The sequence below is a fragment of the Croceibacterium ferulae genome, from assembly GCF_003660445.1.
In the GTDB taxonomy this organism is placed as follows: Bacteria; Pseudomonadota; Alphaproteobacteria; order Sphingomonadales; family Sphingomonadaceae; genus Croceibacterium; species Croceibacterium ferulae.
This window is the reverse complement of record NZ_QZVQ01000001.1, coordinates 1-57,671: the sequence shown is the minus strand read 5'-3', so window position 1 is coordinate 57,671 and position 57,671 is coordinate 1. Positions and strand designations below refer to the sequence as shown.

49 protein-coding genes (1 of these 49 running past the window's edge) are annotated in these 57,671 nt (G+C 66.0%); 28 read left to right on the top strand and 21 right to left on the bottom strand.

Going from position 1 to position 57,671, the window contains the following annotated elements; translation table 11 throughout:
- Window positions 1-5,123: the 3' portion of an autotransporter outer membrane beta-barrel domain-containing protein gene (locus tag D5S08_RS00245; protein ID WP_121114367.1), read on the top strand. 2,680 nt of this gene lie to the left of the window's left edge; the window shows 5,123 of its 7,803 coding nt (coding positions 2,681-7,803); the start codon falls outside the window, past its left edge; the stop codon is at window positions 5,121-5,123.
- Between the two features lie 492 nt (window positions 5,124-5,615).
- Window positions 5,616-6,839: a threonine synthase gene (locus tag D5S08_RS00240; RefSeq protein ID WP_121114365.1), complete on the top strand. Its 1,224-nt coding sequence runs from the start codon at window positions 5,616-5,618 to the stop codon at window positions 6,837-6,839.
- A gap of 33 nt (window positions 6,840-6,872) precedes the next feature.
- On the opposite strand, the gene D5S08_RS00235 is transcribed toward D5S08_RS00240, so the two are convergent.
- From D5S08_RS00235 to D5S08_RS00215, 5 genes are all read right to left on the bottom strand, one after another.
- Window positions 6,873-7,646 carry an alpha/beta hydrolase family protein gene (locus D5S08_RS00235; RefSeq protein ID WP_121114363.1) on the bottom strand — a complete coding sequence of 258 codons (774 nt, stop codon included), beginning with the start codon at window positions 7,644-7,646 and terminating at the stop codon, window positions 6,873-6,875.
- Complete coding sequence (locus tag D5S08_RS00230; protein WP_121114361.1) at window positions 7,643-8,794, bottom strand: DUF3182 family protein; 1,152 nt, start codon at window positions 8,792-8,794, stop codon at window positions 7,643-7,645. Before D5S08_RS00230 ends, D5S08_RS00235 begins: the two co-directional genes overlap by 4 nt.
- Before the next feature lie 367 nt (window positions 8,795-9,161).
- Window positions 9,162-12,311, bottom strand: a complete 3,150-nt coding sequence (locus tag D5S08_RS00225; RefSeq protein WP_121114359.1) for a beta strand repeat-containing protein — start codon at window positions 12,309-12,311, stop codon at window positions 9,162-9,164.
- Between the two features lie 234 nt (window positions 12,312-12,545).
- The gene (locus tag D5S08_RS00220) at window positions 12,546-13,310 is read right to left on the bottom strand and encodes a Crp/Fnr family transcriptional regulator (RefSeq protein ID WP_121114357.1); all 765 of its coding nucleotides are present in this window, start codon (window positions 13,308-13,310) and stop codon (window positions 12,546-12,548) included.
- Window positions 13,311-13,494: 184 nt separating this feature from the next.
- Window positions 13,495-14,262, bottom strand: a complete 768-nt coding sequence (locus D5S08_RS00215; protein WP_121114355.1) for a Crp/Fnr family transcriptional regulator — start codon at window positions 14,260-14,262, stop codon at window positions 13,495-13,497.
- 467 nt (window positions 14,263-14,729) lie between these two features.
- Between D5S08_RS00215 and D5S08_RS00210 the strand changes: the two genes are divergently transcribed.
- Genes D5S08_RS00210 through D5S08_RS00200 form a run of 3 tightly spaced genes read left to right on the top strand, consistent with a single transcriptional unit; the run spans window position 14,730 to window position 16,529 of the window.
- Window positions 14,730-15,536, top strand: a complete 807-nt coding sequence (locus D5S08_RS00210; RefSeq protein WP_121114353.1) for a Crp/Fnr family transcriptional regulator — start codon at window positions 14,730-14,732, stop codon at window positions 15,534-15,536.
- Window positions 15,533-16,174 (top strand): sensor histidine kinase, encoded by a 642-nt coding sequence (locus D5S08_RS00205; protein WP_121114351.1) that lies wholly within the window; start codon window positions 15,533-15,535, stop codon window positions 16,172-16,174. Before D5S08_RS00210 ends, D5S08_RS00205 begins: the two co-directional genes overlap by 4 nt.
- A 22-nt stretch (window positions 16,175-16,196) precedes the next feature.
- Window positions 16,197-16,529: a DUF6894 family protein gene (locus D5S08_RS00200; RefSeq protein ID WP_121114349.1), complete on the top strand. Its 333-nt coding sequence runs from the start codon at window positions 16,197-16,199 to the stop codon at window positions 16,527-16,529.
- A gap of 21 nt (window positions 16,530-16,550) precedes the next feature.
- Here the strand turns inward: D5S08_RS00200 and D5S08_RS00195 are convergent, their stop codons facing one another.
- A complete protein-coding gene (locus tag D5S08_RS00195) occupies window positions 16,551-17,552 on the bottom strand; it encodes a YihY/virulence factor BrkB family protein (RefSeq protein ID WP_121114347.1) in 1,002 nt (333 codons plus the stop codon).
- On the opposite strand from D5S08_RS00195, the gene D5S08_RS16640 reads away from it, so the two are divergent.
- The 3 genes from D5S08_RS16640 (at window position 17,551) to D5S08_RS00185 (ending at window position 21,227) form a co-directional block, all read left to right on the top strand.
- Entirely contained in the window at window positions 17,551-17,715 is a 165-nt protein-coding gene (locus D5S08_RS16640) for a hypothetical protein (RefSeq protein WP_155522958.1), read from the top strand. The two genes, D5S08_RS00195 and D5S08_RS16640, sit on opposite strands and share 2 nt — an antisense overlap.
- A gap of 58 nt (window positions 17,716-17,773) precedes the next feature.
- Window positions 17,774-18,136 (top strand): hypothetical protein, encoded by a 363-nt coding sequence (locus tag D5S08_RS16885; RefSeq protein ID WP_175578848.1) that lies wholly within the window; start codon window positions 17,774-17,776, stop codon window positions 18,134-18,136.
- Window positions 18,137-18,371: 235 nt separating this feature from the next.
- Entirely contained in the window at window positions 18,372-21,227 is a 2,856-nt protein-coding gene (locus D5S08_RS00185; RefSeq protein WP_121114345.1) for a PAS domain-containing hybrid sensor histidine kinase/response regulator, read from the top strand.
- 61 nt (window positions 21,228-21,288) lie between these two features.
- Here D5S08_RS00185 and D5S08_RS00180 read toward each other — a convergent pair whose 3' ends face one another.
- Window positions 21,289-22,191, bottom strand: a complete 903-nt coding sequence (locus tag D5S08_RS00180) for a LysR family transcriptional regulator (protein WP_121114343.1) — start codon at window positions 22,189-22,191, stop codon at window positions 21,289-21,291.
- 141 nt (window positions 22,192-22,332) lie between these two features.
- Here D5S08_RS00180 and D5S08_RS00175 point away from each other — a divergent pair, with 141 nt between their 5' ends.
- Both D5S08_RS00175 and D5S08_RS00170 read left to right on the top strand, forming a co-directional pair.
- On the top strand, window positions 22,333-22,803 hold the full coding sequence (locus tag D5S08_RS00175) for a hypothetical protein (RefSeq protein WP_121114341.1): 471 nt from the start codon (window positions 22,333-22,335) through the stop codon (window positions 22,801-22,803).
- A gap of 46 nt (window positions 22,804-22,849) precedes the next feature.
- Entirely contained in the window at window positions 22,850-23,182 is a 333-nt protein-coding gene (locus D5S08_RS00170) for a nuclear transport factor 2 family protein (protein WP_241557133.1), read from the top strand.
- Between the two features lie 74 nt (window positions 23,183-23,256).
- Here the strand turns inward: D5S08_RS00170 and D5S08_RS00165 are convergent, their stop codons facing one another.
- On the bottom strand, window positions 23,257-23,748 hold the full coding sequence (locus tag D5S08_RS00165) for a MarR family winged helix-turn-helix transcriptional regulator (RefSeq protein WP_121114339.1): 492 nt from the start codon (window positions 23,746-23,748) through the stop codon (window positions 23,257-23,259).
- Between the two features lie 311 nt (window positions 23,749-24,059).
- On the opposite strand from D5S08_RS00165, the gene D5S08_RS00160 reads away from it, so the two are divergent.
- The 6 genes from D5S08_RS00160 (at window position 24,060) to D5S08_RS00135 (ending at window position 29,506) form a co-directional block, all read left to right on the top strand.
- Window positions 24,060-24,470 carry a DoxX family protein gene (locus tag D5S08_RS00160; RefSeq protein ID WP_121114337.1) on the top strand — a complete coding sequence of 137 codons (411 nt, stop codon included), beginning with the start codon at window positions 24,060-24,062 and terminating at the stop codon, window positions 24,468-24,470.
- The gene (locus tag D5S08_RS00155; RefSeq protein WP_126665456.1) at window positions 24,467-24,727 is read left to right on the top strand and encodes a hypothetical protein; all 261 of its coding nucleotides are present in this window, start codon (window positions 24,467-24,469) and stop codon (window positions 24,725-24,727) included. Before D5S08_RS00160 ends, D5S08_RS00155 begins: the two co-directional genes overlap by 4 nt.
- A 97-nt stretch (window positions 24,728-24,824) precedes the next feature.
- Window positions 24,825-25,640, top strand: a complete 816-nt coding sequence (locus tag D5S08_RS00150; protein ID WP_162301888.1) for a methyltransferase domain-containing protein — start codon at window positions 24,825-24,827, stop codon at window positions 25,638-25,640.
- 185 nt (window positions 25,641-25,825) lie between these two features.
- Window positions 25,826-27,439, top strand: a complete 1,614-nt coding sequence (locus D5S08_RS00145) for a GMC family oxidoreductase (RefSeq protein ID WP_121114332.1) — start codon at window positions 25,826-25,828, stop codon at window positions 27,437-27,439.
- Between the two features lie 76 nt (window positions 27,440-27,515).
- Entirely contained in the window at window positions 27,516-28,274 is a 759-nt protein-coding gene (locus D5S08_RS00140) for a response regulator transcription factor (RefSeq protein WP_121114330.1), read from the top strand.
- A 77-nt stretch (window positions 28,275-28,351) separates the two neighbouring features.
- Entirely contained in the window at window positions 28,352-29,506 is a 1,155-nt protein-coding gene (locus D5S08_RS00135) for a GAF domain-containing protein (RefSeq protein WP_121114328.1), read from the top strand.
- Here D5S08_RS00135 and D5S08_RS00130 read toward each other — a convergent pair.
- The 5 genes from D5S08_RS00130 to D5S08_RS00110 all read right to left on the bottom strand — a co-directional run bounded on the left by D5S08_RS00130 (window position 29,494) and on the right by D5S08_RS00110 (window position 33,258).
- Entirely contained in the window at window positions 29,494-29,826 is a 333-nt protein-coding gene (locus D5S08_RS00130) for a hypothetical protein (protein WP_121114326.1), read from the bottom strand. The genes D5S08_RS00135 and D5S08_RS00130 overlap by 13 nt on opposite strands.
- Window positions 29,823-30,998: a benzoate/H(+) symporter BenE family transporter gene (locus D5S08_RS00125; RefSeq protein WP_121114324.1), complete on the bottom strand. Its 1,176-nt coding sequence runs from the start codon at window positions 30,996-30,998 to the stop codon at window positions 29,823-29,825. The genes D5S08_RS00130 and D5S08_RS00125 overlap by 4 nt, the downstream gene beginning before the upstream one ends.
- Before the next feature lie 90 nt (window positions 30,999-31,088).
- Window positions 31,089-31,892: an alpha/beta fold hydrolase gene (locus D5S08_RS00120; protein WP_121114322.1), complete on the bottom strand. Its 804-nt coding sequence runs from the start codon at window positions 31,890-31,892 to the stop codon at window positions 31,089-31,091.
- Between the two features lie 28 nt (window positions 31,893-31,920).
- Entirely contained in the window at window positions 31,921-32,346 is a 426-nt protein-coding gene (locus D5S08_RS00115) for an organic hydroperoxide resistance protein (protein WP_121114529.1), read from the bottom strand.
- Between the two features lie 120 nt (window positions 32,347-32,466).
- Window positions 32,467-33,258, bottom strand: coding sequence for an SDR family oxidoreductase (locus tag D5S08_RS00110; RefSeq protein ID WP_121114320.1), 792 nt, complete (start codon window positions 33,256-33,258; stop codon window positions 32,467-32,469).
- A 152-nt stretch (window positions 33,259-33,410) separates the two neighbouring features.
- On the opposite strand from D5S08_RS00110, the gene D5S08_RS00105 reads away from it, so the two are divergent.
- Window positions 33,411-33,815 carry a winged helix-turn-helix transcriptional regulator gene (locus tag D5S08_RS00105; protein ID WP_121114318.1) on the top strand — a complete coding sequence of 135 codons (405 nt, stop codon included), beginning with the start codon at window positions 33,411-33,413 and terminating at the stop codon, window positions 33,813-33,815.
- Window positions 33,816-33,840: 25 nt separating this feature from the next.
- Here the strand turns inward: D5S08_RS00105 and D5S08_RS00100 are convergent, their stop codons facing one another.
- Genes D5S08_RS00100 through D5S08_RS00090 form a run of 3 tightly spaced genes read right to left on the bottom strand, consistent with a single transcriptional unit; the run spans window position 33,841 to window position 36,187 of the window.
- On the bottom strand, window positions 33,841-34,275 hold the full coding sequence (locus tag D5S08_RS00100) for a hypothetical protein (RefSeq protein WP_121114316.1): 435 nt from the start codon (window positions 34,273-34,275) through the stop codon (window positions 33,841-33,843).
- 33 nt (window positions 34,276-34,308) lie between these two features.
- Window positions 34,309-35,412, bottom strand: a complete 1,104-nt coding sequence (locus D5S08_RS00095) for an FAD-dependent oxidoreductase (RefSeq protein WP_241557132.1) — start codon at window positions 35,410-35,412, stop codon at window positions 34,309-34,311.
- Between the two features lie 52 nt (window positions 35,413-35,464).
- Window positions 35,465-36,187, bottom strand: coding sequence for a phosphatase PAP2 family protein (locus D5S08_RS00090; RefSeq protein ID WP_241557131.1), 723 nt, complete (start codon window positions 36,185-36,187; stop codon window positions 35,465-35,467).
- Between the two features lie 178 nt (window positions 36,188-36,365).
- On the opposite strand from D5S08_RS00090, the gene D5S08_RS00085 reads away from it, so the two are divergent.
- Together D5S08_RS00085 and D5S08_RS00080 are read left to right on the top strand one after the other, a co-directional pair.
- On the top strand, window positions 36,366-38,123 hold the full coding sequence (locus D5S08_RS00085) for an adenylyl cyclase (protein ID WP_175578847.1): 1,758 nt from the start codon (window positions 36,366-36,368) through the stop codon (window positions 38,121-38,123).
- Between the two features lie 54 nt (window positions 38,124-38,177).
- On the top strand, window positions 38,178-39,077 hold the full coding sequence (locus D5S08_RS00080) for a glycoside hydrolase family 16 protein (RefSeq protein ID WP_241557130.1): 900 nt from the start codon (window positions 38,178-38,180) through the stop codon (window positions 39,075-39,077).
- A 12-nt stretch (window positions 39,078-39,089) separates the two neighbouring features.
- Here the strand turns inward: D5S08_RS00080 and D5S08_RS00075 are convergent, their stop codons facing one another.
- Window positions 39,090-41,357, bottom strand: coding sequence for a beta-glucosidase family protein (locus D5S08_RS00075; RefSeq protein ID WP_241557129.1), 2,268 nt, complete (start codon window positions 41,355-41,357; stop codon window positions 39,090-39,092).
- Between the two features lie 254 nt (window positions 41,358-41,611).
- Here D5S08_RS00075 and D5S08_RS00070 point away from each other — a divergent pair, with 254 nt between their 5' ends.
- From D5S08_RS00070 to D5S08_RS00050, 5 genes are all read left to right on the top strand, one after another.
- Window positions 41,612-44,548 carry a TonB-dependent receptor gene (locus tag D5S08_RS00070; RefSeq protein ID WP_241557128.1) on the top strand — a complete coding sequence of 979 codons (2,937 nt, stop codon included), beginning with the start codon at window positions 41,612-41,614 and terminating at the stop codon, window positions 44,546-44,548.
- A gap of 102 nt (window positions 44,549-44,650) precedes the next feature.
- The gene (locus D5S08_RS00065) at window positions 44,651-46,210 is read left to right on the top strand and encodes a tryptophan halogenase family protein (protein ID WP_241557127.1); all 1,560 of its coding nucleotides are present in this window, start codon (window positions 44,651-44,653) and stop codon (window positions 46,208-46,210) included.
- Window positions 46,203-46,919, top strand: coding sequence for a SapC family protein (locus D5S08_RS00060; RefSeq protein WP_121114308.1), 717 nt, complete (start codon window positions 46,203-46,205; stop codon window positions 46,917-46,919). The genes D5S08_RS00065 and D5S08_RS00060 overlap by 8 nt, the downstream gene beginning before the upstream one ends.
- Window positions 46,912-47,943 carry a cupin-like domain-containing protein gene (locus D5S08_RS00055; RefSeq protein WP_121114306.1) on the top strand — a complete coding sequence of 344 codons (1,032 nt, stop codon included), beginning with the start codon at window positions 46,912-46,914 and terminating at the stop codon, window positions 47,941-47,943. The genes D5S08_RS00060 and D5S08_RS00055 overlap by 8 nt, the downstream gene beginning before the upstream one ends.
- Entirely contained in the window at window positions 47,940-49,478 is a 1,539-nt protein-coding gene (locus tag D5S08_RS00050; protein WP_121114304.1) for a tryptophan halogenase family protein, read from the top strand. Before D5S08_RS00055 ends, D5S08_RS00050 begins: the two co-directional genes overlap by 4 nt.
- Window positions 49,479-49,579: 101 nt before the next feature.
- On the opposite strand, the gene D5S08_RS00045 is transcribed toward D5S08_RS00050, so the two are convergent.
- Entirely contained in the window at window positions 49,580-50,596 is a 1,017-nt protein-coding gene (locus D5S08_RS00045) for an SDR family oxidoreductase (protein ID WP_121114302.1), read from the bottom strand.
- Window positions 50,593-51,528, bottom strand: coding sequence for an L-lactate dehydrogenase (locus tag D5S08_RS00040; RefSeq protein ID WP_121114300.1), 936 nt, complete (start codon window positions 51,526-51,528; stop codon window positions 50,593-50,595). Before D5S08_RS00040 ends, D5S08_RS00045 begins: the two co-directional genes overlap by 4 nt.
- Window positions 51,529-51,712: 184 nt before the next feature.
- Between D5S08_RS00040 and D5S08_RS00035 the strand changes: the two genes are divergently transcribed.
- The 4 genes from D5S08_RS00035 to D5S08_RS00015 all read left to right on the top strand — a co-directional run bounded on the left by D5S08_RS00035 (window position 51,713) and on the right by D5S08_RS00015 (window position 56,277).
- Window positions 51,713-51,943, top strand: a complete 231-nt coding sequence (locus D5S08_RS00035) for a hypothetical protein (RefSeq protein ID WP_121114298.1) — start codon at window positions 51,713-51,715, stop codon at window positions 51,941-51,943.
- 274 nt (window positions 51,944-52,217) lie between these two features.
- Entirely contained in the window at window positions 52,218-53,285 is a 1,068-nt protein-coding gene (gene rsgA, locus D5S08_RS00025; protein WP_241557126.1) for a ribosome small subunit-dependent GTPase A, read from the top strand.
- A 222-nt stretch (window positions 53,286-53,507) separates the two neighbouring features.
- Window positions 53,508-54,149, top strand: coding sequence for a glutathione S-transferase (locus tag D5S08_RS00020; RefSeq protein WP_241557125.1), 642 nt, complete (start codon window positions 53,508-53,510; stop codon window positions 54,147-54,149).
- Window positions 54,150-54,321: 172 nt separating this feature from the next.
- On the top strand, window positions 54,322-56,277 hold the full coding sequence (locus D5S08_RS00015; RefSeq protein WP_121114290.1) for a putative bifunctional diguanylate cyclase/phosphodiesterase: 1,956 nt from the start codon (window positions 54,322-54,324) through the stop codon (window positions 56,275-56,277).
- A 26-nt stretch (window positions 56,278-56,303) separates the two neighbouring features.
- Here D5S08_RS00015 and D5S08_RS00010 read toward each other — a convergent pair whose 3' ends face one another.
- Complete coding sequence (locus tag D5S08_RS00010) at window positions 56,304-57,209, bottom strand: crotonase/enoyl-CoA hydratase family protein (RefSeq protein ID WP_121114288.1); 906 nt, start codon at window positions 57,207-57,209, stop codon at window positions 56,304-56,306.
- Between the two features lie 101 nt (window positions 57,210-57,310).
- The coding region (locus D5S08_RS16825; RefSeq protein ID WP_121114286.1) for a hypothetical protein at window positions 57,311-57,671 on the bottom strand (361 nt) is incomplete at its 5' end.

Genomic DNA, 57,671 nt, shown 5'->3' with positions numbered 1-57,671 from the left:
TGATCTTCGGGTCGGAATATGCGCAGGGCGCTGTCACCCTGGCGAATGCCGTCAACCTGAACGGCGGAACGGGCCGCATCGCCGTGTTCGACAACCAGGCGGTGATGGGGGACCACGCCCTGCTGGCGGGTGCATTCAGCAATGGTGGGCTGATCGTCGGTGACACGCTGTATGGCGGCGCGGCCTATTTTACCGCGCAGAACAGCCTCAATTCGCTCACCATCAACAATGGCCTGATCAGCACCCGCTTCGGCGGGAGCACCGGGCGCCTGATGCAGGCTAGTGGTGGATCGCTGTACATGAACGGCGGCCGGCTGGAGCTCCATGGCGCGGAAAGCCTGTCTTATGCCCATCTGGCCGGCAAGGCCGAACTCGCCGCCTTTGCCTCTGTAAACGGCAGCTACCTCGACAATCGCGCAAATGCAGCCTTCCATGCCGATGCCAGCTTCACGGAAGTCTATACCGGCAGCGAAGGGACAACCGCCTTCTACGGTCAGCTCGACAATCGCTGGATGAACAACCAGGGCGGAACGCTGCTCGCAAAGGGAATGACGGGCGGCTACCTGCATAACGGGCACGACGCCGCTTTGATCAGCACCGGCGACATCACCAACGATATATACACATACAATGAAGGTCTGCTGGCGATGGCCGGCAATCTGACCACGCCTTACCTGTACCAGTACGGCCGCCTGGCAATCGTTGGGGACATGGTTGAGGGGGTGGAAACCGCCACGACGCGCACCCTCACGACCTCCGGGATGACGAGCAACCCCAACGCCATGATCAGCCTTGGCGGGCTGAGCGGCGAGGTGGCCAACACCCTGCGGCTCGATCTTGCCGGTGACAGCGAATTCGCCGGTGTGATCGACGGTGCCGGTCAGCTGGTAAAGGCCGGCGTCGGCAAGTTGCTGCTGTCCAACGCCAACACGTTCACCGGTGGGCTGACGATCGAGCAGGGCGGCGTCGAGACCACCCTGTCCGGCACGCTGGCCGACAGCGTGACGATCGACGTGCGGGAGCCCGGCACCTTCATCTGGGGCAGCGAGGATGCGGTCGCCAGCCTGAAGAATGCCGGCATCACCCGGATCCTGGCCTTCGCCAGCCTGGAGGAGGTGGCCAATAGCGGCCTGCTGGACCTGAACGCACCGATGGTGGTCAGTGGCACGCTGACCAACGCGGACATCGGCTCCGTCAACATTGCAGGGAACGCAGGCGCCAAGGTGGGCCAGCTCCGCAATGCGGGCAAGCTGGCCAATGCTGGCGAGCTGCTGGTGCTGGGCGCGGCCGACAATGCCGGCACGTTGTCGCTGGCAGCAGGGTCGGTGAACCGCTTTGGCTCGCTCGCAAACACCGGCACCATCGGCAGCGACGCGTCCATGGTGGTGGTAGATGCGTTCGAGCAGACCGCAGGCAGCACCGTCAGCAGCGCGGACCTGGTGGTGGGCGGCGATTATCGCCAGACCGCCGGCAAGGTGACGCTGGGCACGACCCTGACGGTCGGTGGCACCGTGGCGCTGAACGATGCCTTGTTGAACGCGGGTGGGGACGTGTCGATTGCGGGCGATTTCATCGCCGGTTCCGCCGAACTCGCCACTCCGGCGGACCTGATGGTGGGCGGTGCCTACTCCCAGGTGAGTGGCGTGGCCGATGTCGGCGGCGATGTGACTGTCGGCTCCGGCATTGCAGTCGGCAATGCCATCTTCGATGTCGGTGGCACGATCGCGGCGGGTGGCGGCTATGCCCAGAGCGGCGGCACAACGACCGCAGGTGCGGACTTCGGCGTTGATGGCAACGTACGCGTGCAGGGCGGCCTGCTCACCGTGGCCGGCGATGCGACCGTGACGGGGAACTACCTCCAGACCGGCAGCATGCTGCGCGCAGGCGGCCGGATGCAGGTCGGCGGCGCTTACGCACAGACCGGTGGGGAAGCGGATATCGGCGGCTCTCTGCTGGCGCGGTCCAACCTGACGGTGGACGGCGGAAGACTGGCTGCAAAGGGCTCCATCGTCTCCGGCGGCGACTATGCGCAGTTTGGCGGCACGGCGATGGCAGGTGCGGATTTCAGCACCGACGGCAACCTGCGGCTGAACGATGGCAGTCTGGCGATTGCCGGGGAGGCAACCGTGCTGCGCAGCTATGCGCAGACACTCGGCAAGGTGACTGCGGGTGGCGCCCTGAAGGTCAGCGACAGCTACGCTCAGGTGGGTGGCGAGACCGAAATCGGCGGCGCTCTCGCGGTGCAGTCCGGCATGACGACGGACAATGCCGCGCTGAAGGTCGGTGGTTCGCTGATGGCTGGTGGCGACTACACCCAGACCGGCGGCACGACCACGACAGGCGCGGATTTCGGCACCGGCGGCAATCTGCGACTGGATGACGGCGTGCTGGCGATCGCTGGCGATGCGGTCGCGACCCGCTCCTACTCGCAGACGCTTGGTCGCATGACGGCGGGAGGCGTGCTGGCGGTAGGCGGCGGCTTTGCCCAGGCGGGCGGCACGGCGGACATCCGCGGAGACCTGACGGTCGCTGACGGGATGACGATGAACGATGCCACCCTCGATGCAGGTGGTGCGATGATCGTCGGCGGCAACCTGCAGCAGGTGAATAGCCGGCTCGCCATCGCTGCTGACGCCGTGGTGCGGGGCAATCATGCCCTGACCGGCGGTACCGCAACGGTCGGCGGCATGCTGGATATCGGCGGCACGCTGACGCTGGCCGAAGCCGACTTGAATGTCGCAGGAAACCTGCGGGCTGCCGGCTTCGCTCAAGCGAACGGCAACACCAATGCGGGCGGCAGCCTGCGTGTGAACGGCAGCCTGGCACTGGCGGGTGGCATGGTGCAGTCCGGGTCCGATGTGGTCGTGACTTCCTCCTACCGGCAGGATGCAGGCACGCTGAACGCGGCTGGCAACCTGCAGGTGGGCGGCGCCCTGACGTTGAACGGCGGCACCGTCGCCGTCGCTGGTGACATCGCCAGCGGCACCCTGTCCGGCACCGGCGGCAGCATCGTGCTGGCGCAGGGCGCGGCCATGGCGATCGACCAGACGGCTGACGGCATCTTCGCCGGCAACATCACCGGCAACACCGCCACCGTTATCAAGACCGGCACGGCCACGCTGACGCTGGCAGGTGCGGCGGGCAGCTTTGCCCCGGCGCAGCTGTTCGTGACGGCCGGCGCGGTGGCGGTCGATGGTGCGGGCATCCTCGACTCCGCGTTGAAGGTCGACATCGCCGACAAGGCGGGCCTGACGCTGGTGAACGGCAACCAGACCATCAACAATCTCAGCGGTTTCGGCACGCTGGCGCTGAACGGCAACAACCTGCTGCTGGCCAATGGCGGCAACTTCAACGGCACGGTCACGGGTACCGGCAGCGTTTCGCTGACCAGCGGCGCCTTCGGTCTGTCCAACTCCGTCGATGTCCAGAACGGCAGCTTCATGGTGGAGAAGGGCAGCGAGTTGAGCGTGCGCCAGGGTGGCACGTTGCAGGCGACCAAGGTGCAGGTGACCGGATCGCTGGATGTCGTGGGAACAGTCACGTCCGACACCACCACCGTCGATGGCGGTTCGCTGCATCTCGGCTCGGGTACTTCCGGCGGCATGATGGCCAGCAAGGCGCTGCAGGTGACCAATGGCGGGCGCCTGACCGGCAACGGCCAGGTCGCGGGTCTCACCACGGTCGGTGGCGGCTCCAACGGCCTGCTCTCGCCCGGCAACTCGCCCGGCATCATGAGCTTCGCTGACCTGACGCTGGGCAGCCAGTCCACCGCGTTGATGGAGATCGAGGGTATGAATGGCGCCGGCAATGCGGGCGGCCATGACCTGATCACCGTGTCGGGCAAGCTGACGCTGCAGGACGGGTCCACCCTGGCCCTCGCCAGCAGCAGCGGCTTCGAACCCGCTCTGGGCCAGACGGTACAGATCTTCGACGCCGCACCGGGAGCAGTCACGGGCCAGTTCGGGACGGTGACCAGCGCCTTCGGCAATCGTGTCGCCCTGAGCCTGTCCAATGGCACGGTGATCGGTCTGGGCGATGCGGATGGGAACGGCTTCATCGATGCCGCCACTACCAATGCCAATCAGCGCGCGATGCTGAGCCAGCTGCGTGTCGGATCGAGTGGCGGAGTGGATCAGTATCGCGGCGGCCATCTGGTCGAACAGGTTGCCGGTGCATTGGCGTCGCGGGATGCGGTGGCGCTGGCCGCCACCTTCGATCGCGCCTCGCCGGAAGCCTATGCCGGGATTGCCGATCACCAGCGTCTGTCGATGCTGAACGGCCTGGCCGATCTGGGCGGATACAGCCAACTGGCCGACCGGGCGATCTATGCCACCGGTTCGATCGCCTATGACAAGGCGCGCAGTCGGGACGAGGCGGGCTTCACCCGCTTCCGGTCGCGCGACACCCGCTTCACCGTGGGCTTCGCGGCGGAACTGGCATTGGCCAAGCTGCAGGTGTCCTACACCCAAAGCGATGGCGAGGTGACGTCGCAGTATCTGCAGGGCGAGGCCAAGGGCGACGTCTTTGCCGCCGGGATCTCAGTTCCGCTGGCGCTGGACGGGGCGTTCCGGGTCATGGCGCGGGTCAGCCACGGCAGCTACCATTACGAGGGCGACCGTATCAGCAACGGCGGCTCAGCCTCGTTCAACGGGGTGGATGGCACGGCGACCGTCTATGGCGGCGGGTTCGAGTATGTGACCCACTCGCCCCGCGCCAGCCTGGCCGCCTCGGCCGAGGTGCTGGGGGTGACCAGCCGGGTCGATGGCTTCGCCGAAGGTGGTGCGCTGCCGTTCGACGCGCTGAACGTGGCGCGCCAGCGCGACACGTCGGCGGTACTGCGGGCGCGGATCACGGGCGGTTATCGCCTGGCGCCGAACTGGCAAGCCTTCGTCAAGCTGGCCCTGGACCAGGATCTCAGTGACAAGCTGCTGGGTGTAACCGCCAGCGTGATCTCGGAAGACGCGCCATTCACGGTCGCCAATCCGGGCTTCACCGACACCCGCGCCCATATCGGCGCCGGCACGGCGGTGGACATCACGCCCGGCCTGCGTTGGAGCGTGGAGGGCGATGTCGGCAACGCATCCCGCGTTGGCGCCCGCACCAGCGTGACCCTGCGCTTTTAAGGCACCAGAGACCGGCTCGCTTTCCCAGGGGGGCGAGCCGGTCCTCCGGCAACAAGTAGGACAGTGTGTCGTAGAAGCAGGCGTGCAGGTTCATCGATCGCATCGCCCGACGATCGCCCTTCTGTAAAGAGCGAACCCGTCGCTATGCACCCGAACCAGCCAACCATCAGCAGCATCTGAGCCCTGAAGATCGGCCGCCGCTGGCGTTGATTGACCAGCTGCCGCAGGTGTGCGCGCGGCTTTTCCACAAACGGTCATTGCCGGTCGTGTCGACGAGGCGGTCACGCACTTCACCGGTGACGGCGATGCCGACATTTCGCGCCCCGAACCGCATCTGCGACCAGTTCCAGTCCGGTAGCCCCATCCCAAAGTGTCGGTCGAACTGTTGGCGGCGGAGACCAGCACGCCTGAATCGCCGGATCGGGCCGGAGCAAGACCGATCAGCCGCCTATCCAGTTCCTCAAGGGCGGCGACGGCTCTATAGGCGATATCATGAACCACAATCTCGTCACCGACCGTCCGACCTTCGTGACCCATCTGGAATGCTCGATCTCGGGCGAGCAGTACCAGGCGGATATGCTTCACGGCCTGTCACGCGCCGGGCGCCCGCTGCTCGTGCGCTATGATCTGGCAGCAGTGAAGGCGCACCTGTCCCGGGACGAACTGGAGATGCGCGACACGGACATGTGGCGCTGGCGCGAGATTCTGCCGGTGCGCGGGACGGAGAACATCGTGTCGCTTGGCGAGATCGAGACGCCGCTGATCCCGATCCCGGCCAGCGGCGGCCAGCATGTTCTGGTCAAGGACGAAGGACGGCTCCCCACCGGCAGCTTCAAGGCGCGCGGGCTGGTCATGGCCGTTGCCATGGCGAAGGAGCTGGGTGTGACGCGCATCGCCATGCCGACCAACGGCAATGCCGGCGCAGCACTCGCCGCCTATGCCAGCCGGTGCGGGATCGAGACGATCGTCTTCTGCCCGGAAGACACGCCGGAGGTGAACGTGCGCGAGATCGCCATGCAGGGTGCGCGCGTCTGGCGGGTCAACGGACTGATCGATGATTGCGGCGCGATCGTCGGCAAGGGTGCCGCGGAAGGCCGCTGGTTCGATTTCTCGACCCTCAAGGAACCATACCGGATCGAAGGCAAGAAGACGATGGGCCTGGAACTGGCCGCACAGTTGGGCTGGCGTCTGCCCGATGCGATCTTCTATCCTACCGGGGGCGGCACTGGCCTGATCGGCATGTGGAAGGCGTTCGACGAGCTGGAGCAGCTTGGCTGGATCGGCCCGGAACGGCCACGCATGTATGCGGTGCAGGCGTCTGGATGCGCGCCGATTGTCCGGGCGTTCGAGGCAGGCGAGGAGCATGCCGAGCGCTGGGAAGATGCCCATACCGTTGCTGCGGGTATTCGCGTGCCGCGTGCCGTGGGCGACTTCCTGATCCTTCGCGCGGTCCGGGAAAGCGGCGGCAAGGCGCTGGCCGTGGGTGATCCGGCGATTCTGCAGGCAGTGGAGGATTGTGCCAGGCGGGATGGCCTGCTGCTCTGCCCCGAAGGCGGCGCCACGCTCGCCGCCTATCGCGAGGCACTGAGGACGGGCGAGGTGAGCGAGGACGAGCAGGTGGTGCTGTTCAACTGTGCGACCGGGCTGAAATACCCGATGCCGCCGGCACCCGACACGCTGGACCGGCATGCCGAGATCGACTTCGCCGCGCTCTAGGATCACGATCGGTCCGGCGCTGGCCGATCACGGTCATCCGGCGCTGTCCGCAGACCTCCTTTGCGGGCTTGAGCGGCGAGCCGCGCGGACCATCTCGTCCACCCAGTGGATCAGCAGCGTCTTGTAGGTCTTGCGATCCTCGGGCGCGCGCATCGCGTGATCGGCACCGCGGATTACGCGGTGGCTGAGTGATCCGGCATGGTGAAACGCGCCCATGTAGGACGCGATGGCGGTGTGCGGCACGTGGGCATCGAATTCCGATTCCACGATCAGCACATGACCTTCGAAATCGGCACAGGCCGTCAGCGCACGATCTCGTCGAGGCCCATGGAAGCGGTTGCGGTAGGTGCGGACCTTCTTCTTGTCGAGCAGGGCCTTGGGCGTCTCCCATTCCCGATCCGGATACAGCGCGGGCACCCGCAGGCCGAGCCACTGTACCGACCGCTCCGCGGTAAGCAGCGTCGCAAGATAGCCGCCATAGCTGACGCCGACGACGCCGATGGCGCTGCGATCCACCAGGGGATGTGCCGCAAGGAAGTCATAGGCGGCGATCACGTCCCGCAAGCCATCCTGCCGGGTCACCTCCTCCTGCCGGGCATCGCTGCCGGCGTGGCCACGCAGGTCGAAGGTGAAGCACAGGCAGCCGAGCCGTGCGATCTCCTCCGCACAGTCCAGATCCTCTTCCTGGTTGCCCCCCCAGCCATGCACGAACAGAAATCCCGGGATCAGCTTTTCCGGGGCCAGCAAGGTACCGCGCAGATGCTGGCCCGCCACGGGGACGATGACCGATCCTTCCTCTACCGTCATAGACGCTGTGCCCATTTGGTCAGCGGGCCGACCACCGGATCGACCCCGTCGTAATACACCGTCGCGCGATCGGGCGGAGTGGCCCGGCCGTGCACTTCGACCGTAGCGGTTGTCACCCTGGTCAGCGTCGGATCGGCGGCGAAGGCCTCCATCGCCGCGATCTCTGCGCCGCTGGCGCCGCCGGCGCGCCAGGACTGCTCGAGCACGGCGACCTGGATCGCGCTGGTATTGTCGGCACCCTGGATGACGTCGTAATTGCGGCGGGACAGGCGAATGTCGGGATATACCCGGTGCGCCGCCTGATCGAACATGATTGCCTGCCCGACGATATGGCGGATCAGCGGATCAGGCGCCACGTCGAGCAGACCCGGCATATCGCCGCGCACGACCACCAACTCCGACCCGCCATAAACTTCCTCCCCCAGAGCATTGGCAGTCAGGCTCTGCGTTCCCCAATAGGCTATGCGGTGGGATCCGACCGTGGCAGCACCAACGCTGTAGGTCACGACATCTGTCAGGTTTTCCTCCAGGCACAGGCCGTAAGCGCGCAACTCTCCGTCGTCCTGCTCAGCGAGCAGCTCGGTCAGTGCCGCCGTGTCATGAACCACTGTCTGACCCAGCCCGGCCTTGCCGCGGACCGGCTTCACCCGCACCGGGCCGCGCGCCAGAAGCCGTTCGCCCGCGATTGCCGCGTCGGATCGACTGAACGCCGTGAAGCCGGGCAGAACGGCGGGCGCTACCGCATCAGCCATCGTGACCGACCAGCCGCAGGGCCGCGCGGCATCGGCCGCGACAAGACCATGAGTGATCGCCTTCGTGCCGACGAATGGATGGGGCACAACCCCGCCGAAGAAGCTGTCGGCCCCAGCAAGCCCGAGTACCGCGGCCTCGGCTGCATCAAGCGTTTCGGAGGGCAGCACGAACAAGGCTGAACCATCGCCGCTTTCTGCCCCGCATTCACCGACATGTGGCAGGCCCAGCAGCGCAGCGATGCGCGCGGCTAGCACGTCCATCGTCGCGCGATCATGCATGTTGGCCGGGCCAGGCAAATGTGTTGCCACCCCGATCATCGGGTTCAGGGCTGCCTTGGCCGAGGCAGGCAAAGATGCAGGAGACGGGACGAACTGGAACAAGGGATCATGGGTCATGGCTGCTCCGGCGAATTGACGAACAGATAACGCATGCCGCTGCGCCAGGTACCCGCACGAAGCCTGCCTGCCCGACCAACCGATGCTTTCGCGCGCTTGCTCGTTCACAGGTGCTTAGGAGCTACTTCGAAGCACGGATATGGTGAGGTCAGCGACGCGGAGGCGAGGGCAGGGAGCTGATGTCGGCATCTAGGTCCCTGCGGCCATGGAGTGGTCAGTCGGCACGCGCCCCTTGCCGGCAACCCGATGTGCTCTGGCGCTCCGCGCTCATCCGGTCTGGGGCGGCACACGTGGCGTGATGCCGCCGGCGACATCCAGGCCGGCAGGATCGATATCGCTGCCGACCTGGCCGCCGCGCGCGTTCAAGTCAGGCGAAGGCGCCGGCATTCCAAGGTTCGACCGACGGCAAGTCCACGCCGAGATCGCCGATGTCGCCAAAGATCAGTTCCGCCATGAAGCCGCCGCCGGTTTCGGAGGACACGGTCGTCAGCGTGACGTCGAGCGTCACATTGTCGAAACCGTTGCGATAGCCGGTCAGGTCGCCCAGGTTGATCGCCGCATCGTCGAAGAAGGCATCGGCCTCCGCCTCGTCGGCGAAGCTGCGGGTGAACAGGCTGATGCCATCGACACTGATGTCGATTTGCAGCGTCTCGAACCCGGCACCCAGCACCTCCCCGTTGGTGAGGCCGATCATGCTTTCGCCAATACCGTCCAGTTCACCCAGCGCGATCTCCACCGCCATCGTGTTGGTGATGGTCTGCAGGCCGTCCCCCACACTCGCCTTGGCGCCGCCCAGCAGCGTGGTGGAGGCAGCCTCGACATCGCTGCCGAAGGCGGCGCGTACCGTATCGTTGCCGGCCAGGATGGCGGCGAGCGCGTCGTCGTCGATCCCGGCATTGACGATGGCGAAGGCATCAGCCGCACCCTCCAGCACCAGCGCATCGCCGCCGGCCTGCGCGCGGGCGACCAGCACCGCCTGCCCGTCCAGCGACAGGGCCGCACCGGCGGTGACGTTGACCGCGCTGTCCAGCAGGCCGGCCCCGGCGCTAACCGCGGCGCTGCCGCTGGCGCCTTCCACCGTGATCACGGCATCCGCGATCCCGCTGCGCACCACGCCCGCGCCGGCCGTAGCCGCAACGGACAGGGACAGCGCGTCGCCGGCGATATCCAGCACCGAAACGGCATTGCCGCCCACCGCGCCACCGATCGGGCCATCGGCATCCAGCTGCATCCCGCCAGCCCCGCCGACCGCCTCCAGCTGGATCGTGACGAAGCTGCTGGCGACGGACGCGGCAGCGGCGTCATAGGTCAGGCGGGAAGAGGCATCGGCGCCCGCCGCCGCGATGCCGCCGGTGCTGCTGCCGCCCGCGCCGGCATAGGCGCGCTGGGTCAGCACCAAGTCGCCCATAGCCGTGCCCGACGCCACATTGGCAAGGTTCACCGCCGCGCCCCGACCGCCATCGGCGCCGTCGAACCCGTCGCCGCCAATGCCGCCATAGGCGTTGATACTGGCCGCGGCGCGGTCGATGCCGTTGGCATCAGCGCTCACGGAACTGATCGCCCCGCCATCGCCGCCACGTGCGCCCGCGCCGAAGGCAAGGCCGCCATTGCCCGCGAACAGGTCGATCAGCGTTTCCGACTGCTCCCCGCCGAAGGATGAGCCTTGGGCGCTCGCCGCGCCGCCGGTGCCGGCGACGCCGGAATCCACGCTGTCGCCACCATTGCCGCCCGCGACATAGAGCCAGGTCAGCGCGGTATCGGTGGCACGGCTGGTGGCGGCGATGCTGGCCGCTCCGCCTTGGCCTGCCACCGCCCCAGCGAAGGCCGAGCCGCCCGTTCCACCGCGGGCATCGCCGGTGATGCTGGCGACATTGCCGCTCAGCAGCGCGCTCTCGACCCCCGCATCGCCGCCGTCACCGGCGCGCGCGCCCGCACCCACTGCGCTGCCGCCCGCACCGGCATAGGCGCGGCTGTCGGCATAAAGCTGCGTGGCGGTGGGCGATACGACAGAAAGATCATAGTCGAGCCGCGCGGCAGCATTGCCGCCTTGCCCGCCATTGCCGCCGCCGGACGCGTTGCCGCCATCGCCCGCGACGGCCCCGTTATTGACCATCACGCCGCCGCCATCATTGGTGGCCTGGACGGAACCGGCGATCCGCGCATTGCCGCCATTGCCGGCGGTGGCGCCGTTCCGCCCGTCGCCGCCATTGCCGGCATGCGCTTCCGCCAGGGCCTGCACATTGTAGCCGCCGGATCCGGTGGCGGAGGCGAAGACCTGCCCCGCGTCGAGCCCGTGGGCACCGCTGTAGCCAACACCCGATCCGGCCCCGCCATCGCCCGTGCGACTGATCGCCGCCGCCGTCGCCAGCCAGAGGCTGTCGGAAACGATGTGCGCCGTCGTCATCAGCGCTTCGCCACCAACGCCGCCATTGCCTTCGCCCAAGGCATCGCCGCCGGCGCCGGCATAGGCCTCCACCGCTGCGAGTTTCTGCGCCTGCAGGTCGGTCGATCCGGTGCGGACATCGGCGAAAGCCGTGCCACCGGCCGCGCCGCCCCGGCCACCACCGGTCGCACCGTCACCGCCTCGGCCACCATTGGCATAGCTGATGCTGTAAGGTGATGCGCCGGTCATGGTGGCGGAGGTCAGCGCGATGCCGCCGTTACCGCCGATCCCGTCGACCGCCTGTGTCCCGCCATTGCCGCCGGTCGCGGTGACGAAGGCGAGGGTCTGGGCGCTCTGCGTGGCTGCGGTCCGGTCGTCGAAGAATAGGGTGGAGCGTGCATCGCCGCCACTGCCCGCACGGCCAGTGTCGCTGTCACCGCCATTGCCGCCGATCGCCTGCTGGTCGCGCACGGACTGGCCGCCATTGGTGATCGCGGTGACAGCATTCAGCAGCGCCGCGTCGCCACCGCGCCCACCGTCGGCACCGTTGATCCCGGCGCCGCCATTGCCGCCGGTGGCGATGGCGACGGCCAGCGCGGCCGCCTCCTCCACGCCGGCGCCCGCCAGTTGCGCGGATGCGGTGATGTTGGTGGCGGTGCCGCCGTCGCCGCCGGTCGCGTCCGCCCCGTTGCCTATCCCACCATCGCCACCGGTGCCGGTCGCCTGCGCCGTAACGGTCGAGAGGGCATCGTCCCGCCCGCTGGTGGCGATCGCGGTTGCCTCCGTCGCATCACCGCCGGCCCCGCCATCGCCTCCGCGGGAGCCGCCGGCACCACCGCGCCCGCCGGTCGCGTCCGCCTGCGCGGTCAGGTCGCGCAAGGTGCCGGACTGCGCTTCTGCCCGGGCAGCGGCATCGCCACCTTGTCCGCCATCGGCGCCGGAGGCCCGCGCATTGCCGTTGCCACCGCGCCCGCCGGCACCGCCGGTCGCCCGCGCACGGACATTGCGGTCTTCAGGAGCGACGTTGTCAGCGCGAACGGTCTCGCCCGCCCCGCCATTGGTGGCCACCCCGCCATTCGCATTGGCGTTAAGACCGCGTGCGCCAGCATTTCCGATGATGCGAACCAGACTCATTTCTACGGTCTCCCTGTTGCTAGAGCCAGGACGGAGGCAGCAAGGAACTGCCTTGGTCGGGCACAAGCATTCTCAAGATCAGTGCGACGCCACGCAACAGGAGATCATACAGCCTCCCGCAAGGGGTGGTCATCATTCGCTCCCCGATCATGAGGGGGCCGCCGGCTGCCTTTCACGCAGGAATAGCTGCTTGCCGGCATAAGCGCCTTGGCCGTGCCGCCAAGCAAGGCAGCGCTAGAGTGCCTGCGATTTGCCAGTCTCCGCGGACATGGCCGTACCCTTACCAAACGGACCGATGAGGCGGCGATACTCGGCTTCGGGTACGCCGTAGCTGTCACCTGCTAGGTCTTCCAGCTTCTCGCGATCGCGAATAATGACACGCCCGCGCTTCGACGTGATCATCCCGCCGCCTTCGAGGATGTGCAGGGTGACCGTCACGCCGCTGCGATCGGCGGAGATCATCATGCTCATGAATTCGTGCGTCAGCGCGATCTCGTCGCCATCGATCCGGTCGTGACACATCAGAAGCCAGCGGGCGAGCCGGGACTCCACGCGATGGCTGGCATTGGTGGCCGTGCTCTGAGCAGCCTGGACGAGCATGGTCTGGACATAGCGCAGCAGCGTGATGCGAAGGCTCTCGCTCTGGTCGATGGCGGCGAGGTACCGGTCGGTGTCGATGCGCAATGCGGTCGAACCGGGAACCTGTACAAAGGTTTCGTGCGGCGAGCGATCGGTGCCGAGCAGCAGGCAGGTGGCCGACACGCCTTCGCGACCAAATATGCCCGCTTCGGTGCGGCCGCTCCGCGGCATGACGGACACGATCGAGACAACTCCGCCCTCAGGGAAATAGACGTGTTCGATCGGTTTCTCAGGAGCCACGAGCATGTGCTCACGAAGGAGCGGCACGCGTGTCAGATGCGGCGCCAGCGTAGCAAGATCGTCCGGCAGGAGTGCGCCGAGCAGGGTGTTGGCCGACAAACATTGATCTGGCTGCGCCATGTTCGCTCTTCTGAACTCAGGCGAAAGCACGACACATCTTCCAGTCGTTCGCGCCCTGACCCCCGGCGAACGATCTGGCGCCTTATAGTCAGGCGCGGCACAGCGGCCAGCCAACTCTTTGTGGACTACGCCACAGTTCGCAAGCGGCCACAGCTGTCCAGACCAGACTGCCTCGCGGGTCGGATCAGTCCGGCCCGTTCCCGTGCGCACGCAACGGCAGCACGACATGCGCCTGTCCCAGCGGACCGATGAGGCGGCGATACTCTGCCTCTGGCACCCCGTAGCTGTCGCCTGCCAGTTCCTCCAGCTTCTCCCGGTCGCGGATGACCACCCGGCCCCTCAAGGACCGGATCAGGCCTGCGCCTTCCATGATGTGGAGGGTGACCGTCACGCCGCTGCGATCGGCCGAGTTCATCATGCTCATGAACTCGTGCGTCAGCTCGATCTCGTCGCCGTCGATCCGGTCGTGGCACATCAGGAGCCAGCGGGCGAGGCGCGCCTCTACACGGAACTGGGCGTTGGTCGCGGTGCTCTGGGCGGCCTGAATGAGGGCCGTCTGAACGTAGCGGAGCAGCACCGTCCGGATGGAGGCATTGTGTTGAACCAGGTCGAGATACCGGGCCGCATCGATGCGCAAGGCGGTTGAGTCGCCCACCTGCATGAAGCTCTCATGAGGAGTCCGGTCCGTGCCGAGCAGCAGGCATGTGGCCGATACACCTTCCCGTCCGAAGATGCCCGTTTCCGTCCGTCCGCTTCGCGCCATGTCGGAGACGATCGAAGCGATCCCTCCTTCTGGAAAGTAGACATGCTCGACCGGCTCGTTCGGGATGACGAGCACCTGCTTGCGCACAAGCTTCACCCGGCTCAGATGCGGCACGATCAGAGCAAGATCCTCCGCAGCAAGCGCGAGGAGCAAAGTGTTTGTGGTGTGGAACTGGTCTGGCTGGGACATGATCGCCCCTTGATCTCGGGGCGGAAGCGCGACGCATCTTCCAGCCGCTCGCGCCCTGAATGTCGGCGAGCGATGATTGCTATATGGGTCGTCGCACCGAATTTGCGAGCCGAAACTGCACAGACTGCGCAACACTGCGCCAGATCATCTTTCACGCACAGTCATCTGCAGGAACCGCATGGGTTCCGCTCTTGTGGGATTCGGTACGAACCGAAACTACACAAACATCTATCTCTGAGCGATATCTTCCTGATTGTTGAGCACGCCACAGTTGCCAGCGCGCAGCTTCCGCTCCGACGTAATTTTGATATGTATCGTTTGTGAACATATTTCAAAAGGTGCTGCATGTTCAACGATGATGATCTCTTTCTCTGCACTCGTGTTGGCATCGTGCGAACGTATCATGCGGAGGCTGCTTCTTTTTCCATCAGAAGCAGTTCGCCCATGCCTTTCCCGAGCAACGCGCCATGATCGGCGCTCAGCTCTCCGCGACATCGCCGGCGGGCGACGTTGCAGCCTGTCGTCCGCCGCGACTGGCCGGCAGCCGTCTGGCAGCATCTGCATTCCTTTCGCGTGAGGAGCGGCAGGCGCTGGAAGATGCGGCCGCACCCGCAAGGACGGTCGCAGCCAACACCGACCTGTTGCAGGAAGGGGCGCATGCGGATGACCTGTTCATCATCGTCGAAGGCTGGGCCTGCCGCTACGTGACGGCCAAGGACGGTGGTCGTCAGCTGTCGGCCTTGCTGCTGCCGGGCGACGTGGGCAATCTGGACTCGCTGTTGTTCAGCCGGCTCGATTATGGCGTGCGGACGCTCACCGAAGCGACCGTCGTGGCGGTACCGCGCGACTGGATCCTGGCGCTTGCCGTGCAGCATCCCGGCATTGCACGAACCTTTATCTGGCTGGCTCTGCTCGAGAACGTGATCCTCACCAAATGGACCCAGTCGCTTGGCCGCAGGTCGGCCAAGTCGCGACTGGCGCACCTCCTGTGCGAGCTGAGCATGCGCCTGGATGCCGAGACTGACGGCGAGAGCAGGTTTACCCTGCCGATGACGCAGGAGCAGATTGCCGACGTCCTGGGGCTCACCGCTGTTCACGTCAACCGCGTGCTGCAGGAGCTTCGATTGGAGGGCATGGTCTCTACCAAGTATCGAAGGATGATCCTGCCGGATGTGGTGCGGCTACGCCAGAGTTGCGGCTCCGATCCGCACTACCTGCATATGGAGCAGCCCGCCGCCACGCCACGCGGCATGGTGGCGAGGGCGCTGTCGTGAACAGCTTGGCAGCGCTCCCGCAGGGTGCGCGCCAGCAGGAGCTTAACGAGCTGCTGCTGCGTGAGACCAACCACCGGTGCGGCAATGATCTGCAGCTCGTCGTCAGCCTGCTGGCGCTGCAGGGCCGGCGCGCCGCCAATAACGAGGTGCGTCAGGCGCTGAACGAGGCGGCGGAGCGCGTCGCCATTCTGGCACGCGCACGGCGCGCCATGCAGCGGGAGCGTGCTCCCAATCTGGAGACGGCCCTGCGCCAGGTGTGCGAGGCTCTGCACGCGCAGGCGGAGCCACGCTCTATCGTGATCTCGCTGCAAGCGTTCCAGGAAGTGGAGGGCCTGCACGCGACCCAGATCACGACGCTCGCGCTGGTGGTGAACGAACTGGCCACCAACGCCATCAAGCACGCCTTCGAAGACGGCGTGGAGGGGTATGTCCATGTCTCGGTCGATCGGCATGGCAGCCGCGACGTCGTCATCACCGTCGATGATGACGGGCTGCCGTTTCCTGAGGCGGGCGGCGGTAGCGGCGGGCTCGGCATCGACCTTGTGAAACGTCTGATGGCTTCGATCGGCGGCCTCTTCATCCCGCCGCCAGCGGGAAGGAAGACTTTCGAACTGCGCGTACCGCTCGCCGGCAGCTAGGCGACCTCACGGGAACAAAGCCATGCCGCTGTATTACATCCGCCTGTGCGGTGCTTCCGACGGAGCCAATGATCCGGACGGGGAGGAGTTTGCCAGCGACGCCGTCGCGCGGGATCATGTCGTTGCCTCCATACGCGCGATGATCGCCGACGGTCTGTCAGCCACCGCCGACTGTTCCGCATTCGTGTTCGAATTGAGGGGCCAGGGGGAGCAGCTCATCGCCGCTATTCCCTTCACCGGGGCGGCGCAGCCGATCCGATGTCAGGCCGGAGGGTCTGCCCATGCGTTGGCCGAACCCGTCATCCATGGAGAGCCAAGCCGGGCCGCTGTGATCGCACTGCCCGGACAAGCCTGATCCGCCGCTGAGTGGTGCGGGCTATGCCTCCGGCTGCGCCGCACCTGCCTCGACATTGGCGAAGCCTTCCCGCTTCCCCTCCTGAATGCCGGCGTCGGTCGCCGCGGTCGCGTTCGGGTCCTCCAGCACACGAGCGCTGGTCTGCCGTTCCAGCTCGCCATTCAGCTCCGCACCGATCAGGAACACATAGGCCGACAGCCACAACCATGTGAGCAGCACCACCACTGCTCCCAAGGATCCATAGGTCGCGTTGTAATTGCCGAAATTGGACGCGTAGTAGCCGAACCCGGCGGTCGCGATCAGCCACACCACCGTTGCGATCACCGCGCCCGGCGACAGCCACTTCCATTTCGCCTTCGGTCGGCTGGGTGCATAGCGGTAGAGGCAAGCGGCCGCCGTCACCACCAGAGCGGCAAGCAGCAGGTAGGAGATGATCCGGATGGCGGCGAGCACGATGCCTGGTGCCTCCGGGATCAGGCTTCCGAGGAAAGCGAGTATGGCGGTCGTGGCAAACGCGGTCAGCACCAGTGCCAGCCCGCCAAGCACGAGCAGGAAAGAGAGAACGGTCAGCCAGATGAAGCCGCGTTCCTCCTTCTCGTCATAGGCGACGTTCAGCGCGACGATCATGGACGCAGTCGCCCTGCTTACGCCGTACAAGGCGATGCCGAGCGCAATCACCAGGCCCAGGCCCTGCTGTTGGCTGGACGTCTCCACGACGCCGACCAGCTGGTCGGAGATCAGCCGGGCCGCATCGTGGGGCAGGATGCCGAACAACTCATTGATGTGGCGCGAGACCGTCTCCCCATCTGCGAGCAATCCGTAGGACAACACGATCGATGCGAGCGTCGGCACGATTGCCGTGAAGCAATAAAACGCCACACCCGCAGCAATCAGGCTGACATTGTTGGCGTTGATCTGCGCCCAGGCACGCTTGGCTACCTGAAACCAGTCCGCACGGGTCATCTTCCAGGGGCTGGACACATCAGTCGCGTGCCGGGGGTGGCGGTGCCATGGACGCTTCATGCGGGCATATTCCTCTGTTGCCGAACTGCGGGCCGGATTCCACCCTTTCGGCTCCGGCGAGACCTTAACGGTCGATCGCCGGCATCGTTGCCGCGAGCTGATCGTGGCAGCCGCGGGCGTCGAGGCCGGGTCGGTCGTGCTGCTTGCCGTGGATGAGCGGTAGGACCGGAACTCTTCACTCCGTGCTGGCTTGAGTTGCTGAAACAGAAGGTACGAAGACCATGGCGGACGATCAGAAGTTTCCTACCCAGGCCAGCGGAGGCGGGTCCGACAAGGGGAAGCCGGATGGCGTCTCGGCATCGCCGAGCAATAACCCCGATGTAGATGTGCAGGGTCGCACATCGGGCGGGGAGAGCGATGGGGGCGCATACCCAAACCCGCATACCGGTCGTGAGCCGACTCAAGGCGGTTTCATGGGGCACGGCGGCCAGACCAACATCGGGTATCATGGCAGCGGGCAGACCGGCAGCGGCGGCCCGGAAGCGCCGAACTCGACGACCCGCGGCGATGATGAGGACAGCGACCGGGAGCAAGTTGACCAAAAGGACGGCGGTGCCGGCGATCGGCAGGGTCCCACTCCCTGATGCACGACCTGAAGACATGCGAAGAGCGAAGCAATGCCGCCGGATCGCCGCCATCCGGGATCGCCTGCGCGCTTGCCTGCTCCGTAGTCCGGAACCGCAGGGCGCAGCATGCGCTTATGCCAGGCCATCGGTAAGAAGATCACGCCAGTAGCGCATGCCGGCAGGCCATCGGTTTGCCTGAGACTGCCGGGGAACAGAACCAGATGGGCAACGCGCAAAGGTGCACAGGTCAACAATGCTCAGCTTTCTCGTGGACGGCGGCCAGATGGGGGCGGCCATGCGCAGCTACGATTGGACCAGGACGGTGCTGGGGCCACCAGCCGGCTGGCCCACTGCGCTGAAGACGTTAATCAGCGTCGTACTTGGTTCCAACCAGCCGATGTTCCTGGCCTGGGGCAGGGACCAAACCCTGTTCTACAATGATGCCTACGCCGCCATTCTCGCCAACAAGCATCCGGAGGCTCTGGGCCAGCCGTTCCTGCAGGTCTGGTCGGAGATCGAAGCGGACCTGATCCCGATTGTCGAGCAGGCCTATCGGGGGCTGCCCGTCCACATGGACGACATCACCCTGATGATGCAGCGGCGGGGATATCTGGAAGAGACGCATTTTGCATTCTCCTACACCCCGATCAGGGGCGACGGAGCAAGGATCGACGGCCTGTTCTGCGCCTGCACCGAGATCACCGAACAGGTCCTTGCCGAGCGGCGCCGCGCAGCCGACATTGAGCGGCAGCGGAGGCTGTTCGAGCAGGCGCCCGGCTTCATAACGATCCTGCGTGGGCCGGATCATGTGTTCGAGTTCGCGAATGCGACCTATCGCCGCCTGTTCGGCAATCGGGACTTCGTGGGAAAGACCGTGCGGGAAGCCTTCCCGGAGCTGGCCGATCAGGGCTTCTACGAACTGCTCGATCGCGTGTTCCAGACAGGCGAACGCTTCGTTGCCGATCATATTCCCATTCGCCTGCAAGGTTCGGGAGCCGCGCCGGTCGAGCGCTTCCTGGACTTCATCTACGAACCCATCACCGATGACAGCGGCACGGTGACAGGGATCTTCGTCGAAGGGCATGATGCGACCGAGGGTCGGCGGGCGCAGGCGGAGCTGCGCGAAAGCGAGGAACGCAACCGGCGGATTGTGGAAGGGGTGAAGGACCATTCCATCTTCACGGTCGATGCACAGAACAAGGTTGTCGACTGGACGCCAGGCGCGGGAGCCGTGTTCGGGTGGTCGGCAGACGAGATAGCCGGGCGGTCTGCTGACATCCTGTTCACTGCCGAGGACCGCGCGGCGGGCATTCCAGCGAGCGAGCTTGCGGTTGCCCGGGATAGTGGGTGCGCCAATGATGAACGCTGGCATGTGCGCCGGGACGGATCGCGCTTCTTCGCCAACGGATCGGTTCGCCCGTTGCATGACGCGGATGGCACGATCACGGGCTTCATCAAGATCGCCCGCGACGAGACGGTTCGCCGCGCCGCGGAGGCGACGCTACGGGAGACCGAACAGCGTTACCGGCTGGCCGCCAAGGCGACGAACGACGCGATCTGGGACTGGGACCTTGTTACGAATCGCGTCGAGTGGAACGAGGCGATTAAGGTGCTGTTCGGCTATACCGAGGAGCAGGTGGAGCCGACCGGAGGCTGGTGGATCGAGAACATCCACCCTGACGACCGCACCAGGGTGGAGACCGCCATCCACGGTGTGATCGACGGTACCGGCGATCATTGGGCCGCCGAATACCGCTTCCGCCGGGGCGATGGCACCTATGCCGATGTCTTCGACCGCGGGCATGTCTTCCGCGACGAGAAGGAGCAGGCGGTCCGGATGATCGGCGCCATGCTGGACCTGACGGAGCGCAAACGGGCCGAAAACAGCCTGAGAGAGCTGAACGAGACGCTGGAGAGCCGTGTGGCTGAGCGTACCGCGGAACTCATGGCGGCGCAGGATGCGCTGCGTCAGGCGCAGAAGATGGAAGCCGTCGGCCAGCTGACCGGCGGCCTGGCGCACGACTTCAACAATCTGCTGACCGGCATATCCGGCAGCCTGGAGATGATGCAGATCCGCGTTGCCCAGGGGCGCACGGCCGATGTCGAGCGATACGTGAATGCGGCCCAGGGAGCTGCAAAGCGCGCCGCCGCGCTGACGCACCGGCTGCTCGCCTTCTCCCGCAGGCAGACGCTGGCCCCCAAGCCGACCAATGTGAACCAGCTCGTCTCCGGAATGGAGGAGCTTATCCGCCGCACCGTCGGCCCTGCGATCGAACTCGAAACGGTGAGCACGGCCGGCCTGTGGCCCAGCCTGATCGACCCCAGCCAGTTGGAGAACGCGGTCCTGAACCTGTGCATCAATGCCCGCGATGCGATGCCGGACGGGGGCACCATCACGATCGAGACGGCCAATCGCTGGATCGACCGGCGGATGGCGGAACAGCGCGGGATGGAGCCTGGGCAGTACATCTCGCTATGCGTGTCCGACACCGGGACGGGCATGGCTCCGGATGTGATCGCCAAGGCGTTCGACCCTTTCTTCACGACCAAGCCGATCGGCGAGGGCACGGGCCTCGGCCTGTCCATGATCTACGGCTTTGCCAAACAGTCCGGCGGTTCGGTGGCGATCTATTCAGAGGTTGGCCAGGGCACGATGGTGTGTGTCTACCTGCCGCGGCACCTGGGCGAGGCAGATGCCGGAGAAACCGAGGCGGGGGTAGACAAGGCGCCACGAGCGGATGCGGGCGAGACGGTACTGGTCGTCGATGACGAGCCGACTGTCCGGATGCTGGTCGCCGAGGTGCTGACGGATCTTGGCTACACGGCAATCGAGGCGGTGGATGGAGCCGCGGGCCTGAAGGTGATCAACTCCGATCTGCGGATCGACCTGCTGGTGACGGATGTCGGCTTGCCGGGCGGCCTGAATGGCAGGCAGGTGGCGGATGCGGCGCGCTCCGTGCGCCCCGATCTGAAGGTATTGTTCATCACCGGCTATGCCGAGAATGCGGTGCTGAGCCACGGCCATCTGGATCCGGGCATGCATGTCCTGACGAAGCCGTTCGCGATGGACGTGCTGGCAACCCGTATCAGGGAACTGATAGAGGACTGACGGGAAGATCGGCAGCTTCCGCGCTTCCCGGATGCGGCCGACCGTTCACGCGGTACGGACGTCACGGGCAATCCGGTGCGAATTTTCGCGCCATGGCCGTAAAGGCCGTGAACGCGGCCGACGGGTTGCGGCGACCGGGATAGTAGAGGGACAAGGGCGCCAGCAACGGCGTCCAGTCCGCCAGCGCCCGCACCAACCGCCCGGCGGCGATATCCCGGCGCACGTCGGATTCCATGAAGAAGCCAAGGCCGACCTCCTCCAGCACCGCCTGTCGCGCCAGGGTGAACTCGTCCAGCGTGATCGGCCCGCGCACATCGATCTGCACGGGTTGGCCGTCCTTCTCGAAGTGCCATCGGTACGGTGCGCCATTGGGCAGGCGGATACGAATGCACGCATGGCGCATCAGGTCGGGCGGAACGCACGGGGGATCGTGGCGCTGGAAGTAGGCGGGTGTGCCGACCACCACGAAGCGGCGGGGGCTTTGCAGCGGGATGGCGATCATGTCGCTGGGCACGAGGTCTAGGCTTCGGACTCCCAGATCGAAACCGTCGGCCACGATGTCCACCAGCCGGCCTTCAGTGACGAGATCGACGTGCACCTGCGGGTGCAGGCGCAGGAAGCGCAGGATCAGGGGCGACAGGATCTCACGGGCGGCGGTGGCAAAGGCGTTGATGCGCAGCACGCCGGATGGTGTCTCCTGCTGCGAGCGCGCAATCTCCATCGCGTCGTGGATGTCACCCACCGCCGGGCCGACCTGATCGACAAAGGTCCGTCCGGCATCGGTCAGCGAGACGCTGCGGGTGGTGCGATTGAACAGCCGCACGCCGAGCTCGCCCTCCAGCTTCGCCAGGGCGTTGCTCAGCGCGCTGGTGGAGATGCCCAGTTCCAGCGCCGCTGCCCGGAAGGAACCCCGGCGGGCAATGGCGAGCACCGCATCCAGTTCGACCAGACCGTGACGGGGCATTGTCCTCCAATCCGCGATGACGCGTCCCGGATTAGCCCGATTATCACCGGAAGTCAGCAGCCCTAACTTGCAGGTGACGCCGGCTGGATCGGCATCACGGACAATCATGCTGGTGGCCCCAGCACAATGGGAGCAGACAACATGCAGTATTATCAGGTCTTCATCAGTGCGGAACAGACCGCGCAGGCCTTTCGCATCCTGGATGCCCTGATCGCGCGGCAACTTGCCTTCGGCGGCCCGGTGGTCGGTGGTCCTGCCAAGTTCCTGTGGAACTTCAAGGAAAGCGACGTTCCCGAGGAGCTGCGCGAACACAAGCTGTTCACGATCGAACAGGACTACAATTACCTGATTACCTACACGCGCGAGGATCTGAAGGACGAGCTGATCGACGTCGCCGAGTCAGCCTCGCTCGAGGAGGTCTGTATGATCTCCATGGTGCCGATGGAGATCAACCGCTCGCTGCGCGTGCTGCTGGACGCGACGTTCGAAGGCCGCGGCGGCGGGGCGGTCCCCGAGCCGGTCGATGGCGTGACCGCGCTGACCGTCGTGCCCAGCCACCAGATCCCATCCCGCACGAAGAGCTCCACCGGCATGGTGGGAAGTCGTCGCTAGTCAGGCGAGCTCGCTCGCTACGAGTACCATTCTATCAGGAGGATTGATGATGACAGTTGAATTGCCCCAGCCAATCTCGGACTACTTCGCCGCAGACGCCGAAGACGGCGCCGAGGCGGTTGCCCAGTGCTTCACGGATGACGCCGTGGTCAGGGACGAAGGCGAAACGCATGTCGGGCGGGCGGCGATCCGCTCGTGGAAGGTCGAGGCCGGAAAGAAGTACACCTATTCGGCCACGCCGTTCGAGGTAGCGCGGGACAGCGATCGCACGGTGGTCACCGCCCATGTCGCGGGCAATTTCCCCGGCAGCCCGGTGGACCTGCGATACATCTTCGAGCTTCATGGCGAGAAGATCGCGGCACTGGAAGTCATTCCCTGATCCGTGCAATCGCGGATCATCTCTGCGTTGCAGGTCGGGCGGGGGGGGGGGGACGGGCTGTCCCCCCGCTTCTCTCAGCTGCGCCTGGTTCCGGTGACCGCGCCTGCGGGTGCATGGCTGCCGATGTGCCCGTACACGGCCGTACCGAGCTGGCGGATCTGGCGATTGAGATCAGCCAGTGCCGCCGGCGTTTCACCGGACGCGGCCAGAAGCGCATTCCCAAGGCATCCGGCGCGCGCGCGCAGCGCCTGGCCCTCCGGTGTCAGCGTGACCACCACTTGACGCTCGTTCTGCGGATTGCGCGTGCGGCGAAGCAGTCCCGCTGCCTCCAACCGCTTTAACAGCGGGGTCAGCGTGCTCGATTCCAGTGCGAGTTCATCCGCAAGGCCGCCGACCGTGCGCCCGTCCGAGCGCCACAGCACGTTCAGCACCAGGTATTGCGGATAGGTCAGCCCGAGGCTGTCCAGCAAAGGCTTGTACAGGCGCTGGATCGCGATCCCTGTCGCGTAGATGGCGAAGCACAGCTGGTCTTCCAGCGGCACCGGCCCGGCAGCATCATCAACCATTTCAGTTCCTTGCACCTGTCGATCAATGCACGGATATCGCGGTAATACTTGATCGCGCAAGGGCAGGGTCGCGCACGCGGGCATCTCTCTCCACCTGGAAAATCGAGCCGGAAAGCTACGCAGGTAGCGCGTGCCGCGCATCCCGCCATTCCGCCGTAACCACACGCGGCGAGATCAGGCTGTCGGCAATGGTGCCGAACCGAAGTCCCACATCGACCATCACCGCCCGCATGCACCACGCGGCCTATGTCCGTGCGCGCGACGCGGTCGGTCGGCCCGACCGACCCACTCACCGCCAACGGAGAAACAACATGCACCAGCTCGTGCAGGACCCCCTGCGCCACCCGGCAACAGAGATCGCTGCGCGCAGCCTGCTGACCGCGCCATTCTGGATCAGCGGGCTGTCAAAGCTCGTCCACTTCGACAGCGGCGCCGCCGAGATGGCCCGCGCCGGACTGGAGCCGGCGGCTGCCTTCAACCTCGCCACAATTGCCACGCAACTCCTGGCATCTGCGCTCGTCATCAGCGGCCGGTGGACTTGGATCGGGGCGGGTGCGCTGAGCGTATTTACCGGGCTGACCATCCTGCTGGTCCATCGCTTCTGGGCCATGACGGAGGAGCCGTTCCGAACCATCGCCTTCCACACATCGGTGGAGCATGTCGGGATCATCGGCGGCCTGCTGGTGGTCGCGATCCTCTCCGCGCGGAGTCCCGCGGCGTGATGCACCCGGTGACCTGTGCCGGCCTGTCCTTCGTGGCGACGGCATCGCTGCTGATCTGGGACGTGTTCGATGAACCTGAATACCCGGCGGCACCGGCATCTTCTGCGGGGACACTCGATCCGTCAGCCCGTTACCCGCTGGCTCTCCCGCTGGCAGCCCCGAACGACCTCCTATGCGAGGACCCGCGGATCGAGGCCAGACGCATGATGCCGCAGGCGCAGGTCTGGCGGCATGATCCCGGCGCCACCTGCCCCTGACCTGTGCCCGCCACTGCCAACCTGAACTTTCAATGGAGTATGCAACATGTCGGAAGCTCTGATGCGCGAGGTCCAGCACCTCACCCGGGCGGCACGGATGCTGGCCGTGGTCGGCGCCGCTGCAAAGCTGCGATCTGCAGGCAAGGTCGACGCCGCCATCCAGGAGCAGATCGAGCGCGGCGCCCGCATGGTCTTGGGCGATGCGGCGGCCGATCTTCAGATGTCGGACGGCGCAACGATACTCACGATGATCGGAATGGCACTGGCCGAAGCCGGCGAACTGTTCCGTGATCCTGCACGCACGGCGGGGTGGCAGGTGCAGGCGCCGGAGCTGCTGCAAGTCATGGGCCGGGCCTCCAGTCATGCATTCGATCGGATATTTGCCCTGGCGGAAACGCGGCCCCTGCTGCGTGATGCCTTGGCTGGCACGTTCCTGGATGTGGGGACTGGCGTCGGGGGGATCGCGCTGAGAGCGGCGGACGCCTGCCCCGAGCTGCGGATCGATGCGATCGACATCTGGGAGCCTGCCCTGCGGCTGGCTGCGGAGAACATCGCCGCCAGCCTGCATGCCGATCGCATCCGGCTGCGCAATCTCGACGTGACCGCACTTGAACCAGAGCTCCGCTACACGCTGGCCTGGCTGCCGACCATGTTCATGAACCGGGCGGTGGTGGAGGCGGCGACGGCGCGGATCGCCGCTGCAACCCGCAGTGGAGGTTGGCTCGTCGCGGCGCTTTACACCACCCCGGACGATCCGTTCGGGGGCATCATGGCGTCGCTGCGGACCCTGCGCGGCGGAGGCGAGATTACCGATCCGATGGAGCTTCGGGAGCTGCTGCGAGCAGACGGCTATGTCGATGTGGAGGTCGAGGTCGCGCCCTTGGCGACGTTCGTGTTCGGTCGAAGAGGCTGATGGACATAGAAAGAAGAAATGCTGGCATTGCCAAAACTGATAGAATTGATACTTAGAAGCCAGGTGGTGCCGACGACTCGTGCCTGCCTCCGCCTGGCGGCTGCTGCACGGGGATCCTGCGTCTCGTGACCTGCACTGCTGAGGGGGCTCCACCGGAACTCAGCAGGACAGAGAAGGAGCACGCAGTGACCTATACGGACCAGAATGATGACGCTTTCCGCCGCCGCGCGAGCGAGAACCAGGCGCGGCTGAATGCCGAACTGAGGCCAGCTTACGACTTCATCGTGTGTGGAGCCGGGGCATCCGGCTCCGTGCTGGCGCGGCGGCTGGCGGAACATGACGGCGTGCAGGTGCTGCTGATCGAAGCCGGCGGCAGCGACGAGGGGGAGCAGGTGCAGGATCCCGGCCAGTGGCCCGTCAATCTGGGCAGCGAGCGTGACTGGGGCTTCGTCGCCAAGCCCAACCCGCATCTGAACGGCCGTGCGCTGTCCATGTCCATGGGCAAGGTGCTGGGCGGCGGGTCGAGCGTGAACGTGATGGTCTGGGCGCGCGGGCATCGCAGCGACTGGGACTTCTTCGCCGCCGAAGCAGGCGACGATCGCTGGAGCTACGCCAACGTCCTGGAGACCTACAAGCGCATCGAGAACTGGCAGGGCACGCCCGATCCTGAATATCGCGGCACCGGTGGCCCGGTGTGGGTGCAGCCGGCCGCCGATCCCAGCCCGGTGGCTTATGCCATGCTGGATGCGGCGGGCGAGCTCGGCATTCCCCGGTTCGACAACCCCAATGGCCGCATGATGGAAGGGCAGGGCGGCGCCGCGATCACCGACATGCTGGTCCGCGACGGTCGCCGGCACTCGTTGTTCCAGGCCTATGTCCGGCCCTGGATGGATCGCCCGAACCTGACGGTGTTGACCGACACCACGGTGCTGCGGGTGATCCTGGACGGGAAGCGCGCCACCGGCGTCGAGATCCTGCGCGGCGGCGAGCGGCGGAGCATCACGGCGCGGCACGAGGTGGTGCTGTCCATGGGCGCGATGCAGACGCCCAAGATCCTGATGCATTCCGGCATCGGCGACGAGAACGAGCTGAAGCGGGTGGGCCTGCCGGTCGTTCAGCACCTGCCCGGCGTAGGTGCCAACCTGCAGGACCATGTCTCCTTCGGCTGCACCTGGGAGTACAAGGAGCCGATCGCACCGCGGAATAGCGGCAGCGAGGCGAAGCTGTACTGGAAGAGTCGACCCGATCTGGAGACGCCCGACCTGCTGTTCTGTCAGGTCGAGTTTCCCGTCCCTAGCGACCGCACGGCCGTGCTTGGCGTGCCGGAGCATGGCTGGACGATGTTCGCCGGTCTGGCCCGCCCGCACAGCCGGGGCCGGCTGCGCCTGCAGAGCGCCGATCCACTGGCTGCGCTGGAGATCGACGCCAACATGCTGTCCGATCCGGCCGACATGGAAGCGGCGATGGCCTGCGTCGAACTGTGCCGTGACCTGGGCAATGCGCAGGCGTTCCGCCCGCTGGTGACGCGCGAGGTGATGCCGGGCAATCTGAAGGGCGATGCCCTGCGCAACTATGTGCGCGATGCGGCAGTCACCTACTGGCACCAGACCTGCACGGCCAAGATGGGGCGCGATGCGATGTCGGTCGTGGACGGATCGCTGCGCGTCTATGGCATTGAAGGCCTGCGGATTGCCGACGGATCGATCATGCCGCGGGTGACCACCGGAAACACGCAGGCCCCGTGCGCGATCATCGGCGAACGGGCGGCGGAAGCGATCCGCGCCACGCACCTGCTGTGATCGACGCCCCTTGCGACCGCGCAGATGGCGTGGCCGCAAGGGCCCCCAGCCATGCCTTGCCCACCCGGACCCGCCTATGAACAATGTCTCTGCAGCGCAGGATTTCACGCCTGCCCGCGCCAGTCCCGTCGGCCGTGTGCTGGTCGTCGAAGAAAACCCGAAGATCCGCAACGCCATCGTCGCCTACCTGACCGATCATCAATGGTCCGCCATTGGCGCGGACCAGCGCGACATCCCCCGTCACCTGCAGTCCAGGCAGCTGAGCCTCGTCACGCTGAATGCCCGGCTGAAGATGGCGGACGGGCTGGATGTCCTGCGGCAGATCCGCACCCGATCGCAGGTGCCGCTGATCATGTACAAGGACGGGCAGGACGACGGGGTGGAGCGGGTCGTCGGCCTGGAGCTGGGCGCCGACGACTTCATGAGCGGCGCGCTGAACCTGCACGAACTGCTGGCCCGCGCGCGGGCGATCCTGCGACGGCAGGAACTGGGCCGCACGGCGCCGCAGCCGACACGGGGCGGTTACCGCTTCGCCGGGTGCGAACTGCGCCACGCCACCCGCGACTTGGTATCCCCCGCCGGTGCGGCGGTTGCGCTGACGCGCAGCGAGTACAGCCTGCTCTGCGCGTTGCTCGGTGCGCCTGGCCGGACGCTGACACGCCTGCACCTGATGCGGGCAACCCGGACGCACGAGGACATTTCGGACCGGAGCATCGACGTCCAGATTCTGCGGCTCAGGCGCAAGCTCGACAAGCATGCCGGGGCGGGCAAGCTGATCACCACCGATCGCAGCTTCGGCTACCGCTTCGCGGCGGAGGTGGAGCCGCTGTATTGATCCGCGGGGTGCCTGTCCCCAACTGGCGGGCCGGCGGCGCGTTGCTCGTTCTGTCCGGCCTCTGTTAGGGATTGGTGATGGCGAAGACAGACAAGGACATCCTGACCACCGCGGAAACCGCAAAGATCCTGGGCGTGTCCACGCGCACAGCGCAGCTGCTGATCGAGGGCGGCACGATCCCGTCCTGGAAGACGCCGGGCGGCCATCGCCGCGTGTACCGCACGGACGTAATGACCATCATCGAGGGCCGGCAGAAGAACGCGCGGCGCGATGGGCATCGTCCATCCGCGATGATCGTCATCATCGGGTCGGAGGAACGCCTGGGCACCTATCGCCAGCTGTTCGCCGCCACCGGGGAGTTCACGATCGAGGCATTCTCCGACGTGCTGGCCGCGCTGGTGGCCATCGGGTCGCTCCACCCCCATGCCATCATCGTCGATGTCCAGCCGGACGGACCGGATCGCACGCCGCTGCTGCACAGCCTCGCCGCCAATCCGGCCGTCGCGGGCAGCCGGATCCTGGTGGTGGGCGCGCAGCCGGACCTTTCCGGCGATCCGGCGCGGTCCGTCATCGTGGCCACGGCAGAGGACGCGCGGGACTCGATATTGGCCACGCTGGTGGAAGAGGGTCAGGACGCGCCTGCCGAAATCGAGGAAGGCGTGCCGGTCGCGCTGAACGAGGGGGAGCGGCTGCTGGCGCTGGAGCGTGCCGGCCTGCTCGACACGGAGCCGGAGGATGCGTTCGACCGGCTGACCTGGCTCGCTTCGCAGATGCTGGACACGCCGGTCGCGCTGATGACGCTGCTCACGCCGTCGCGGCAATGGTTCAAGTCCCGTGTGGGACTGGACCTGGCGGAAACGCCGCGCAGTTGGGCGTTCTGCAATCATACCATCATGCAGCGGGAGGTGTTCGCCGTGGAGGACCTGGCGCAGGACCCCCGCTTCGCCGACAATCCGGCAGTTGCCGGCGATCCGCGCTTCCGCTTCTACGCCGGGGCTCCTGTGCTGGACGAGGACGGATTTGTCGTCGGATCGCTGTGCGTGATCGACCATGCGCCGCGCAAGCTGGACCAGCGGGGCGCGCAGATCATCGCGACGCTGGCGGCGATCGCCTCGGACGAACTGCGGCTGCGCGCCATGAACCGCCGGATGCGCGGGCAGGGTCGTGGCGCCGACGCAGTTGCGGGCCGCACCGTCCGGCACGCATCTGCCGCTGCCGATCAGCCCAGTTGAACGACCCGGCTGCAGCCGTCACCCGGCCGGACATGCAGCCAGCTGTGCATGTGCTGCGTCACATAGCTCCATTGCTCGCGCGAGCCGTCGCGGCAGCGAAGCGCGATGGCGCCTTCGATGCGCGGTATCGTATAGAAGATCCGGCCGGGCAGCCGATGCAGGGCTTGTGTTGTCCCGCCGCTGTCGGTGATCGTGGCGGAGAGGACGTTTCGCGACCGGTCGATCACCACAGTAGACCCCATGACCCACAGCATGGCGCCGAGCAGCGCCAGCGTGGCTGCGGCGACCGCAGGGATGATTCGTCGGCGAACCGGCTTCATACAGGTGTCCTCCGCTGCCGCAGCACTCTGGCAACGGCAATCGTGCCCAGACCCGCCGCGATGCCCCAGAAGGCCGATCCGATGCCAAACAGTGTCAGACCGGACGCGGTCACCAGCAGGGTCAGGATCGTCGCATCGCGATGCTCGCTGCTCGCCAGCATGGCCTCCAGCGCGCCGGATAGGGTCGGCACGATCGCCAGCCCCGTCAGCACGGCGATGGCCGTGTGCGGCAGCGCCAGGAAGGTGCGGACGAGAGCGGGCGCGAAGATCGCCAGCAGAAGATAGAAGCCGGCATAGATCAGGGCGACCCGCCAGCGCCGCTCTCTGGAGGGATCGGCGTCGGGGCTGGTGCATAGTGCGGCGGTGATCGCCGCGAGATTGACGGCGTGGGCACCGAACGGCGCCGCCGCCACGCTGGCCAGGCCGGTGCCGACCAGGAGTGGGCCGGGCCGCGGAGAGTAGCCGGCGAGCTGCAGCACGGCGATGCCCGGCAGGTTCTGCGACACCAGCGTGACCACGAACAACGGCAAGGCGATGCTCAAGACCGCTCCGGCGTCGAACGCCATGCCGGCCGGGACCAGGCTGCCGAAGGTGGCGCCGTCCGGAAGCGTGCCGAGATCGCCGCGGGCCAGGGTCAGGGCGACACCCACGGCCAGGACCAGCAGCAGCGCATATAGCGGCACGCGCTGGCGCGCCGCCACGAAGATGCCGCAGAGCAGCAGCACGAACAACGGGTCGGCATTCGCCTGCCGGAAGGTTTCGAGCCCGAATGGGAGCAGGACGCCGGCCAGCATCGCGGACGCGACCGGCGGCGGGATCGCGCCCGCCAGCCGACCCAGGAACGGCACTGCGCCGAAGGCAACCCCGATCAGCCCCGCCAGCGCAAATGCCCCGCAGGCGACCGGCCAGGATGTCGGCGGCGCCGTGACCAGCAGTGCCGCGCCGGGCGTCGACCATGCCAGCACGACGGGGATGCGCAACCGCAGCGACAGCGCCGCGCCCGCGACGGCGATGCCCAGGCACAGCGCGGTGATGGCAGATCCGGTCTGCTCCACCGAAGCGCCCATTGTGCGGAATGCCTGGACGACCAGCGCGATCGTGCCGCCGAAGCCCACAGCCGTGGCCACCAGGGCGGAAGTCCAGGCGGAGAGTGGAGGCAATGTGTCGCGCATCAGGGCCGGTTCATAGCAGGGCAGCGTGAAAGAGGGAGGCGGTAGATCATCGCATGATGCCCGCCGCCACCGACGGGCCAGAGCAATCGATCAGCGAGCCGCTACCGTCTCGCTGTGGGCGGCGCGGTCGATCACCTGGGCAATCACCTCGGGCTGGGTCATGAAGACCGCGTGGCTGGCCTTCACCTCCGTCACCTCCGCGCCGATCCGCGCAGCCATGGCTTGCAGCATGCGCTGGTCGAACGCCTTGTCGTCGGTCGGGATGATCGCCCAGCTGGGGCGGGTGCGCCAGGCGGCCTGGGTCAATTCCTGCGTGAAGGAAGCCATGTTGATCGGCACCTGGGAGTCGCGCAGGAAGGCGGCGTCGGCATCGCTGGTGTCGGCGGCGAAGCCCGCCTTGAACATGGCCGGGTCGATATGGCCGAAGCCGTCGCTCGTGGTCCTGATCACGAATTCGGGCGGGGTGGTGTAGCCGTCATACAGCTGCGCGGTCGTTTCGCCGGCATCGGGGGACAGGGCGGAGACATAGACCAGGCCGGCGACCTTGGGGTGGACCCCGGCCTCCGTGATCACCGTCCCGCCCCAGCTGTGGCCGACAAGGATCGCGGGGCCATCCTGCTGGTCCAGTGCGCGGGTCGTTGCCGCGACGTCGTCGTCCAGGGAGGTCAACGGGTTCTGGACAATGGTGACGCGGTAGCCGCGCCCGGTCAGGTCATTGTAGACCGCGCGCCAGCCGGAACCGTCGGCAAAGGCGCCGTGGACCAGGACGACATTCTTCACGCTGGCAGTGGCGGCTGCGGTGGCCTGTTGTGCCTGCGCGGTGCCCGAAAGGGTTGCACCCACCAAGCCGATCGCGGCCGCAGCGAGGGAAAGCTTCATGATCTTGCGGAACATCTTGGATCTCCTGTGTTCGCGGGCGGGTTCAGGCGGCCAGGTTCAGGCGGACATCCAGCCCTTCGCGAGCGAGATGGGAGTAGGGGCACACGCTGTGCGCTTCCTGCAGCAGGTCGGCCGCGACGTCCGACTCCACGCCGGGAAGCGACACGGACAGGGCGACATCGAGGCTGAAGCCGGCACCGTCGGGCCGTGCGCCGATGCCGACCTGCGCGGTCACCTTGCTGTCTTCGGGCAGGCTGACCTTCCGGCGCCCGGCGATGAAACGCAGCGCGCTGAGGAAGCAGGCTGCGTAGCCGCACGCGAACAGCTGTTCCGGATTGGCGCCTTCGCCGCCGGGCCCGCCAAGTTCCCTCGGTGTGACGAGCGCGATCGTCAGCGAGCCGTCATCGACGCTGGCGCTGCCGGTCCGCCCGCCGGTTGCCGAGGCACTGGTCTGATAGAGAATGTTCATCATGTCGCTCCTTCTTACCCGTATGTGTGTTGCCATAACACATATTGCGATATCTTTTAGCTTTGTCCAGTGTCTTTTTTACTCCGGGCCCGAGAGGCCCGGAGACGCCGCGCCAGATGATTACACGGTAGGCACCGTGCCGCCGTCGATGGTGAATTCCGCGCCATGAATGGCGGCCGCGCGATCGGAAGCGACAAAGGCGATCAGCTCGGCCACCTCCTCTGGCTGGGCGGGGCGGCCGATCGGGATGCCACCGAGCGAAGCGAGGATGCTGGCCTTGGCGTCATCCTCGCTGCCTCCGGAGCTTTGCGCGATGCGCTTCACCAGCGCGTCCGACGCTTCGGTGAAGATCCAGCCGGGAGAGACGACATTGACACGCAGCCCCTTGGGGCCGAGTTCCTTGGACAGGGCCTTGCTGTAGACGGTGAGAGCCGCCTTGGCCGCGGCATAGGCGGTGGTCGAATCATGCAGCGGCAGTTTGCGCTGGATCGATCCGGTATGGACGACGGCGCCGGTCCCCCGCACAATCATTGAGGGCAGCAATGCCTTGTCCAACCGCACGGCGCTGAGCAGGCTCAGGTTGAGCTCCGACATCCAATGGCTTTCCTCCAGCGCGGCAAAGCCGCCACCCGGTGTGCTGGAGCCGCCGACGACATGGACGATGATGTCCGGCGCCCCGATCGTCTCGAGGACCCGGCTGGCGAACAGGGCCACGCCGTCCGCGCTGCCAAGATCGGCCTGGACGAACAGGTCGGGCGGGACGAAGTCCGGCCGGCCTGACCGGGCGGCGGTCATCACGCGTGCGCCAGCTTCGCTGAAGCGCCGGTACGTCGCCGCGCCTGCGCCCTTGGTACCGCCGGTGACGACGACGGTCTTGCCGGCAAACTCGGCAGGGTCGATCCTGGGCATCATGCTACCCCTGTGCTGAAGTAATCGGTGGCGGGCTTGTGATATGACGGCATGTATCGAGCTCCTTGAGATCATCTGCGGTTTGTTGACGGACAACCAGATGCTGCTACGGCTCGGCCGTCACAAGAACGCACGAAAAGGTTAGGAGCTGACCTGTGGGTAAGCGGCCCGATTACACGGCAGCGACTGCAGCGCAGGGCGTGCAGGACGTGATTGATATCGTGAATGGCCGCTGGAAGCTGGTGATCCTGTTCCAGCTGTTCGGCGGCAAGGTGCTGCGCTTCTCCGCGCTGGAGCGGGCAATTCCCGGCATCTCGCAGAAGATGCTGGCGCAGCAGCTGCGCCAGCTGGAACGCGACGGCGTGATTGCGCGCACCATCCACAACGAGGTCCCGCCGCGGGTGGAGTACCACCTCACCGCTTGGGGCCAGCAATTATGCCCGGCGCTGGACTCGCTGCTGATCTGGCGGGAGGCGGCCTCCCTGCCGGTTCCCGAGGAGCCGCCGACCACCGGGTGCATCCGCCCGCTAGTCGACGCTGTTGCAGGCAGGACGGCCTAGCGGAGCCGCCATCTGCCAGCCGGCATTACTGGCGGCAGTAGCCTTCGCCGTCCTTCACTGTCAGGCAGTCGGTCTTGCCGGCGAGATATTTCAGCCCAGTCTCGTCACCGCTGGATGCGCGCAGCACCTGCGCGCCGTCGGGCCGGGTAAAGGCAATGCCTTCCGGCGTACCGACGCCTTCGTAGGTTCCGGCCATGTCGGCATCCGTGCCGTACTGCATTTCCAGCTGGTAATGCCCGGCCTCCGCCAGCTTCGTGACGGTGAGGTTCAGCCCCTCGACTCCGATCCAGCGGCCCACCCATTCGTCGCGCGACACCGCCTGCGTGGCGGGTGCCGGCTCCAGGCTTTCGGCTGTGGCAACGGCGGACGGCGTGGCAGCGGGAACTGCCTCTTCCTGCGCGCCACCTGAGCAGGCCCCGGCGCCGAGGGCGAGAAGCAGGGAAGCGTGAAACCACTTCATAGGGGGAACTCCTTTGATCGACATGTCACTCTCTCAGGCCGAACGCCTGAGCGGCTCGTAAGTCTGCCGGTAACTTCTGGGGCCGAGGAATGGCAGCAGCATGTTCCTGAGCAATGGCGGGAGGCGCGCCGCGCGGGACATCCTGTCGGTCATGCGCTGCACATGGGCGACCCTGGGGCGACGCAATGCCTCGAACGCGGCCAGGGTGGCCGGGATGTCGGGCGAGGATGACAGCAGGTCGCCAAGGCTGATGGCGTCCTCCATTCCCAGCGCGGCGCCCTGCGCCCAGACCGGCGCGGTGGCATGCGCCGCATCCCCGATCAGCACCATCCCGCTACCCTGCCACCGGGACAGGCGCACATCCTCCAGCGGCGAGTGATGCAGGGTCTCGGGGCTGGCAACAGCATCCAGGATCGTGTTCCGCACGCGACAGGGAAGATTTGCCGCCATGTCCAGCAGAGCCTCGACCCCCCGGCCCGATTGGACGGGGGCAGTGACGGCTGCCCAGCCATACACTTCGGATTCGCTGATCGGCATGAGCAGCACCATACCGGCAGCATCGGCCCAGACGGTCCAGCAGCGCACCCCCGGATTGGGGGCCATGAAGCGCCAGCTCGCCTGTGCCAGCAGGGCTGGAGCGGTGCCCGCGGCCGTATCGAACATCTGGCGCCGCACCAGCGAATGTACGCCATCGGCACCCACCACCAGGCTGCTGGCGATGGTCGTGTTGTCCTTCAAGGACAGGAGCGGGCCCCGAGCATCCGGCACGACCGAGCGGACGATGGCCCCGCGGCGGATCGTCTCTTCCGGCATGCCGTCGCCCAGCATGGCCAGCAGGTCAGAGCGGCGCAGGCTGCGTGGCCGCAGCGCTTCGCCCCAGAAGCGATCCTCGTCCACCGCGAAGAGCAACCGGTCCGCGGATGTCCGGTATTCGCGGCGGCCGATCGGGTGGCCGGCCTGCTCGATCTGCTCGCGCAGGTCCAGCTCGGCCAGAGCCTGAATTGCGTTGCCCGGCAGGTTGATCGCCAGCCCGCCATCCGCCGGCAGGCGCCGCCGTTCGAGCACAAGGTGCGGCAGCCCACGCATCCTGAGGGTACGCGCCAGGGCAAGACCGGCGATACCGCCGCCAACGATCACGACGGGTTGTTCGAACGATATGCCCGAGATCCTACGGTGGCGCGCTGCGCCTTCATACTTCGCAACGGTTACGATCGTCACGGATCGTGCGGCGCAGTCGGAGCCAGGAGCCAAAGGCCCACCAGGCCAGCGCCCACAGCGCCCCGGCCGCCCATCCGGCGAGCACGTCGCTCGGCCAGTGCACGCCCAGATAGACCCGGCTGGTGCCGATCAGCAGCACCAGCGCGATTGTCGCGCCGGACAGGTACCAGCGGACGGAGGGACGCGGGATGATCTGCATGATCGTCAGTGCCAGCGTCAGGTAGATGATCGCGCTGTTCGCGGCATGGGCGCTGGGGAAGCTGGCGGAGCCGACTTCGACCAGATGGTCGATCAGTGCCGGACGCTCCCGCCCGACCAGCCGCTTGCCGATCTGCACCGCCACCGATCCGCTCACCGTGCCGGCGGCAACCAGCGCCGCGGAGAACGGGCGCCGGATCGCCAGCAGGAAGCCGACTGCCAGCAGCACCGCAATCGTCAGCACCGTTCTGCCGCCAAGTGCGGTCACATCCACCATGACCTGCCGCAGCCAGCCGGGGCCGGCAGGCACCGCAAGATCGTCGGGCGTGCGCAAGGCCAGCAGGATGGCGCGATCGAAGCCGAACTGCGCCCCGTGCGCCAATGTTGCGCCGGTTGCGGTCACCACCAGCACGGCCGCGGCCAGCGCGCCCAGTGCCATGAAGGCGTATGGCGGATGCGCGACATCCTCCGGCGGTGTCCAATCAGGCGCTGGCAAGTTGCGGGCGAGCCGCTCGGGCAATGAATCGTTGTGCACGACGCTTCGTGTAGCAGCATGCGCCAGCTTGCCGATTGGCCGCATGTTTCCGCCGTAAGATCAATCCGGCGACAGGGCGGCAGCGGGTTGCCGATCCATGCCGGCGGAGTAGAAAGATCGAAAAAAGCGAGAGGGATGAATGGCAGAGAACTCGAAGGGCAGTCACGCTTCAAGGCGATCAGTGCTGGCCGGCATGGCCGGGATCGGCCTTGCGGCGACAACGCGGGTAAAGGCCGCGCCATCGCTTCCGGACTTCGGCCCGAACGTGCTGATCGTCGATCCCGCGCGGCCTGCGGAGATGCAGGCCCGCATAGACGCGATCCATCGGGAGCAGGAGCGCGCACACTTCACCGATCAACGCTACGCCATCCTGCTGCTGCCCGCCGAACACCGGCTGGAGATCAATGTCGGCTTTTTCACGCAGATCGCCGGGCTGGGTCGGCTGCCAGGTGACACGACGGTGATCGGCCATGTTCACGCAGAAGCGGACTGGGCCGGGGGTAGGGCGCTCACCAATTTCTGGCGGGGTACCGAAAACCTGGCCGTGCGCCCGCCCGACGGTGCCGATCGCTGGGCCGTTTCACAGGCGGCATCGTACCGGCGGATGCACCTGACGGGAGACCTCGCCCTCGATGACGGTGGCTGGTCGAGCGGGGGCTTCCTGGCCGATTGCAGGATCGACGGCACGATCCGCTCCGGCACGCAGCAGCAATGGTTCACTCGCAGCAGCCGGATTGGCGGCTGGGATGGTGCGAACTGGAACATGATGTTCATGGGCGTTCCCGGCGCCCCTGCCACAAGTTTTCCAGAACCGCCTTACACGACGCTGCCCGATGTGCCTGTCCTGCGCGAGAAGCCGTTCCTGTTTGTCGAGCCCGACGGCACATGGGCGGTGTTCCGGCCCGCCTTGCGCCATGATGCGAGCGGGCCGAGCTGGACGGATGCGAGCCCGAAAGGCGATGTTATTCCGCTGTCGCGGTTCCTCGTCGCCCGACCCGGGACATCGGTCAGCGAGATGAATGCCGCGCTTGCCGCAGGACGGCATCTGCTGCTGACGCCGGGCATTTATCGACTCGCAGAACCGCTCCGGGTGACCCGCCCCGGTACGATCGTGCTCGGACTGGGTCTCGCCACCCTGCTGGCGGAGGGAGGCACGACGCTGATCGCGGTCGATGACGTGTCCGGCGTCACGGTAGCGGGGGTGTTCCTGGATGCCGGGCCGGAGGCATCGCGGCTGCTGATGGAGGTCGGCCCGCAAGGATCGACGCGCAGCCACGAAGGCGACCCCAGCTTGCTGGCGGATCTGTATGTTCGGGTCGGTGGTGCGGCGGTCGGGCGGGCGGAAACCTGCATCGAGATCAACAGCAACCACGTGTTGGGCGATCATCTGTGGATCTGGCGTGCCGATCATGGCGACCGCCCGGGGGGACGGGTCCATGTCGGCTGCGACGAAAGCACCGGGTCGCAAGGGCTGGTCGTCAACGGCAATGCCGTCACCATGTACGGTCTGTTCGTGGAACATCTCCAGAAGTACCAGACGTTGTGGAATGGCGAGAACGGCCGCACGTTCTTCTACCAGAACGAACTGCCCTACGACCCGCCGGACCAAGCCAGCTACATGGCCGGCGCGACACGTGGCTGGGCGGCGTACAAGGTCGCCGATCATGTGCGCCGCCACCGGGCGGTCGGCATGGGTATCTACGCCAACTTCACGGCCGATCCGTCCATCGTGCTGGAAAGCGCGGTAGAGGCGCCGCGGGTCGCAGGCGTCAGTTTCGAGAATGTCACCACGATCTCGCTCGGCGGCGGAATGGGGACGATCGCCCACCTCGTGAACGATCGCGGTGCAGCGGCGAAGCCCGGGGCCGTGCGCCAGACGCTGACCCGCTATCCCTGAAATGGACGCGATCACGAAGGTGAGGGTCGCCAGGATCATGAAGAAGGAACGACCATGAGGTGCTTCGCAATTGCTGTCGCCATGCTGCTTGCAGGAACCGCGACAACAGGATGTGCCCCGCAGGATCGCGGCGGTGCTGGGTCATCGGACGGACAGGTTGTCTCCAGCACCGGCCTTGGCGCCAGCAATTACGGCGTCGACATGGCCATGACTGCGCCGCGGGGAGAACCGAGCTTTGCCGACGAATTCGGCGGAGCTGCGATCGACCGCGACAAATGGCGGTACGACGTGTCCCGCAACAAGGTCGGCTGGTACAATAACGAGCTGCAATATTACTCTGCCGGCCGGCCGGAGAACGCCCGAACCGAGGACGGCCTGCTGATCATCGAAGCGCGGCGCGAGACACTGGACAACCTGCCCGATCATGGCGGGCAGGCCTACAGTTCCGCCAAGCTCGTGACGCAGCAGCCGCTCGGCTTCGGCTTCTACGAGATACGCGCGCAGCTGCCGTGCGGACGAGGGATATGGCCCGCGATCTGGATGCTGCCGCAAGGGGGAACCTGGCCGGAGCAGGGCGAGATCGACATCATGGAGATGGTCGGCATGAACCCCGGTGTCGTCCTCGGCACACTGCACACCGGCGCTTTCAACCATGCGAAAGGCACCCAGCGCGGCGCGGAAACGCTGGTGCCGGACGCCTGCACCGCCATGCACAGCTACCAGCTCGACTGGCAGCCCGATGCAATCACTATCGGCGTTGACGGACGCGGTTTCATGCAGGTCAGGAACGATCAGCCGGGCGGCCACGCAGCATGGCCATTCACCCGGCCGTTCGACCTCATCCTGAATGTCGCGGTCGGTGGCGATTGGGGCGGGCAGAAGGGGGTCGATGACAGTGCCTTCCCCCAGGCTATGAAGGTCGATCATGTCCGCCACTGGGCGCGGGAGCCGTGACGGCTATCGCCATCACGGCTTCATGCGCGCCTCGTCCAACTGCGTGACCATCTCCATTGCCCGATCCTCGGCGTTGCGGGCGATGGCCACGCGATACCGGCCAGGGCGGATGTGCCAGCCGGGCTGCTGCACATCGTAATCCGCGATGATGCGCGGCTCGGCCGTCAGCGTCACCCGCTTCGTCTCGCCCGGCGACAGCTCGATGCGCTGGAACGCGGCAAGCCGCATCGGCGCGTCGCTGCCTTCCCGCGTCACGTAGAGCTGCGGGACGTCCGCGCCCGGTCGTGTGCCGGTGTTCGACACATCCACCGTGACCGACAGCCCATCACCGCCCATGACGGTGGCATCGCTGTAGGCAAAGCTGGTGTAGCTGAGGCCGTGCCCGAACGGGAACAGCGGCCGCTGCCCGCTCTTCTCGTACCAGCGGTAACCGACATCGGCCCCTTCACCGTAGGTGACCGGGAAGCTGGAAAGCTGGTAATCGCTGACATTCGCCGGGTTGGCCGCCGCCTGTGCCTCCAGCGAGGAGAGTGTGTCCAGCCCCACCGGGGTGGGGCGTGGCGGCTGGGAGGCGGTTGCGGGGAAGGTGATCGGCAAGCGGCCCGACGGATTGACCCGCCCGGTAAGGACATTGGCGATCGCTTCACCCCCGCGCTGGCCCGGATACCACGCCTGCACGATCGCGGGCACGCGATCGACCCACGGCATCAGCACCGGCCCGCCGGTCTCCATCACGGCCACCATGTTCGGCTGCGCCTCGGCCACCATTGCAATCAGCGCATCCTGATGATCCGGCAGGCGCAGGTCGGGCGCATCCTGCGCTTCCGTCGTCCACTGCGTCGCGAAGATGATCGCCAGGTCCGCCGCCCGTGCCGCCGCCAGGGTCTCGTTCAGGTTGCGGCCGTCGACATAGTCGATCTGCACGCCGGGCAGCGCCTCGCGCAAAGCGGCAAGCGGGGAGGAGGCATGGTAGGTGATGCGCACGAAAGAAGCGGCAGGGCCATAGGCCAGCGGGATCTCCACCGGCGCGCCGCCTACTGAGCGCACCTGGCTGGATCCGCCGCCGGAGAGCACACCGCGATCGGCGGCCCCGCCGATCAGGAGGATGCGTTTCGCCGTCCGGGCCAGCGGCAGCACTCCGCCTTCGTTCTTCAGCAGGACAATGCCCGCCTCCGCCGCCTGCTGCGCGACGCCGGCATTGCGGGCGTAGTCCGGAACCTGTGCGGATGCGGGCACCGACGTGTCGAACGCGCCACTTCCGATCAGGCCGGTCAGATAGCGGGCGACCATGTCGTCGATCCGCGCCACCGGCACCTCCTCGCGCTCCACAGCTGCTTTCAGCGGGGCCCCGAAATACTCCGCCCTGTCGAGTTCCTGCCCCGATTGCTGGTCGAGACCTGCATTTGCCGCCTTGGCGGTTGAATGGACGCCGCCCCAGTCGCTCATCACCCAGCCGCGATAGCCCCAGTCACGCTTCAGCACCTGGTTGAGCAGGAAGTCGTTCTCGCACGACCAGTCTCCGTTGACCTTGTTGTAGGCGCACATCACCGATCCCGGCTGCCCCCGCTCGATCGCGATCTGGAATGCGAGCAGGTCGCTCATGCGGAAGGCGGCTTCATCGATCTGCGCATCGGCAACCATGCGCCCGGTTTCCTGCGCATTCAGTGCGAAGTGCTTCACGGTGGACACGATGTTGTTCGACTGGACCCCGGCGATGTGTTCGCCGGCGAGCATGCCCGAAAGCAGCGGATCTTCGCCGAAATATTCGAAATTGCGCCCGTTCCAGGGATCTCGCGTCAGGTTGACGCCGCCTGCCAGCAACACGTTGAAGCGCTTCGCGCGGGCCTCGGCCCCGATCATCATGCCTCCAGCACGCGCCAGTTCCGGCGAGAAGGTCGCAGCGGTGGCAAGGGCGGAGGGAAGGGCAGTGGCGACATCGCCCTTGCGCTGTTCGACCTGGTTGGCGACCCCCAGCGATGCGTCGCTTTCGCGCACGATCGGGATGCCAAGCCTCGGCACGCTGTCGATATGTCCCGCCGACGGGATCAGTTCGGCGGCCGTCTTGCCCTCTGCCATGGGCGGGAAGAGGCCGTGCAGCAGCGCGATCTTCTCGTCGAGGGTCATCTGCGCGACCAAGGCTTCGGCCCGCTGGCGGGCATCGGCTGCCGAGGCTGTCGGCACGGCGGCGGGTGACGCCTGGGCGTGCGCCGGCTGCGCCACCACCAGCGCCGGGGCAGCAGCGATTGTCGCGGCGAGCAGCCACGATCGTCCCATCGTCATCACTTCAGGCCTTCCCTCTTCGTCGCACGTCTGCGCGCGCACTGTAGCCAACCGGCATCACTGGTTCGGAATGATACCAATCTCCCGCTGAGATGTTGACAGGTTCGCCGGTGTTCAGCAAGTCAGCGGGATTGGAGCGCGCCCGTGAAGAGGCGCGGTTTGCAGGGGATTTCATGATGGGTGCTTTTTCCGCTCGCACTTTGACGCGGCTCGCAATCGGATCGTCTCCGCTCGCTCTGGTGGCCGTGTCAGGCATGGCGCATGCGCAAGATGCGGCGGCAACGGTGGGCTCGCCTGGTCCGTCCGAAGTGCTGGAAGCACCGGCCGACACCTTCGAAGGCGAGGAGATCATCGTCAGCGGCATCCGCGCGAGTCTCCAGGCTGCGGTCGACATCAAGCGCAACGCGCAGGGTGTGGTCGACGCGATCTCGGCTGAGGATATCGGCAAGTTCCCGGACACCAACCTCGCCGAATCCCTTCAGCGCATCACGGGCGTGTCCATCGACCGCCAGAATGGCGAAGGGTCGACCGTCACGGTGCGCGGCTTCGGTCCCGAGTACAATCTGATCGTGCTGAACGGCCGTCAGCTGCCCACTTCGACACTGGGAGACGGCGCCAGCCCGCCGGCATCGCGGTCGTTCGACTTCGCCAATCTGGCATCCGAAGGCATCGCCGCGGTGGAGGTGTACAAGACCGGTCGCGCCGCGGTGCCGTCCGGCGGTATCGGCTCGACCATCAACATCAAGACACCGCGCCCGCTCGACCGGCCGGGTACGCGCGGATCGATTGCGGCGCGCGGTGTTCTCGACACGTCGCAGAACGGCAGCAACGACATCACCCCGGAAGTGTCCGGCATCTACAGCACGACCTTCGGCCATGAGGACCAGTTCGGCTTCCTGGTGTCCGGCGTGTATCAGAAGCGCAATGCCAGCGTGAACAACGGGTCTGCGGGCTTCGGCAATTCGTTCCTTGGTTCGGAGAACGACTGGGGCACGGTCGGGCCGGAGGGGCCCAACGTCATCAATCGGCCCGGGCCGACCGACGTCTACGAAGTCCCGCAGAGCGCGGCCTACAATCTCACCGACATCAAGCGGGAGCGTATCAACGGGCAGGTCGCGCTGCAGTACCGTCCGGTCGACAGCGTGACGGCCACGTTCGACTACACCTATTCCCGCAACGAGGTCGAAGCCCGCGACAGCAGCGTGGGTATCTGGTTCAATTTCGGCGACACCTCGACCGAGTGGACCGACGGCCCGGTGGCCGGCCCTGTTTTCTACACCGAACGCTTCGGACCCGGCAAGGACCTGTCCTACAGCGGATCGCTAACGGCCAATGTCTCCGAGAACAATTCGATCGGCGGCAACCTGACCTGGGAAGCGCCGGGCGGCCTGACCTTCGTGCTGGACGGGCACCATTCGACGGCGGAATCCAAGCCGACCAACCGCTTCGGGACGAGCACGTCCGTCGGCTCCGCAATCTTCGGGGTGGCATCGCAGACGGTTGATTTCACGAAGGACCTGCCGGTTCTCTCCTATCAGATGGGTCCAGGGATTGATGCGCTCAATCCCGCGCTGATCAATGCGACCGGGAACTCCTTCCGCAACGCCTATTTCCGGGACCGCATCAACCAGGTGCAGTTGACCGGCCGCTACGAACATGAGGGCGATTTCCTGGACTCGCTGGATTTCGGCGTTTCCTATGTGAACAACAAGGTGCGTTCGGCTTACGGCTTCCTGCAGAATGACACCTGGGGCGGCCTGGGCACGCCGGAGGATCTGCCGGACGACATCTTCGAACTCGTCACCCTGCCAGACAAGTTCTCCGGCGTATCTGGTGCCGATGATGGCATCATCCCGGCATATTACCGCTTCGATTTCGAGCGGATGGTTGACCTCCTCGACCAGCGTTTCGGGATCTGTGGCGGCGACGGCAATTGCCTGGCGAGTTACGACACCGACAGGCGCATCACCGAGCGGACTGTCTCGCCGTTCATCCAGGCCAATCTGGGCTTCGATGTGGCCAGCCGGCCGGCACACCTCATCGCCGGCGTCCGCTACGACAAGACGAAGGTTGACTCGGCATCGCTGACGCCCGTGCCCTCGGGCGCGGCGTGGGTGGCGCAGGGTGAGTTCAACATCCTTTACTCGGCCGACAGCACCTTCCTGGACAACAAGGGCAGTTACGACAACTGGCTGCCGGCGTTCGACTTCGACATCGAGGCGATCGATGATGTCGTGCTGCGCGCATCGTACAGCCATACCATCACCCGGGCCGACTATGGCAGCCTGCAGGGCGGCCTGACCCTCAACCGCCAGTTCGGCATCGCCGGCGGCGGCGGGCTGCAGGGGAACCCCAACCTGGTCCCGTTCCTGTCCAAGAACATCGATTTCTCGGCCGAATGGTACTATTCGCCCAGCAGTTACCTGTCGGCCGGGTACTTCCGCAAACGGGTGAGCAACTTCATCAATTCGCAGGAGATCGAGCGGTCGGCCTTCGAATTGCGCAATCCCGCGGACGGTCCACGGTTCGACCAGGCGCAGGCTGCCCTGGGCGGCACGACCGATACGGGGCTGATCCGCGACTACATCCTGCGCAACTTCACGGAAGGCGTCGAGGTGGCGCGAGACGGCTCGGGCGCCCCGATCCTCGACGTCAACGGCTACTACACCGGTCGGATCATCGGGCTGCCGGAGGATGGCCTCGTCAACTTCCGGGTCGGCACGCCGTTCAATTCGGACCAGACCGCGACCATCGACGGCTTCGAATTCGCGGTCCAGCACACCTTCTGGGACACCGGCTTCGGCGCGATCCTGAACTACACGATCGTCAACGGGGATGCGCAGTTCGACAATACGCTCGATCCGAATGTGGGGCAGTTCGCGCTTGCCGGCCTGAGTGACAGCGCAAATGCCGTGCTGTTCTTCGACAAGTTCGGCCTGCAGGCCCGCGTCGCGTATAACTGGCGTGACAAGTTCTATGCCGGGGGGAACCCCAATCCGACTTACGTGGAGGCATACGGGCAGGTCGATGCCAGCGTGAGTTACGAGTTCATGCAGGGCCTCACCGTGTTCGGCGAAGCGATCAACCTGACGGGCGAGGACCGCCGCGGACACCGGCGCAACGAGAACTTCGTCACCTTCTCGCAGCCAGGATATGCTCGACTGATGGGAGGCGTACGTTTCAGCTTCTGACACGTGGTCGGGTGAGGGCATGATGGCTTGCCTGCGCTGGTGCTGGTGCGCCCGTGCAGCAGGCTCCATGGCCCGATCGCCCACCGGGGGAGCAGGCCAGCGGTGACCGGGGACGTCAGGCGTATCGTCGTGGTCGGCGGGGGCACCGCAGGCTGGCTTTCGGCCTGCCGGATAGCAGCTGCTGCCGACCCGCTAGCCCGGCCTCCCATATCAGTGACCCTCGTCGAGTCGCCCGATGTGCCGACGATCGGAGTGGGCGAGGGTACCTGGCCGACGATGCGCGGCACGCTGGCGAAGATCGGGATCAGCGAGACCGAGTTCCTGTGCGCGGCTGACGGTGCCTTCAAGCAGGGGTCGCGGTTCGATGGCTGGCGCACCGGAGGCGAGGGCGACCGGTACTATCATCCCTTCACCGCGCCGGCCGAAATGTCGCCGCACGATCTCGTCGCCCTGTGGCGGCAGACCGAGCGGCCGTTCGCCGAGGTGGCAAGTGCCCAGCCGCATGTCTGCGCCCACGATCTGGCGCCGCGCCACCGGACCATGCCGGACTACGCCGGAGCGCTGAACTATGCCTACCATCTCGATGCGGGGAAGTTCGCCGCGCTGCTGCGCCGAACCGCCACGGAACGGCTCGGGGTTTCTCATGTCAGCGACCATGTCGTCGGGGTGGAGGCGGCGGAGGATGGCGACATTGCGGGAATCGTCACGCGCCAGTCGGGTGTGATCCGCGGCGATCTGTTCCTCGATTGCACCGGGCACGCGGCGCTGCTGATCGGCGGTCACGCGAATGTACCGCTGGTGGATCGCACCGATGTCCTGTTCAACGATCGCGCGCTGGCCGTACAGGTGCCGGTCGAGCCCGGCAGCCCCATCGCTGCGCAGACGAATGCGACGGCCCATGCGGCCGGCTGGATCTGGGACATCGGCTTGCCGAGCCGCCGCGGCATCGGCTGCGTCTATGCCAGCGCATTCGCCAGCGACCAGACCGCGGAACAGACGTTGCGCGGCTATCTGCGGCAGGCCATGCCCGGCACTGATCCGGGTGGACTGCCGATCCGACGTCTCGCTTTCCGTTCTGCGCATCGGGAGCGCTTCTGGCATCGCAACTGCCTTGCGATCGGTCTTTCTGCAGGGTTTCTCGAACCGCTAGAGGCATCGGCCATCGTGCTTGTCGAGCTCTCGCTGGATGCCTTGCTTGACGGTTTCCCGGCGGATCGATCGGCGATGGACTTGCATGCCAGGCGCTTCAACGCGCTCTTCCGCTATCGTTGGGACCGGATCGTGGACTTCCTGAAGCTGCATTACGTGCTCAGTTCGCGGAAGGAGCCGTATTGGCGGGCCCACCGGGAGCAGGCGACGATCCCCGAGCGGCTGCAGGAGCTGCTGGCGCTGTGGCGTACGCAGCCGCCGACATTCGCGGACCTGCCTCATGCGCACGAGGTGTTTCCGGCGGCGAGCTATCAATATGTGCTGTACGGCATGGGTGCTTTGCCGCCGCCGGCGCTTCCGGTCGGGAGCGGGCGCCTCGATGCTGGTGCCGCCTCGCTGAACCAGATCGAACAACGCGCCCGGACGTTCGCTGCCAGCCTGCCGACCAATCGCACGTACCTGGATGCGCTCCATGCATCCGAGACCGCTTCAGAAAGGACGCTTCATGTCTGATCATGTGCTGCTGACGGCCGAGGCGCACCGTGATCTGCGCATCCGGCGGGACCGTTCCGCCGCACTCGGCGACGAGGTGATGACCTCACTCCTCGTCCCCGACGAATTCCGTCGCGTGCAGGGCGAATATCCGATCCTGTTCCGCCAGAACCGCGAACGCAACGGCTTCACGGCATTCGCGATCTTCGGTTTCACGACCGGAGAGAACTTGTTTCTGGAGGGCGATCGATGGGATGCGAGCTACTTGCCGCTCGCCCTCGATATCCAGCCCTTCCTGATCGGCGGCAGCCCCGATGCGGCAGGCGGCAAGCAGGCGGTCGTCGATCTCGGCAGCCCGCGCATCGCAGACGGGGAGGGCGTGCGTGTCTTCGACCGGGACGGACGCCCCACGCCTTACCTGGAAACGATGCTCGCCAGGATGAGCGAACTCGACAAAGGCTACCGCGCCGCTGCGCCGTTCTTCGACGCGCTGGCCCAGTATGATCTGCTCGAGCCGCTGATCCTTGAAGTCACGCTGATCGATGGTTCCACCAACCGGCTGATCGGCTTCCACACGATCGCGGAAGACCGGTTGCGCGAACTGGATGGCGCGACCTTGGGCGAGCTGCACTCGGCGGGGCATCTCCTGCCGATCTTCATGGCGATGGCGTCCCTTGCCAAGCTGACGACGCTGATCGAGCGCAAGAACCGACGCATTCGCGGTGGCTGAAGGTGAGCCCGCCATCTTTTCGGCCCTGAGCAGGGTGCCGGAAATCATCGTGCAGGGCGCGGCCGAGCTGGACGACCGGCTGCGCGGAGCCGACGCGCCCTTCGTTGTGCGCGGCCTGGTGAATGACTGGCCGCTCGTGCAGGCGGGCCGCCGGTCCGGACGAGAGGCGCGGTCCTATCTCCTGGATCATCACCGCGACATGCCGTTCACCGTCTCGATCGGTGATGCACAGAGCGGTGGCCGGCTGTTCTACGACGATGCAATGGGGATGAACTTCCGCGTTGCCCGCGGCAAGCTGCCGGACATCCTGGGCCAGATCGACAGGAGCGAGGACGAACCCTCGCCGACGCCGATCTATCTCGGGTCGATCAACGTGCGAGGCTACTTCAGGGGTCTGCACGAGGCGAACCATGTCGATCTTGGCGATCGCGATGCGACGGCGAGCATCTGGATCGGCACGCGTACGCGCATCGCAGCCCACAATGATCAGCCGGACAATCTGGCCTGCGTCGCAGCGGGCCGGCGCCGCTTCACGCTCTTCCCGCCCGGGCAGTTCCGCAACCTGTATCTGGGCCCCGTGGACAATACGCCGGCGGGCCGGGCCATCTCCATGGTCGATCTGCATGCGCCCGATCTGGACGCCTATCCACGCTTTGCCGAGGCGATGGAGCATGCGCAGGTGGCCGAGCTGGATGCGGGCGATGCAATCTTCATCCCGTCACTGTGGTGGCATCATGTGGAAGGGCTGGCGCCGTTCAACGTGCTGGTGAACTATTGGTGGCGGAACAGTCCGGGATGGCTGGGGCAGCCGCAGGACGCGCTCAATCACGCCATCCTGGCGTTGCGCGATCAGCCGGAAGATCAGAAACGCTACTGGCGGGAGGTGTTCGACCATTATGTCTTCGGCGATGAGAACGAGGCCACCGCGCACCTGCCAGAAGGGGGGCGCGGTGTGCTGGCGCCCTTGACGCCCGAAACGGCCGACCGACTTCGCAGCTACCTCTTGCGGCAGCTCAGCCGATGACGGTGCCTCCTCCGCCGATCGAGAACGCATACCGCGTGATTGTCGCAGGGGGCGGCACCGCCGGCTGGATGACAGCGGCCGCCATCGCCCGAACAATGGGCCGCACCGTTGCGCTTACGGTGGTGGAATCTGATGCGATCGGCACGGTCGGTGTCGGCGAGTCGACCATTCCGCCGCTCACGAATTTCAATCGGCTGCTGGGCATCAACGAAGCCGAATTCATGCGCGCCACGACCGCGACCTTCAAGCTGGGCATCCTGTTCGATGGCTGGAAGGAGCGCGGGTCGCGCTACTTTCACTCCTTCGGCACCACGGGCCGGGACCATTGGTCGGCCGGTTTCCAGCATTTCTGGTTGCATGGCCGGTCCAAGGGGCACGACCGCCCGTATGACGATTATTGCACGGAGCTGGTCGCCGCCTTGCAGGGCAAGTTCGCGCACCTGCCCAACGATGCGACGAACTATGCCTATCAGCTCGATTCCGGTCTGTACGCCCGCTTCCTGCGCACCATGGCGGAAGGCGACGGCGCAGTACGCGTGGAGGGGCGGATCGCCCGCGTCGACCTGGATGCGGGGACGGGCGAGATCGACGCGCTGGTGCTGGACGATGGGCGGCGCATCGCTGGCGACCTGTTTGTCGATTGCACCGGCTTTCGCGCGCTGCTGATCGAAGGCGCGCTGCATGCCGGCTACGACGACTGGACGCACTGGTTGCCGTGTGACTCCGCGATTGCGTTGCAGACGGAAAGTGTCGGTCCGCCGGTGCCGTACACGCGTGCCATGGCGCATGATGCAGGCTGGCAGTGGCGCATCCCGCTGCAGCACCGCGTTGGCAACGGCATCGTCTTCTGCAGCCGCTATCTGGACGGCGACGCCGCGCTTGAACGCTTGCTGGCGAATGTGGAGGGCGCCGTGCTGACGGAGCCGAACCGGCTGCGCTTCACGACGGGCGTCAGGCGGCGGCAATGGCATCGCAACTGCGTGGCGATCGGCCTGTCTGGCGGGTTCATGGAGCCGCTCGAATCGACCAGCATCCACCTGATCCAGCGCGCCATATTGCGGCTGCTGCGCCTGTTCCCGCAAGGGGGCATCAACGCAGCCGACATTGCCGAGTTCAACGACCAGCAGCATCAGGACATGGAGCAGATCCGCGACTTTCTGATCCTGCACTACAAGGTGACGGAGCGGCGGGACAGCGCCTTCTGGCGGCAGTGCGCCGCAATGGACGTCCCCGAAGCGCTGGCGCACAAGATCGCGCTCTTCGCGGAAACTGGCCGCGTATTCCGCCGCAATGAGGAACTGTTCGCGGAGAACAGCTGGGTGCAGGTCATGATGGGGCAGGGCATCATGCCGAAGGCCTACCACCCGGTTGCCGCCAAACTGCGCGATGACGAGCTTGCCAAGTTGCTGCAGGTCTTGCGAGACAACGTGACCGGCGCGGTCGCGACGATGCCGGATCATGCCGCTTACGTTGCGCGCTACTGCTCGACTGACGCGAGGCAGCCTGCCTCACGCGCGCGGATCGAGCCTGCGTAGAGCGTTGCAAGAGCCAGGCAGCAGGCTTCGGGGAAGCTGGCGGCCGGCTCTTGCAGTATGATCTGTGGGTTGTTCGGCCGACTGAATCGGCCATGCAATTGTCAGCGCGTGCCCTTTCGCAACAGAATCGCCGCCAGCGCGCCCCCGCCAACTATTGCGGCCGTAAGCAGCGGCGATGCCGCTTTCTGTAGCTGCAGCGCGATGCTGGATTGCCGCGCGTGGACATCCTGACTGCCACGCAGCGCATCTTCGCGCGGTTCGTAGAGATTGTCACGGCGAGCGGCGACGCCGGGATCACCCGGCTTCTGCTGCGCCTGGGTGCCGGCCAGTTCCATGATCGCGTCGGTCAGGCGTGGTGCTGCCTGTGCCAGCATGGAGGAGAGAAGCCCGCCACCGCCGGCATACAGCGTTCGTCTCGGGTTGGCGCAGGCGAACAACACCGCGTCCGCCACCACCTCTGGCGTGTAAAGCGGCGGGGGAAGCCGGGGCGGCTCGTCCATGAAGTTCCGGGCGTGCTCGGGAAACGGGGTGTCGATCGGGCCGGGCTTGATCAGGGTAACGGATATGCCGGCCTTCTCCCGCTCCAGCTCCATGCGCAACGTGTCGGTCAGCGCTTGCACCGCATGCTTCGTGGCGCTGTATGGTCCTTGCTGGACGATGCTGCGATCGCCCAGGATCGATCCGACGTTGATGATGGCTCCACCACCACGGCCACGAAGATGCCGCGCGGCGACGAGCGATCCGTGGAGAACGCCGAAATAGTTGACGTCGAACACCCGGCGGTGATCCGCCAGCGGAACCTGCTCCAGCGTGCCATATGTTCCTATGCCGGCATTGTTGACCCAGCTGTCGAACCCGCCGAACTTCTCGCTGGCGACCGTTGCAACATCTTCCACCGCAGCCGGATCGCTGACATCAGCAGCGCAGATTGCAATGCGTCCACCGACACCAGCCAGCCGGGCGTGCAGTTCCTCCAGCGCCTCGGCGTTGCGCGCGACGGCCACCACCGCGGCTCCCTGCCGGATCGCTGCTTCGACAATCGCCAGCCCGTTCCCGCTGGTCGCGCCCGTCACGACGATCACCTGTTCGCGCAATGATTTCAACTTGATCGCCATCATAATTCTCCGTTCGTCTGTTCCAGGGTGCGGCGCAGCACATCGGCCGATGCGAGCAGGGCCGAAATTTCGTCACGCGTGAGCTCAGGCGTCAGAACGCGCAGGATCCCTTCAGCCCCGATCAGGCAGGGCAGGCTCAGATAGATGCCGTCGATGCCATATTGTCCGCTCAGCAACGTCGAGACGGGAAGCACCACGCGTTCATCGCGGTAAACAGCCTCGCAGATGCGAGCGATCGCGGATGCCACGCCGTAGGACGTGAAGCCCTTTCCATGGCCGATCGTGTATCCGGCGCGCATGACCTCATGCGCGACCTCGGCTCGATCGAACTGCCGCCCGTCGAGATAAGCGTCCAAATCCATGCCGCCAATGCGGACGGTGGAATATGCCATGACCTCGCTATCGCCATGTTCGCCCAGCACCTGCGCCGCAACGGCACCGGGCGCGATGCCAAGCCGGTCGGCGATGCGCTTCCTGAAGCGGTTGCTGTCGAGGAGCGTACCGGTGCCGATCACGCGTGCTGCCGGAAGGCCGGACTCGGCCTGCGCCACCTGGGTCATGGCGTCGGCCGGGTTCGAGGCCACCACGAACACGCCGTCGAACCCCGCATCCATCGCCCGGCGCACGCAGTCGCGCACGATCTCCGCGCTGCGACCGGCGACGCTTGTGCGCGGCTCGCCATCCTTGGGGGTCGCGCCTGCCGTGATGACGAGAATGGCGGCGTCGCGCACGTCGGAGTAGTCGCCGGCCCAGATCCGCACCGGTTGCGAAATGGCGTTCGCGTCGGCGACATCTGTGGCTTCTGCCGCGGCGTGCTCCGCGGAGCGGTCGATCAGCACGATCTCCGCAACGGTTCCGTGCAACATCAGTGCGTAGGCCGCCGTGGCGCCCACATTGCCGGCACCGATGATGGCGATACGCGAAGTATTGGGCATGATCGGCTTCCTTGAATCTGCACCGGACAAGTCCGCGACCGGCACGGCACGAACGTGATCTTCGTGCTGAACGGTCGATCAGGCCACATGGGGGCAACGCCAGATCGCTTGATCACGGATGATCGCCGTTTGGAGCCAATCCCGGAGGCTGATCGTTATGCTGCCACACACTCAGGAGAGTATCATGGCCGATCAGGTGAATGGCAGCGGCGACGCTGATCGCAAGGACAGTGCAGCCGAGACAAACGGCGGCGCAACATCGAAGGCAGGGACGGGGCAGTCACCCGATAACAAGGATGCAGGCTCCGCTGAGTCCTCCTCGCCGGAGCAGACAGAGTCCGACAAGACGGAAGTACTGGAGGAAGCACAGCGGGATGCGGCCAAGGAGCGCGAGGAGAACCGCGGCTATCAGTAAGGTGCGGGCGGCAGTTAATTTGCAAGCCGCCTAACGCCGTGGCGAGGATACATGTAAGGAGCCAGGGGTGGGTGCGCATGCACCTGCCTCGTTACCCAGAGATTGAGCCCCCAGAGATGCGGAGAGACCGACATAGCACGTAAACCGAACTACGATTTCGAGCGGCGCGAGCGCGAACGGACCAAGGCTGCCGAGGCTGCGAAAAAGGCCCAGGCCAAGGCGGACAAGCGTGCGGCTGAGCAGGCACAGCCCGCGGCCGAGCAGGAAGAGCCTGGTGGGGACTGATCAGGCAGTCCCCGGTTTGGTCGAGGCAGTTACGGGGTCGTCCGGTGCCAGTCTCGCTCAGCTTGGCTGGAAGGCCTTCTTCAGCGAACAGGTCTCCGCCGAACAGACCCAGACCTGCCAGCCAGTCCGCGTCATGTCGGTTCATCGCGGACGGGTGACCGTTTCGGGTGAACGGGTTGATGATTCGATCCCGTCCAGCTTGCCCGCGCAAGGGGGGGCGGAGGACCGCCCCACCGTCGGCGACTGGCTGCTGATGGACCGGAGCATCCGAAGGATCGTGCGGATCCTGGATCGGACGAGCCTGTTCAAGCGGCCCGCGCCAGGGGATGACCGCCGGATCCAGCTTATCGCGGCAAATGTAGACACGCTGTTCATCGTCACGTCCTGCGACCAGGACTTCAACGTCGCGCGGATCGAACGCTATCTGGTCCTCACGCGCGAGGCGGGCGTCCGTCCGGTGCTGGTCCTCACGAAAGCCGACCTGTCGCCTGACCCTGAAAGCCTGGTCGACGCGGCGCGCGCGCTGCAGGCAGGGTTGGTGGTGGAACTGGTCGACGGGCGCGATCCGGCCAGTGCCGCGCGCCTCCAGAAGTATTGCGGCTTCGGGGAGACGGTTGCGCTGGTGGGATCGTCCGGCGTGGGCAAGTCGACGCTGATCAACACGCTGACAGGATCGGACAGCATCGCCACACAGCCCGTCCGCGAGGATGACGGCAAAGGCCGGCACACGACGACGGTGCGCCAGATGCATCGTCTCGGCAGTGATGCTCAGGACGGCTGGCTCGTGGACACACCGGGCATGCGCGAGCTCCAGATGTCCGAGGTGGCATCCGGCGTAAGCGAGGTGTTCGACGACGTCACGGCCGTGGCGCTCGAGTGCCGGTTCGCGAACTGCACCCATAATGATCAGCCCGGATGTGCCATCGAGGCCGCGATGGAGGACGGCGATCTTGATCCCGCGCGCGTCGATCGGTGGCGCAAGCTTGCCCAGGAGGATGCGGTGAACAGCGGCTCCGCGGCGGTTCGCCGTGCCCGGGGCTCGAAAGGCCGGAGGTAGAAGATGACACCCGTACGCAGGTAGAGGCCCATCCACGCTCTCCACACAAGCGGCACCGCTGGCTGAGAGCTAACCCGGCCCCCTGCTTGCGCAGCGGCGACCGTGAAGGGTAAGCATACGAGCGTCAGCTGCCCGCGCGGCGGGGGAGGGCATTAGGAGTTTACGCGCGGAGACCCGGGGCAGGGGCTATCATGCGATCGGGTCGCGCAGCATATGTCGGTCATGGCCGAACACATCCTCTACAGCTTTCGTCGGTGCCCTTATGCAATGCGGGCACGTCTGGCCCTGGCAGCGAGCGGTACCCCTTACGAGCTTCGCGAGGTCCGGCTGTCCGACAAGCCCGCCGAACTGCTGGCGGCCTCGCCCAAGGGGACTGTGCCTGTCCTCCAGACGGCCGACGGAGCGGTGATCGAGGAAAGTCTCGCCATCATGCGCTGGGCCCTGGAAGCGCATGATCCGGAGGGCTGGCTCACGCGCGACGACCCGGGGCTGATCGCCGGCAATGATGGCATGTTCAAGCACCATCTCGATCGATACAAATATCCCGATCGCCACGGTTCGGAGCCTGACCGGCACCGCGACGAGGGCCTCCGCTTCCTGCAGAACCTTGATGCACGGATAGCGATTGCGGGCCAACTCTGCGGACTGGAGCGAGGGATCGCAGATGCCGCGATCATGCCGTTCGTCAGGCAGTTCGCCGCGGTCGATCGTGACTGGTTCGAAGCCCAGCCTTTGCCTGACCTGAAGGCGTGGCTCGCAAAGCACCTTGCCTCGGATCTGTTCGACAGCATCATGCACCGACCGACGCCGTGGTCGCGCGGCGACCAGCCGCTCGTCCTCTGCAGCGCGGCCTCGACCAATTGATGCCGGTCACCAGATGAAGACGAACGGGCGTCCTGATCGGAAGTGTCCCGTCGATCCAATCGCTGCAGCTCGCGTGCTGTGAGTGTAGCAGCACACCATTGTCTGAAATTGCTGGTGGCCGCTGGCATGTTTGTTCATTGGTTCTGAACCGCTGCCAGCCATCTAGGGTACGATGCCTTCCTTGCTCTCGCGTCTGAGGCGTGTCCGCCATTCCGATCAGGTGATCGCCGCGCAGGTGCGCGCGACGCTGGTCGAGTCGCTGTACGCATCTCCTCAGTCGCTCGTCATCGGCGCGGTGGCGAGTAGCGCGATCGCGGTGACGGTGGCTGCGGTCAGTGGTGATGGCTGGCTGATCGCAGGTGCAGTCGCGCTGACCGGAACCGCACTCGCCCGGATCGTCGATGCGCTCAGACCGCCGCGCTCGGCCCGCGATGGCGGCCAGAAAAGCGGGCGGCAGGTGAAGCATCAGGAACTCGTCTATCTGACGGGCGCGTTGTCCTACTCGATGTTGCTGGGGATGTTCGGCCTGCTCACCCTGACCAACACGAATGACGGCGTCTTGCAGCTGCTCGCGGTCACGACGACGATCGGTTACGCCGCAGGGATCGCGGGCCGGAATGCGGGGCGACCGTGGATCGCGCTCAGCCAGCTTTGCTGCGCGTCGGTGCCGGTCATCGTCGGCCTGCTTGCCTCCTTCGATCCGCTGAAGGCAGAACTGGCCGTCGTCATCGGTCTGTTCGTCGTTGCGATGATGAACATCACCTTGCAGACCTATGACGTGATCCTGAAGGCGACCGTCGGCTCCATGGAGAAAGCCGCCCTGGCGGAGTACAATGCGGCCCTTGCCCGGCGCGATGATCTGACCGGTGTCGCGAACCGCACCGCCTTCCGGGAACAGCTGGAGGCGGATTTCGCAGCCCTGGGCGAGGCCGATTATTGTTTGGCGATCCACTGGCTGGATCTGGACCGGTTCAAGGAGATCAACGACTCCTTCGGACATTTTGCCGGCAATGCGCTGTTGTGCGGCATCGCGGCACGGTTGAACGAGACATATGGCGGCCGCGGGATCGTTGCCCGGCTGGGCGGAGATGAATTCGCCATCGTCTGCCGGATTCGGCATCCTGGCGAAGCCGCCAGTATCGGGCAGGAGATATTGCGGCTCGTGGAGCAACCCGTGCAACATCACGGCCGCCTGCTTCACGCCACCGCATCGATCGGGATTGCGGTTGCGCCCACCGATGGCCGCGATCCTGACACTTTGTTGAAGAACGCCGATCTGGCGCTGTACCGCGCGAAGGATAGCGGCCGGGGGCAATTCTGCTTCTACGAACCGGTGATGGACGAGAAGGTGGAGCGGGGCCGCCATCTCGCCTCCGAAATGAAGGGCGCCCTTGGCCGCGGGGAGTTCCACCTCCTGTTCCAGCCCATCTTCGACCTGCACGGGGCAGCGGTGGTCTCGTGCGAGGTCCTTCTGCGGTGGAACAACCGCCGATATGGATCGGTATCGCCGGTCGAGTTCATCCCCATTGCCGAAAGTAGCGGCCTGATCGTGGAGATCGGCAGCTGGGTCATTCGGGAGGCGTGCCGATCCGCCAGCGGGTGGGGCACGGATGTCAATGTCGCGGTCAACCTGTCGCCGATCCAGTTGCGATCGCCCGATCTGCCGGCCGTGATCATGAACGCGCTGGCCGCCACCGGGCTCACCGCGGGCCGGCTGGAGCTGGAGGTGACGGAATCGGTGCTGCTCGAGGATGTCGAGGGAGCAATCGCTGCGCTGAAGGCGATCAACAGCCTGGATGTCGGCACGACGCTGGACGATTTCGGAACCGGGTACTCGTCACTGAGCTACCTGACGAGGTTCCCGTTCCAGACACTCAAGATCGACCGCTCCTTCATTTCCGACCTGGAGCAAAGCCCGGCGTCCGTGGCCATCGTCCAGACCATTGTCGAACTCGCCGCCAAGCTGGGCATGCGGACGGTGGCGGAGGGGATCGAGACCCAGGCGCAACTCGACCAGCTGCGGCGAACCCGGTGCGATGCGGTGCAAGGGTACTTCCTGGCGCCACCGATGTCGGCAAGCATGGTCGATGCCATGCTTGCCGACGACAAGGTCCGCGCCCGGGGCTGAACAGCCATCGGGCGCGGATGCGGATTTCACGCAGCCAGCAGGCGGGTCTGGGCGTTCACCAGTCGGCGCATCAGCTTGAGGTCACCCTCGCTGAGCCGAAGGGCGGCATCCGCCCACAGATCGACCACGGTCTGCAGTTCGGCGAGGTCCAGCGGGTGGACGGCGCGGGATGCCTCGTAGATCGCGCAATGGCCTGCGTGCCTGCGGCGGTTCTGCCGGATGTAGTTCTCCACTTCCGCGCGGCCCTGACCCGGATCGGCCAGGCCATGGATGATCCCGAGATCATACAGCTCCTCGGCAGAGTAGGTCTTGCCGCTGAGGATCATCTGTTCCGCACGCGCCGCACCCAGGCGGCGGGAGAGGAAGCAGTGCGCGCCCATGCCGGGGAACAGCCCGAACAGGGTCTCCGGCAGGCCGAACTTCGTGCCCCGCTCCGCAATGACGACATTGAACGAGAGCAATGCTTCGAACCCGCCGCCAAGGGCGTCCCCTTCGACAAGTGCGATCGTGACGATCGGCTGGCCGAGGCTGAGCATGTTGCGATGCAGGATCTCGACGCAGGCATGGCCGTAGCGGCGCAGCGCCTCCCGATTGCCGTTGCGGATATGTGCAGCGAACAGGTCGAGATCACCGCCGAGCGAGAATACACCGGGGAAGCGGGATCCCAGAACGACGTATTTGATCGGCAGGCCGCCCGCGGTGACCGCCTCGTCGATGTCGTCCTGCCAGGTGCCGAACTGGACGAGGAGTTCAGGATTGAAACTGGGCCTGACCTTCTGGTTCATATAGGTCCAGAGGGTTTCCAGTTCGACATCGACTTCAGTTTCGAGATCCTGGTACACGAACAATTCTCTGTCGCGCGGCGATTTGGTCTTTTTTTCGGGCTGGTCAGAAAGCCGAGTTGTGTCGTAAGCGTGCTGCTGGAGAGTCATGAGCCGTCCTTCTTGGGTGGCAGCCGAGTGCTGCAATCCAAGAGTAGAGGTTTTCGGCCAAGTTGATGTGGCGTTTGCGCGGCAACCACATCCTCAGCGCGTCAGTGCTCCCATTCCTCCTCAAGGACTTCGGCGCGGCGGCCATCCCACTTGATCTCCACCTTGCGTCCTTCAGGATCCCCGTCCGCCTCGCCAAACAGCTCGTAGATCACCAGTCCGTCAGCCTGGGTACTTTCGATGACCCGGCCGGGTGCAAACCCAGCCGCGTGCGCCGCACGCACCTCGTCAGGCACGTCGGCGAAAGCGATGTCGCGCTGTGTCTCCACCACGCGCCAGACCCCGTCCTCCTCCATGATGTCGAACTCGATTTCGGCACCGTCGGGAAGGGTGCCTTCAACATCGAAGTAACGGCGCCCGTCGCGCGTCTCCGCTTGCGCTTCGGCAGCGGTGAAGCCGGCGCGG

Excerpts from the sequence above, each read along its gene's own strand:
- D5S08_RS00040 (WP_121114300.1), bottom strand. The coding sequence starts at position 51,528 with ATGCCCAATACTTCGCGTATCGCCATCATCGGTGCCGGCAATGTGGGC.
- D5S08_RS00050 (WP_121114304.1), top strand. The coding sequence starts at position 47,940 with ATGACGGTGCCTCCTCCGCCGATCGAGAACGCATACCGCGTGATTGTC.
- D5S08_RS00210 (WP_121114353.1), top strand. The coding sequence starts at position 14,730 with ATGATCGGCGCTCAGCTCTCCGCGACATCGCCGGCGGGCGACGTTGCA.
- D5S08_RS16885 (WP_175578848.1), top strand. The coding sequence starts at position 17,774 with ATGGCGGACGATCAGAAGTTTCCTACCCAGGCCAGCGGAGGCGGGTCC.
- D5S08_RS00200 (WP_121114349.1), top strand. The coding sequence starts at position 16,197 with ATGCCGCTGTATTACATCCGCCTGTGCGGTGCTTCCGACGGAGCCAAT.
- D5S08_RS00180 (WP_121114343.1), bottom strand. The coding sequence starts at position 22,191 with ATGCCCCGTCACGGTCTGGTCGAACTGGATGCGGTGCTCGCCATTGCC.
- D5S08_RS16640 (WP_155522958.1), top strand. The coding sequence starts at position 17,551 with ATGCGGGCATATTCCTCTGTTGCCGAACTGCGGGCCGGATTCCACCCT.
- D5S08_RS00110 (WP_121114320.1), bottom strand. The coding sequence starts at position 33,258 with ATGATGCCCAGGATCGACCCTGCCGAGTTTGCCGGCAAGACCGTCGTC.
- D5S08_RS00010 (WP_121114288.1), bottom strand. The coding sequence starts at position 57,209 with ATGACTCTCCAGCAGCACGCTTACGACACAACTCGGCTTTCTGACCAG.
- D5S08_RS00035 (WP_121114298.1), top strand. The coding sequence starts at position 51,713 with ATGGCCGATCAGGTGAATGGCAGCGGCGACGCTGATCGCAAGGACAGT.
- D5S08_RS00170 (WP_241557133.1), top strand. The coding sequence starts at position 22,850 with ATGATGACAGTTGAATTGCCCCAGCCAATCTCGGACTACTTCGCCGCA.
- D5S08_RS00150 (WP_162301888.1), top strand. The coding sequence starts at position 24,825 with ATGCTGGCCGTGGTCGGCGCCGCTGCAAAGCTGCGATCTGCAGGCAAG.
- D5S08_RS00240 (WP_121114365.1), top strand. The coding sequence starts at position 5,616 with ATGAACCACAATCTCGTCACCGACCGTCCGACCTTCGTGACCCATCTG.
- D5S08_RS00120 (WP_121114322.1), bottom strand. The coding sequence starts at position 31,892 with ATGTTCCGCAAGATCATGAAGCTTTCCCTCGCTGCGGCCGCGATCGGC.
- D5S08_RS00045 (WP_121114302.1), bottom strand. The coding sequence starts at position 50,596 with ATGATGGCGATCAAGTTGAAATCATTGCGCGAACAGGTGATCGTCGTG.
- D5S08_RS00220 (WP_121114357.1), bottom strand. The coding sequence starts at position 13,310 with ATGGCGCAGCCAGATCAATGTTTGTCGGCCAACACCCTGCTCGGCGCA.
- D5S08_RS00100 (WP_121114316.1), bottom strand. The coding sequence starts at position 34,275 with ATGAAGTGGTTTCACGCTTCCCTGCTTCTCGCCCTCGGCGCCGGGGCC.
- D5S08_RS00140 (WP_121114330.1), top strand. The coding sequence starts at position 27,516 with ATGAACAATGTCTCTGCAGCGCAGGATTTCACGCCTGCCCGCGCCAGT.
- D5S08_RS00075 (WP_241557129.1), bottom strand. The coding sequence starts at position 41,357 with ATGACGATGGGACGATCGTGGCTGCTCGCCGCGACAATCGCTGCTGCC.
- D5S08_RS00160 (WP_121114337.1), top strand. The coding sequence starts at position 24,060 with ATGCACCAGCTCGTGCAGGACCCCCTGCGCCACCCGGCAACAGAGATC.
- D5S08_RS00130 (WP_121114326.1), bottom strand. The coding sequence starts at position 29,826 with ATGAAGCCGGTTCGCCGACGAATCATCCCTGCGGTCGCCGCAGCCACG.
- D5S08_RS00080 (WP_241557130.1), top strand. The coding sequence starts at position 38,178 with ATGAGGTGCTTCGCAATTGCTGTCGCCATGCTGCTTGCAGGAACCGCG.
- D5S08_RS00175 (WP_121114341.1), top strand. The coding sequence starts at position 22,333 with ATGCAGTATTATCAGGTCTTCATCAGTGCGGAACAGACCGCGCAGGCC.
- D5S08_RS00230 (WP_121114361.1), bottom strand. The coding sequence starts at position 8,794 with ATGACCCATGATCCCTTGTTCCAGTTCGTCCCGTCTCCTGCATCTTTG.
- D5S08_RS00185 (WP_121114345.1), top strand. The coding sequence starts at position 18,372 with ATGCTCAGCTTTCTCGTGGACGGCGGCCAGATGGGGGCGGCCATGCGC.
- D5S08_RS00195 (WP_121114347.1), bottom strand. The coding sequence starts at position 17,552 with ATGAAGCGTCCATGGCACCGCCACCCCCGGCACGCGACTGATGTGTCC.
- D5S08_RS00085 (WP_175578847.1), top strand. The coding sequence starts at position 36,366 with ATGGCAGAGAACTCGAAGGGCAGTCACGCTTCAAGGCGATCAGTGCTG.
- D5S08_RS00125 (WP_121114324.1), bottom strand. The coding sequence starts at position 30,998 with ATGCGCGACACATTGCCTCCACTCTCCGCCTGGACTTCCGCCCTGGTG.
- D5S08_RS00235 (WP_121114363.1), bottom strand. The coding sequence starts at position 7,646 with ATGACGGTAGAGGAAGGATCGGTCATCGTCCCCGTGGCGGGCCAGCAT.
- D5S08_RS00115 (WP_121114529.1), bottom strand. The coding sequence starts at position 32,346 with ATGAACATTCTCTATCAGACCAGTGCCTCGGCAACCGGCGGGCGGACC.
- D5S08_RS00020 (WP_241557125.1), top strand. The coding sequence starts at position 53,508 with ATGGCCGAACACATCCTCTACAGCTTTCGTCGGTGCCCTTATGCAATG.
- D5S08_RS00165 (WP_121114339.1), bottom strand. The coding sequence starts at position 23,748 with ATGGTTGATGATGCTGCCGGGCCGGTGCCGCTGGAAGACCAGCTGTGC.
- D5S08_RS00215 (WP_121114355.1), bottom strand. The coding sequence starts at position 14,262 with ATGTCCCAGCCAGACCAGTTCCACACCACAAACACTTTGCTCCTCGCG.
- D5S08_RS00060 (WP_121114308.1), top strand. The coding sequence starts at position 46,203 with ATGTCTGATCATGTGCTGCTGACGGCCGAGGCGCACCGTGATCTGCGC.
- D5S08_RS00135 (WP_121114328.1), top strand. The coding sequence starts at position 28,352 with ATGGCGAAGACAGACAAGGACATCCTGACCACCGCGGAAACCGCAAAG.
- D5S08_RS00225 (WP_121114359.1), bottom strand. The coding sequence starts at position 12,311 with ATGAGTCTGGTTCGCATCATCGGAAATGCTGGCGCACGCGGTCTTAAC.
- D5S08_RS00015 (WP_121114290.1), top strand. The coding sequence starts at position 54,322 with ATGCCTTCCTTGCTCTCGCGTCTGAGGCGTGTCCGCCATTCCGATCAG.
- D5S08_RS00070 (WP_241557128.1), top strand. The coding sequence starts at position 41,612 with ATGGCGCATGCGCAAGATGCGGCGGCAACGGTGGGCTCGCCTGGTCCG.